Origin of the sequence: Streptomyces sp. NPDC005303 (assembly GCF_040607335.1) — a bacterium.
Lineage (GTDB): Bacteria > Actinomycetota > Actinomycetes > Streptomycetales > Streptomycetaceae > Streptomyces.
Map to the genome: position 1 here is coordinate 1 of NZ_JBEXGM010000050.1, position 40,693 is coordinate 40,693.

27 protein-coding genes and 6 pseudogenes are annotated in these 40,693 nt (G+C 65.9%); 15 read left to right on the forward strand and 18 right to left on the reverse strand.

Translation table 11 applies throughout. The features are described from left to right. Together ABZT93_RS37785 and ABZT93_RS37790 are read left to right on the forward strand one after the other, a co-directional pair. Positions 1–355, forward strand: a 355-nt coding sequence (locus ABZT93_RS37785; RefSeq protein WP_356113215.1) for a restriction endonuclease, incomplete at its 5' end; no start/stop codon positions are given. Positions 356–546: 191 nt separating this feature from the next. Beyond that, positions 547–702, forward strand: a pseudogene (locus tag ABZT93_RS37790) (hypothetical protein); the annotation flags it as partial. A 253-nt stretch (positions 703–955) separates the two neighbouring features. On the opposite strand, the gene ABZT93_RS37795 reads toward ABZT93_RS37790, so the two are convergent. The 5 genes from ABZT93_RS37795 to ABZT93_RS37815 all read right to left on the reverse strand — a co-directional run bounded on the left by ABZT93_RS37795 (position 956) and on the right by ABZT93_RS37815 (position 8,275). Next, on the reverse strand, positions 956–1,360 hold the full coding sequence (locus tag ABZT93_RS37795) for a hypothetical protein (RefSeq protein WP_356113217.1): 405 nt from the start codon (positions 1,358–1,360) through the stop codon (positions 956–958). An 80-nt stretch (positions 1,361–1,440) separates the two neighbouring features. After that, on the reverse strand, positions 1,441–5,340 hold the full coding sequence (locus ABZT93_RS37800) for an SGNH/GDSL hydrolase family protein (protein ID WP_356113219.1): 3,900 nt from the start codon (positions 5,338–5,340) through the stop codon (positions 1,441–1,443). A gap of 1,293 nt (positions 5,341–6,633) precedes the next feature. Beyond that, positions 6,634–6,771, reverse strand: coding sequence for a hypothetical protein (locus ABZT93_RS37805; RefSeq protein ID WP_356113221.1), 138 nt, complete (start codon positions 6,769–6,771; stop codon positions 6,634–6,636). A 305-nt stretch (positions 6,772–7,076) separates the two neighbouring features. Continuing rightward, positions 7,077–7,691 carry a hypothetical protein gene (locus ABZT93_RS37810; protein ID WP_356113222.1) on the reverse strand — a complete coding sequence of 205 codons (615 nt, stop codon included), beginning with the start codon at positions 7,689–7,691 and terminating at the stop codon, positions 7,077–7,079. Then, positions 7,688–8,275: a sigma-70 family RNA polymerase sigma factor gene (locus ABZT93_RS37815; protein ID WP_356113224.1), complete on the reverse strand. Its 588-nt coding sequence runs from the start codon at positions 8,273–8,275 to the stop codon at positions 7,688–7,690. Before ABZT93_RS37815 ends, ABZT93_RS37810 begins: the two co-directional genes overlap by 4 nt. A 265-nt stretch (positions 8,276–8,540) precedes the next feature. On the opposite strand from ABZT93_RS37815, the gene ABZT93_RS37820 reads away from it, so the two are divergent. Then, on the forward strand, positions 8,541–8,663 hold the full coding sequence (locus tag ABZT93_RS37820) for a hypothetical protein (protein ID WP_356113259.1): 123 nt from the start codon (positions 8,541–8,543) through the stop codon (positions 8,661–8,663). Between the two features lie 642 nt (positions 8,664–9,305). Here ABZT93_RS37820 and ABZT93_RS37825 read toward each other — a convergent pair. The 4 genes and pseudogenes from ABZT93_RS37825 to ABZT93_RS37840 form a co-directional block, all read right to left on the reverse strand. Further along, on the reverse strand, positions 9,306–9,821 hold the full coding sequence (locus ABZT93_RS37825) for a peptidase inhibitor family I36 protein (protein WP_356113261.1): 516 nt from the start codon (positions 9,819–9,821) through the stop codon (positions 9,306–9,308). 21 nt (positions 9,822–9,842) lie between these two features. After that, positions 9,843–10,034, reverse strand: a pseudogene (locus tag ABZT93_RS37830) (PT domain-containing protein); the annotation flags it as partial. Continuing rightward, positions 10,031–10,429 carry a hypothetical protein gene (locus ABZT93_RS37835; protein ID WP_356113226.1) on the reverse strand — a complete coding sequence of 133 codons (399 nt, stop codon included), beginning with the start codon at positions 10,427–10,429 and terminating at the stop codon, positions 10,031–10,033. The gene ABZT93_RS37835 and the pseudogene ABZT93_RS37830, both read right to left, overlap by 4 nt. Before the next feature lie 859 nt (positions 10,430–11,288). After that, positions 11,289–11,990 (reverse strand): hypothetical protein, encoded by a 702-nt coding sequence (locus ABZT93_RS37840; RefSeq protein ID WP_356113228.1) that lies wholly within the window; start codon positions 11,988–11,990, stop codon positions 11,289–11,291. Between the two features lie 564 nt (positions 11,991–12,554). On the opposite strand from ABZT93_RS37840, the gene ABZT93_RS37845 reads away from it, so the two are divergent. Continuing rightward, positions 12,555–12,695: a hypothetical protein gene (locus tag ABZT93_RS37845; protein WP_356113229.1), complete on the forward strand. Its 141-nt coding sequence runs from the start codon at positions 12,555–12,557 to the stop codon at positions 12,693–12,695. Positions 12,696–12,886: 191 nt separating this feature from the next. Here ABZT93_RS37845 and ABZT93_RS37850 read toward each other — a convergent pair whose 3' ends face one another. From ABZT93_RS37850 to ABZT93_RS37865, 4 genes are all read right to left on the reverse strand, one after another. After that, a complete protein-coding gene (locus ABZT93_RS37850; protein ID WP_356113231.1) occupies positions 12,887–13,570 on the reverse strand; it encodes a hypothetical protein in 684 nt (227 codons plus the stop codon). Positions 13,571–13,780: 210 nt separating this feature from the next. After that, complete coding sequence (locus ABZT93_RS37855; RefSeq protein ID WP_356113233.1) at positions 13,781–14,143, reverse strand: transposase; 363 nt, start codon at positions 14,141–14,143, stop codon at positions 13,781–13,783. Positions 14,144–14,297: 154 nt separating this feature from the next. Continuing rightward, complete coding sequence (locus ABZT93_RS37860; protein WP_356113235.1) at positions 14,298–14,564, reverse strand: hypothetical protein; 267 nt, start codon at positions 14,562–14,564, stop codon at positions 14,298–14,300. A gap of 89 nt (positions 14,565–14,653) precedes the next feature. Next, entirely contained in the window at positions 14,654–14,851 is a 198-nt protein-coding gene (locus ABZT93_RS37865) for a recombinase family protein (RefSeq protein WP_356113263.1), read from the reverse strand. 509 nt (positions 14,852–15,360) lie between these two features. On the opposite strand from ABZT93_RS37865, the pseudogene ABZT93_RS37870 reads away from it, so the two are divergent. Together ABZT93_RS37870 and ABZT93_RS37875 are read left to right on the forward strand one after the other, a co-directional pair. Continuing rightward, positions 15,361–15,513: pseudogene (locus ABZT93_RS37870) on the forward strand (IS5/IS1182 family transposase); the annotation flags it as partial. A gap of 72 nt (positions 15,514–15,585) precedes the next feature. Continuing rightward, positions 15,586–15,781: pseudogene (locus ABZT93_RS37875) on the forward strand (transposase); the annotation flags it as partial. Positions 15,782–15,852: 71 nt separating this feature from the next. Here the strand turns inward: ABZT93_RS37875 and ABZT93_RS37880 are convergent. Then, positions 15,853–18,699, reverse strand: a complete 2,847-nt coding sequence (locus tag ABZT93_RS37880; RefSeq protein WP_356113237.1) for a transcriptional regulator — start codon at positions 18,697–18,699, stop codon at positions 15,853–15,855. A 155-nt stretch (positions 18,700–18,854) separates the two neighbouring features. Between ABZT93_RS37880 and ABZT93_RS37885 the strand changes: the two genes are divergently transcribed. The 3 genes and pseudogenes from ABZT93_RS37885 to ABZT93_RS37895 form a co-directional block, all read left to right on the forward strand. After that, the gene (locus ABZT93_RS37885; protein ID WP_356113239.1) at positions 18,855–19,043 is read left to right on the forward strand and encodes a hypothetical protein; all 189 of its coding nucleotides are present in this window, start codon (positions 18,855–18,857) and stop codon (positions 19,041–19,043) included. A gap of 293 nt (positions 19,044–19,336) precedes the next feature. Then, positions 19,337–20,565, forward strand: a pseudogene (locus tag ABZT93_RS37890) (IS701 family transposase). A 253-nt stretch (positions 20,566–20,818) separates the two neighbouring features. Then, positions 20,819–21,277 (forward strand): annotated as a pseudogene (locus ABZT93_RS37895) (IS6 family transposase); the annotation flags it as partial. Positions 21,278–21,445: 168 nt separating this feature from the next. On the opposite strand, the gene ABZT93_RS37900 reads toward ABZT93_RS37895, so the two are convergent. Beyond that, complete coding sequence (locus tag ABZT93_RS37900) at positions 21,446–26,473, reverse strand: hypothetical protein (protein ID WP_356113241.1); 5,028 nt, start codon at positions 26,471–26,473, stop codon at positions 21,446–21,448. A gap of 208 nt (positions 26,474–26,681) precedes the next feature. Between ABZT93_RS37900 and ABZT93_RS37905 the strand changes: the two genes are divergently transcribed. Beyond that, a complete protein-coding gene (locus ABZT93_RS37905; protein WP_356113243.1) occupies positions 26,682–28,451 on the forward strand; it encodes a DEAD/DEAH box helicase family protein in 1,770 nt (589 codons plus the stop codon). Further along, positions 28,448–29,980: a hypothetical protein gene (locus ABZT93_RS37910; RefSeq protein ID WP_356113244.1), complete on the forward strand. Its 1,533-nt coding sequence runs from the start codon at positions 28,448–28,450 to the stop codon at positions 29,978–29,980. The genes ABZT93_RS37905 and ABZT93_RS37910 overlap by 4 nt, the downstream gene beginning before the upstream one ends. An 85-nt stretch (positions 29,981–30,065) precedes the next feature. On the opposite strand, the gene ABZT93_RS37915 is transcribed toward ABZT93_RS37910, so the two are convergent. Next, positions 30,066–31,754, reverse strand: coding sequence for a serine/threonine-protein kinase (locus ABZT93_RS37915; protein ID WP_356113246.1), 1,689 nt, complete (start codon positions 31,752–31,754; stop codon positions 30,066–30,068). Between the two features lie 312 nt (positions 31,755–32,066). Here ABZT93_RS37915 and ABZT93_RS37920 point away from each other — a divergent pair, with 312 nt between their 5' ends. After that, positions 32,067–34,091 (forward strand): ATP-dependent endonuclease, encoded by a 2,025-nt coding sequence (locus tag ABZT93_RS37920; protein WP_356113248.1) that lies wholly within the window; start codon positions 32,067–32,069, stop codon positions 34,089–34,091. Further along, a complete protein-coding gene (locus tag ABZT93_RS37925) occupies positions 34,088–35,719 on the forward strand; it encodes an ATP-dependent helicase (protein ID WP_356113250.1) in 1,632 nt (543 codons plus the stop codon). Before ABZT93_RS37920 ends, ABZT93_RS37925 begins: the two co-directional genes overlap by 4 nt. 94 nt (positions 35,720–35,813) lie before the next feature. Here the strand turns inward: ABZT93_RS37925 and ABZT93_RS37930 are convergent, their stop codons facing one another. Further along, positions 35,814–36,227: a DUF3732 domain-containing protein gene (locus ABZT93_RS37930; protein ID WP_356113252.1), complete on the reverse strand. Its 414-nt coding sequence runs from the start codon at positions 36,225–36,227 to the stop codon at positions 35,814–35,816. Further along, a complete protein-coding gene (locus ABZT93_RS37935; protein ID WP_356113253.1) occupies positions 36,164–37,132 on the reverse strand; it encodes a hypothetical protein in 969 nt (322 codons plus the stop codon). Before ABZT93_RS37935 ends, ABZT93_RS37930 begins: the two co-directional genes overlap by 64 nt. A gap of 220 nt (positions 37,133–37,352) precedes the next feature. Here ABZT93_RS37935 and ABZT93_RS37940 point away from each other — a divergent pair, with 220 nt between their 5' ends. Together ABZT93_RS37940 and ABZT93_RS37945 are read left to right on the forward strand one after the other, a co-directional pair. Beyond that, on the forward strand, positions 37,353–39,620 hold the full coding sequence (locus tag ABZT93_RS37940) for an AAA family ATPase (RefSeq protein WP_356113255.1): 2,268 nt from the start codon (positions 37,353–37,355) through the stop codon (positions 39,618–39,620). Continuing rightward, positions 39,613–40,617 carry a UvrD-helicase domain-containing protein gene (locus ABZT93_RS37945; protein ID WP_356113257.1) on the forward strand — a complete coding sequence of 335 codons (1,005 nt, stop codon included), beginning with the start codon at positions 39,613–39,615 and terminating at the stop codon, positions 40,615–40,617. The genes ABZT93_RS37940 and ABZT93_RS37945 overlap by 8 nt, the downstream gene beginning before the upstream one ends. Positions 40,618–40,693: the final 76 nt, after the last annotated feature.

Here is a 40,693-nt window from a genome sequence, read left to right on the forward strand (position 1 = left end):
GCGGTCGGACTCCAACACGCAGCGCCGCGGCTACAAGCTCGAATCACTGCTGGAGCGGATGTTTCGACGGGCCCACTACCAGGTCGTGCACAATCAGAGGATGGCGCGCCCCCGGCAGACCGACTTCGCGGTCATCTCCCACAGCCGCCACTATCTCGTCGAAGCGAAGTGGGAGCGCCGGCCTGCCGGATCCAAGGTCGTAGATGCGGTCCGCAGCCGCCTGGGCCGTCTCGACGGCACTGTGGTGGCTCTGCTGTTCACCATGTCCGGGATCACCGAGCAAGCGGACGAGGCGATCGTCGAGGATTCCGCGCCTGTTCGGCCAACTCTGCGGTGTCCTCGCCCTGACGGCTGACACCGGCCTTGACGCCCTCATCCGCCTTGCTGATGCCCTCGTATGACACACCCTTACAAAACAACGGATCATGCATCGAAACACGGGTGCGAATGCCCTCTGAACTGCTAATTCCTTGATCACGTCCTGGTGACTCGACGTACCAACGAGCGAGACAGAACGGTCGTCCCGTCGTCCTCGGCAGCGGTGGCCCGGAGACTGCGGAGATCGCGCACGAAGTCCTCATCAGGGAGTGGGGCCGTCTGTCGGCGTGGGTGGAGGAAGACGCCGTATTCCAGCAGTGGCTGGCAGTGATGGAGGAGCGCGCGCGAGACATCAGCAGAGGTAAGCCGGCCTTCTTGAGGTGACGGCCGTCTTCGATACCGACACCGGCATCTTCGCCTGCGCCCGCCGCCTGACCGCGGACTTCCTGACCACCGTGCGCGCCGAACACCAGCTGGTGCTGCCCGAGCGTCTCCTGCACACCGGGTGGGCGGACACGGACTGGAGATCGTCACCGCCGTCGCGGGTGGCCTCGACATCCGCCGCCACGCTTCAGCGCCGGTGGCCCCGGCCGGGCGGGCCGGCCGGGGCCACGCCCCCTCTCCCTGCGGCATCACCTCAGGTGGGATTGCATTTTTGAAGGGGAAGCGTCGTCCGGCTTGGTCCGCCCTTGGCATCTGGTTGGAAGCGGAAGGTGTAGCAGCGGTAGGCACTTGAGGGTGAGGTCCCGAAGAAGCTGGTGTCCTCATACGTGGCAAAGAACTCGACGATGGTTGTCAGAGACTGGTCCGACTGCCCGTACGAGATGAGGTTGCTGTGGTTCCGCTGGGCGATGGCACGTGTCCGGTCTTCGCTCGGGTAGCCGTTCCGTGCCTCGTTCTGCACTTCGTCCTCGTACGACTGCGCATGCCTCGTTATCTGATTCAGCGCCTCGTTCTCATGGCGTTCGTTGGCGTCATTCTGGCGGTGGGAGATGATCATGAGCGTCCCTGCGGCGAGCAGCACGAGGATGAAGGGCACCATGAGTGCCAGCATGCAGCCGGGGGCCGGTACCCCGCCGCGGTCGGACCGCGACGGAGCACCGGTGGAGGAAAGAGACGGGTTCACTCGTCCTCTTGTCTGATCGCTGCTGGTCCCAGCATCATGAACGCCTGCGCGTAGGCGGTGGTACCTGTCTTGTTGGGGTGGTAGCTCTCCCGGCTGAGGCAGCTGTCTCCCCAGAACCACCAGCACAGTTGGGTCGCGTCGTCGTCATGGTGGAAGTCGCCGTCGCCGTTCGGTCCGGCCACTACCCCGTTGATGCCTTCCGGCGTGTCGCAGATCCGCTTGCCCTCGAACGCCGTCTGCGGGGACCGGTAGCGCACTCCCGCCGAAGACTTGGAGAGGGCAAGGTCCCTCTGCTTGTCCTCGAAGTACTGGGCCATGTTGTTCAGGATGACACGCTGAGATGCGCTCACCAGCGTCGAACAGGCCGCAGTGCGGCTGAACAGCAAGGGGTATCCCATCAAGGAGACCGTTGCGTTCGGTGCCGCGTTGTGGATTTCGTCCAGCAGCGCCCCGGTTTGCGTCACGGCTGCGTCGATGTCGGCCTGCATTGACGCTTCGGAAGGACATCCCTCCATTACACAGGCCTGGATCTTCTTGTCGAACCGAGCATCGTTTCCGCCAATGGTCAGCATCACCAGGGTCGTGTCCGAGCTGAGCACTCCGGAGTCGGTCTGGAACTTCTCGTGGAAGTTTCCGTCGAAGCCCCACGTCTCCTTGCCTGTGCCGTCGACGGGTGTGCCCGTCCCCGCCTGCCAGGTCTTGGCTCCGGAACAGGCGACAAACTGGAAGTCGAGGTTTGCGTTGAACCCGTCCGCGAGGGTCCCGACGGTCTGTGTCTGATTCGGGAGAGTGACCTTGCGCGGCCATGCGTTCGGGCTGCGCCGACAGGCGTTCCAGCTGGTCTTACCGTGGTCGCGGTCACTGACGTGGTAGTAGTCGCCCGAGCCCTCGCCGGACGTGTAGGAGTCGCCCATCGCGACGACCATGTCCTGCGGCTTGCCCGGGAGTTTTTGGAAGGCGATCGAGGTGTAGGCCACGTCCTCGTCGGCCGTTCCGTCGTCGGTGGTGTTCGTGAGCTCCACCTGGGGTGTTCCCGTGAAGCGGTACACACCGAGCTCGGCCCAGGTGTTCGCGCCATAGTGGGTGTTGATGTAGCGCTCCCGGTCACCACCCGCCACGCCGTGGATGGTGTAGTGGGCCTGCTGGGTGTGGGCGCCGGTGTCGGGCAGCTGCACGAACACTCGGGCCCAGCTGTTCAGGTTCTGGCCCAGGGTCCAGGTTCCCTTGACGGTCATCGCCCCGTTGCCACCGCCGAGGTGGGCGGCGTTGCGGGTGTGGGCGTACCAGAAGTGGCCGCCGTATCCGCCGCCGATCTGGTACAGGTCGCCCTTCGCCTCGTACTGGCCGAGTCCGGAGCCGACCGAGCCGTCGGAGTTGAAGGTGAACTGGAAGCTGCCGGCGTCGGTGCCGGTCGTACCGCACGAGCTGTAGGTATTCGTGTTGTCGGGTACGGAGTTCACGATCAGTGCGCCCGAGGGCAGCTTGTTGGCGGAGTCGCCGGCGCAGATCGGGGTGCCGTACTGGAGCCGGGTGCCGCGTCCTGGTTCTGCTGCCAGGGTCTGGTACTTGATGTTCTCGAAGCCACAACTGGTGGCGCAGTCGCTCTTCCAGGTCGTGTTGCTTTCGTGCCACCAGTACTTCGTGTAGCAGGCGGCGTTGGGGCAGTCCGGCGGGCTGGCGGCATTGCAGTTGTTCTTGGTGTTGCAGAACGTGTCGCGCGACGGTGTGGCGTGCGCCCGGTTGTACTTCGCGCTGCCCGGCATGGTGTAGGCGTCTGCCGTGCCGTTCCAGTAGGCGGGGCGGAAGCCGGCAGAGGAGAAACCGGACTCGCCCGGCCAGTCCTGCCGGCCGGAGGTCGCATAGGAGTAGCCGGTGTCCATGGACCAGGCGGCCCAGCCCAGCACCTTCTCCTCGTACGGCCAGTCCTGCGGGTGCGCCGCGTCCTTGGCGGCGTACGGATCGATGTCGGTGTTCATGAAGGCCGAACGCGACTGGGGATACACGGGGTTGGCTGGATTGTTGTACCAGCCCAGGCCCCAGTTGCCATTCGTTGACTCGGCGCTGCGGGGATTGAAGCCAAGGTTGTAGTTCCACAGCGCGGCGAACCAGTTCTCGGGCTTCGCCGAGTCGTCGTTATTGACGGTGATCTTCTGCGCCGCCTCGTGGAGCTCATTCCACTTGTCCGCGAGGATGTACAGGGAGGCGGCGACGTTCACCGAGTAGTCCAGGGCGACCGCGCGCTGGGTGGCCGCGGGTAGTGCGGTCTCGCCCGTCTTCTCGTGTCCCGCCATCCGCATGCCGTCGGTGACCTGTCCCACGCCGTAACCGCAGTCGGAGTTGGCCCAGTTGATCTTCCAGTACTCGGCAGAGGTGTCGCCCTTGTGCCCGTAGAAGCCGGCGTAGGCGGCCAGGGGGCTTCCCATCTGGCCGGGAACGGCGCCAGGTTCGGCTTGCCACAGGTTCGACTCCTGCGCCATCACGCCGAGCAGTACGTTGGCGGGGATACGGCCGCCGCCGGTCAGGGACGGGCGGGGGAAGAGGCCCTGCGGGTCGATGGTGCCGATCCCGATCTGGTCACGCCAGCCTCCCTGCGTGATCCATCTCGAGCGCAGTTCGCCGCGGATGGCCATGTCGACAGCCCACTCGACCTGGTTCGGGGTGGGTTGCAGCGCCTGGGATTTCACGTCGTTGCGGGGCACCGAGCACCAGCGGTCGGTGTCGACCGGGTCGTTCGCTCGGCTGTCGGCCGCGGTGAGGGCGGCGGGTGTGGCCATGCCGGTGAGGGCGGGAGACACGGAGGTGTCGCCGCTGTTCGCCGTGGTCTGCCCCACCGATTGCGTGATCTTCGCACCCGTGGTGGTGGCGGTCGACGTGACGGTGGTCTGTTCATCGCTGCTGGCGGTGTCCGGCGCACCGGTGACCGGGCTCTCCGGTCCCGCAGTGCTCTTGTCGAAGTCCTTGCCCGCGTCCTTGACGCGGGTAAGGCCGCGGCGCACGCCGGGGGTGAGTACAGGGTCGACGGCGAGCCGCCCCAGGGTGGAGATCTCAGTGTCGGCGGGGGCGTCCAGGAGCGTGACGCCTGAATCCTTCAGCTGGGTGCGAGCGGGCTCGCCGGTCAGGAACACCCGGCCTTCGGTCCCCTGGCGCAGGTCCACGTCACCGAGCCTGCCGGAAGCAATCACGGAAGGTGTGCCGTGCCCTTGCCACAGTTTGGCGCGGGCGGTGGAGTCGCCTTGACGGTCGAGGAAAGCGACGTGCCCGTCGCGGGTGAGCCGGATGTTGAACGGCGGGCTGTCGACGGTGGCGAGCGTCGTCAGCCGACCGCCGTCGTCGAGGCGGACCAGATCGCGCCCGCGTGCGCCGATCGAGCCGTCCTCCACCGGTACCGCGCTGGTTATCTCTCCCGCGGTCTCTACCGAACCGAGCGTCCTTCCGGCTGTGTTGACCGTGACCACCCGGCTCTTCGTCTTCGCCGGGTCGTTCATGTCACGGAAGGCGGTGAAGGCGGCCGTGTGCGTGACCGTGTTGCAGGACGGGTCGAAGTAGGCCAACGACGCGGTGAAGGGCAGCTTCACCACGCGGCCGGTCATGGTGTTGACGACGGCTGCAAAGGCGCCACCCTGCATGAGGTCGGGCTTGTTGGTGAAGGTGCGGGGCGCGTACACGACGGCGACATGGCCTGCGTCCATGACGCACTGGTTGCCGATCCAGGTGTCCGCCGACATCGTCGGCTCCGCCAGGGAGGCAACAGTTCTCCACGCGTATGCCTTTGACGAGTCGGCGACGAGGATCTTCAGTCCGTCGGTGTCGGCGGCGCTGGTCACCGCCCGGTCCGTGGATCTCTTCCAGCCGGTGCCGAGCTTCTTGCCCGGATCATCGACCGCGGCGGGAGGCACGGTTTGGGCGGATGGTTGCGGAGACGGGTTCGGTGTCCCCTCGGCAGCGAACGCCGGCGCGGCGGCTGGTATGAGTCCGACGACCGCTATCGCGGCGGCCGCAAGCGCGAGAGACGAGTGTGCTCTACGTCTCGGTCTCAAGGATTCCCCTAGGTCCGGAAGAGAATGTGACTGGGCAAACTCCGCAGCCATGCCGGTAGGCGCGACGCCGGTTCAGCGGCGGAGAGCTTGTTTGGGCTGGATACGTGCGGCTCGCCGGGCCGGATAGCGGTAGGCGAGAGGGCCAGTGAGCAACCCGATGGCTGGGTCGATCGCGACGACAGTGGGCGGGATGACGGGGCCCCCCGGCGGGTGACGGCCCGACGAGGACGGTCAGCGTGCCCAAGGCGGTGCCGAGTCCGCCCAGCGTGCCCAGGGACGCGGACTAGGTGAGGAGCTGCGCAGCGATGTGCCAGCCCCGGGCCCCGACTGCCTTGCGCTGCCCGATGCCGACGGTTTGTTCCAATACTGCGACCGGGGTAGTGTTGGCGATGCCAACGACTTCGATGATCGGGCAGGATACGGCGCGTGCTGATGCCCGACGTTGAAGAGGACTGAGTGTCGTCAGACCAGATGTCCCTCACCCAGGGCGAGTTCACTCGGTACGGTCGCGGATCGCCATGTACAGAGGGGGCGGCCCGCCCCTTCTTGTAAGCCCGGGTAGAAGGTTCTCGGCTTCATCGGCAGATGTCGGGTGTCTCAGCGCCGCCTCCGGCTTGGCCGGTGGCGAGGACGGCTTCACGAAGGTCTTGCAGCCCGTGGTGGCAGAGCGAGGTCGGGCTTCCGGCGAGCGTGTACCACTCGGTGGCGTCGGTGTACCCCCTGCAGGGAAATCCTGCAGACGACTGCAGGAGAGCGCGGCAGCTTTCCAACCCCCTGTGTTCCCCCAAGACACAATCCCCCCAGATTGAGTGCCGCACACGAGGCTGCCTGCCTGCAGCCCGTGAGCTCTATGCGTGTAACGGGCCAGGGCTCCTGCCCGCCGCTCAGGTCACAGTAGTTGCAGCCGTTACGGAACAGGCACCCCTGAAAACGTCCCTGACCAGAATCGGGTGCACACGACAGCGTTAAGCGGAATCCGCACCTCGCGCGACGCGGTAAGCACTTGCAGTCCTAAGCTGAAAAAGCGGAGGGACCTCGTCAGGGAGCATCCTGATCAGGTTGTCTGGATCCCGGCACTCGGATCTTGTTGAGGCCGGCCGCAGATGTCCACCGCCCACCGCACCTCGTAGGCCGCCTCGCACGCCGCCACTCTCAGGCCAGGATGTCGTCCTCACAGTTGACGAGATTCCTGGGGAACACCTTCTCTCCGCCGGCGTTGACTCGGACCGCCCAGCGATGGGCCTTGTCGGCGTCGATGCCGACCCAGATCCGCTCGTGACGTTCCGTCACCGTCGTTGCTCCGTTCCTCAGGCACCAGCACCTTTGAGGTCCGGGAACACTCCGTCACCAAGCCCTTAACCAGCGGGAGGTCGATTGCGTCTGGATAGGAGACCGACCAGGTTCCTGCCCCGATTGGGTTGAGAGGTGGAACACCTCTCAACGGCAGAGGAGCCTCGTGCCTCACGGGAGGCCGCCCCGTCACCCGACCTGTGGCCACTCTGAAAGCGCCCAGTGACGGAAAGCACGATTCCCGTATGTCCAGGAGGCTCCCGGCCTGTTTCGAAACGAGCTGCGTCAGCCGTCTCCGGTCGGTCTCAACCGCCGGCCACGGGCCTGGAGCCGATGGCTGCGCAGGCTGCCTTCTTTGTGGGGTAGCCGTCCGCTGGGTAGACCACCGGCCCGCCGAGTGCCCCCTCGTCGTCGGTGGCCGGGGATTCGCCGCTGTCAGGCTGCGCGTTGGGGAAGAAGCAGGCCGCGAACCGGGTCGGCTTGGGAGTCCGTGACCTTGTGTCCTGGGCGGGCTGGTTCCACATCCGATCCCAGGATGCCGCGCAGGAACGCGCCGCGTCCTGCGGATCGAAATCCTTCATGGCTTTGAGCGGCAGCTGGCTCAGATCCGCCTCGGGTGACAGCGTGCGAGCGCACATGACATTGCGCCCGTCCTCGTCCCATGGCCCGAATGTGGCTACGGCAGCCGTAGCGGCGCCCCCGAGGAGTGCGGCCGTGACCGCACCCACCATGAGCATATGCCGACGTCTCCCCGAACCGGCCGTGGCACGCGGCTGCTCGATGCGCAGCAGGATCCCCCGCAGGACGGCCTGGCCGTCTTCCGACGCCGCCCAGCCTTCGGTGCCGACGCCAGTGGGCCGCAGAGCACGGACGGCGGCAAGGTCGGTCGCCTGGCTGTGCTTGGTGACGCTCTGCTTCATGCTGACTCCCGTTGGATGAAGTGGGGGTGGGAAATCGCGTTATCGACCGGCCGTGCATGACCTGCACGGAGTAGCGCTGCCCTGAACCGTTTGCGCGCCCGGTGTAGGCGCACAGCGAAGGCAGTGGCCGTGCAGCCCGCGACCACGGCCGCCTGCTTGGCCGTCAGGCCGTACCAGGCGCTCAGCACGAGTACCTCCCGGTCCCGTTCGGAAAGCGTCGACAGCGCGGCGGCCACCTCGGCACGCGTCCCTATCGTGTCCGCGATCTCCGCGGCCTCCGTCCGGTCGGCCATCATCGCCAAGTGCTCGGTCAGTGCGCGGTGCCGCTGGTCGGACCGCACCCGGTTGGCGAGCAGGCGCCGGGCCGAGGCGAGCAGCCACGGCAGGGCATCGTCGGGTACGGACCCGGACTTGCGCCAGGCCAGCACGAAGGTCTCCGACAGGATGTCCTGCGCTGTCTCCCGGTCCGTACGGTGCAGCAGGTATGCCAGGACCCGATCAGCATGAGCCGTATAGAGGGCCTCAAGGGCCCGGTGTCCGGCCGGGTCACCGTACTCCCCGGCGGTTGTTCGTCGTCGTCTCACAGCACCTCCATGGTCGGTCCATCAACGGCCGTCAACCGGGAGATGTACGGCCGGGCCGGATCTCTTACAGCTTCTGACGGATTCAGGCTCGGTCCGTCTCGGCGGGCGTGATATGGAGCACGAGCCTGCCCTGAGTACACACTGTGCGCGAGCGCTCGTGTGCACCTCCCCTCCTGCGGAGAGCATGTCCGGCGGGATAGTTGGGGTCATGGCATCCAGGAAGTGCATCTACGACGCCGAGTTCCATGAGGGGGCGCTGCGGATCATGACGGAGACTGGGAAGCCGATTCCGGGGGTGGTCGAGGATCTGGGTATCCATCCCGGGACGCTGCACAGTTGGGTCTCGCAGGCCCGGAGCCACGGGTCGCCGTCGTCGGACCGGCCATAGGGGCGGAACGTATGGTTGGGCTCGGCGTCGGCCAGGTCCTCGTCATCGTGCACGGCCAGCAGCCGCACCCAGGCGTCGAGATCGTGGGCGAGGTTCACGCCGAGCATCCAGCCACGGTTCATTCCCAGGAGGTAGAGGGCAGGTTGTCCAGTCCCGTCGCCACTGGTGCGGACCCGGTCCTCGACGCCGGTGTGCGAGCGGTGCAGCACATCCAGAAACGCCCAGCAGCAGCGGAACAGGACCGTCCGCCGTATCCACGATCACGCTACGGCGTGAGCCAGCGAAAGCCGTACCCCCAACGACCTGTCCGACGGCCGATAGGCCTTAATCGAGCCGACGTTGACGACCTGCAGAAAAGCCCAAACTCGACCGCAGACCCACCGGGTAGCTGGTCAAAGTCGACCTCCGCGACGTATTCAACGCACTCCTCGACATCAACCGCACCTCTGAGTGCCTGCACCCAGGGCCCGGTCCTGCGGGTCTGCAACAGAGCCCCTCTGTCGCCTGCGTGATGAGTGAGATCACCACGCCGACAACGAGGGGCTCTGCCCCGTCACACATCTCGCTGACCAGCCCGCTTCACCCCTGAAACCCCGGATGAAAGAGGCTCAGTGCGGTGTGTTCATGCACCTTGCGCCCGTGTCAGGAACGCTCGACCTCGAAGACGTCGACCTTGTCGTTCCAGTTGCCGCCACCTGGGTAGTCCATGTTCTTGAAGTTCGCCCAGCCGTGAGGCGGGACGAGTTCACGCTCCCGGTCGTGCAGCGGCCAGGACCGCGAGTCCCAGATCGTCGCAGTTCCGTAGTTGATCGACCAGCGGCCGACCCAGTAGAAGACCGAGCTGAGCTTGTCGCGGAATCCGTAGTCGCCGAGATTCTTCTTGCCGCTGCTCGAGAACTGTAGGCGCCTGCCACCGTAGTTGGCGTCCTGAAAGAGGCACCAGTAGTCGGCGGCACATTTATCGTGCGGGTCAGAGGTCAGATCGGTGGTGGCTCTGAGGCTTGCTTTACGGACCTGGGCCGGAAGTTCTGGGTCCGCCAGGGATTCCTCGTTGGAGTCATAGCAGTGGACCTCGCCGTTGGGAAGTTCCGTACATATACTGGCGCCTTCCCATGACTCGGCGAGGTTGATCTTCTTCCCGTCATAGTCGGCGATCACCGGGTTCACCGGATCTGCAGTCGGCTCCCCGGTTGGCTCTGCAGTCGGTTCTGCAGTCGGTTCTGCAGTCGGTTCTGCAGTCGGCTCCTCGGTTGCCGTGACTGACGGCTCCGCAGTGGGTCCCTCCGCGTGTGCCAGCGGGGCAGTACCCAGCAGAAGGGCTCCAGCAGAAGCTGCGGCTAAGAGGGTGGACGTAAAGAGTCTCGGTCTCAAGAGGAGTTCTCCCTGGTGGTGTCGTAATGGTGCAATCTGGTCCCGTCAGGGCCGTACACGTTGAGCACGTAGCCCTGAAGGAGGCTGACGCCCGTCCCGGCCAGGAAAGACGTCAACGTCTCGTCGAACTTGTCGAAGCCGCTCCCGTAGTCGGACTTCCTGCGAGTCCATACAGTGAGGGTCAGCAGCCCATCCCGGTTCTGCGCGTGCTTGATGCCGTACACGTCCGGGTCTCCGCCGGCCCGGCGATAGCGTGCCGCCAGATCTGTGTCGCTACCGGCCGGGGACGCGCTGGTGGTCGGCGGGCCGCCGGCAGCGGTCGGACCGGTCTCTGTGCTGCATCCCGACAGCAGAACCGCAACGGTCAACAGGAATAAGGGAAGGATTCTCTTCATGGCCTCAGCATGGCAAAAGGTCAGTGGTGGACGGACGTCGAGGTTCGCTTGCCATTGGTCCCTCCACTGGTGAGCGGGCGTCACGACGATGCGGTGGCAGCCCTATTACGTCGGGGAGCGCCAAGCCCTCCGGCCGGAATCCCAGCGGGCGCCGGAACTGACCACGTAGGTCGTCGCCCGTGGGCGACTGATCACCGAACGAGATCAGAAGAGGCCCACGTGGAGAAGTCCCTTAGGCCGGTGAACGGCAGTTTCACGAAGGACTGGTCCGGCTGCCGTACGTCGCGTGAACGAATTTCTGCGCCTGCAACACCATCTGGTCGGCCATCAGCACCCCTCCGATTTCGGCAAGGAGCGTCGACAGGATGACGCAAAGCGGCTCCCCCCGTCGCCGTTCCGATACGCTCCCCTTGTTCGAGCGGTGGTCAGCCGCGTTCGAGGACGAGCGGGATCACTGTAGACAGTCGGGTACTGAGATATGCAAGAGAAGATCAACAAGGTGGCGTGAAACAGCAGCACTTCACTCCGGTCACCCGATCACCAAGATTCCGTGCGGTTGCTGCAGTCTTTAGGTGAAGAACCGATGGTGGGCGGACTTCGGATTCAAGCGAGATGACCGAAAGTAGGCCCGTCGGCAGCCGTGACGGTCCGCACCCCGCCACGGACCGGTCCCCGCGCCCCTGAGGTTTCCCCGATATGCGGAGGAGGCGACAGAGGCCAGATGGGGACTCATGAGAGGAACATCGGCCATGGCTTCCCCCCGGAAACGGCCTGCCAGTCGAGGGCGCCCGTGGGCGCCCTCGCGATCACGGGCGGGCGTCGCCGAGGGCCAAGGGAGAGGTCCGGAAGGGCGGCCTGGTCAGATGCCGGGTGCCGCGTAGGCGTCACATGTGGCGGGAATGCCCAGCGTGTTGAGGGTGGACTCGACGCGGATCTTCCCGGACGGGGGTACGAGGTCGGGGTATTCGGAGGATCCGCCGGTGACGTTGCGCTTCGCGTCGTAGCAGATGATCCCCACGCGTGCGTCTTTCAGCGGCGTCGTGGTCGGGTTGCTGACCTCGAAGGTGCCGGTCGTATCGCCGTACTCGCCCTTGCTGACATGGACGGCGCTGGTCGGGATCTTGGGGAACGGCTTGGTGGAGAAGGCTCCCTCGTCTTCGACGAGGAGCGTGGCCTTGACCTTCGCGGCCTTCTCATTCGGCTTGACGTCGACCTGAGTCCCGACGACGAGCAACTGGTCAGGCTGGCTGAAGTTTTCAACCTGGCTTTCACTGCCGATGATCTTGTTGTTCGCGTCGAGGACGTTGAACTGTACGGTGACGGTCTGACCCACATGCGGGGAGGTGTTGCGGACGAGGGAAGTAACCCACACGTACTCGTCTTGCTGACCGAAGCCGCTGGCGACGAGCTGGCCGGACGGCTTGGCAGAAGGAGAGCTTGTCGTCTTTGCGGGGCCGCCCGTGGCCTGCTCGACCACGTCGGGATCTTTGCCGCTGGCGCAGCCAGTCAGGGCCAGGGCGCTTATCGCGGTGGCCAGGATCGCTGCGGTTCGGAAGTTCATGTGGCGCCTCGGTTGTTGGGAAGGCTGCTGTGCGCGGGCCGTTGGGGATGGGCGTTTCCATTGCCGGAGCCGCGCAGGCTGTGCCTTTGGGGATTCCCCATCGCCTTGCGGCGGCAGGGTAAATATTGCCCGTCCTGTCAGGTCGTGCCATTGGCTGTCAGCAGCAAACGGCACGGGACCCAGCTGTGAGCGCGCGCGGTCTGGGTGTACCTGTCACCCATCTGTGGAGCATATCCCGCGACTTGTCGGTGATTTTCGGGGCGTCGGCATCAGCCCGGTCCCACTGCCGCCTGTGGTGACGGCTACCGGCTGCACTGGTTCCCCCACGAGATCACCCGATGCTGGAAGGCTGACCCGCAGCTCGGTGAGCACACGCGCGTTGTTCGGCAAATACAACTGCGACCGCCGTTCCCGCATCTACGGCCTTCCCCGGACTCCGTCGCCGACCTCGATCCGGGAAACCTGGATCCTCGGAACTGGGGCCCCACCGCCATCCACAGCTGCAGTGTCTGCGACTGCCCGATCGAACAGAGCGGACTCCGCCAGGTGTGGATCTCACTGCGCGTGACCACTGACGTACTGCCCCTGCTGGTCAGCGCCTGCTCGGCGGCGTGTGTCGCCGCCCTGCCCGGCGGTGCTTGCGACTGCATCCCCACGCCTCACAAGGGCGGTCGAGTCGACCAGCCGGCATCCGACTGGCACTGACCAGTCCGAACCTGGCCTCACCCTCCGGTCGGTCGAGAAACGACCACGATGGTGTGACGACGGGGCGAACGCCTGCGCGGGGAAGCTGACGCTCACGATGGGGAAATACGGGCTCTGTCGGAGATTTTGTGATGCGGCCCGCCCCGGCGTACCTGCTTCTACGCAGTCGGGGGCATCACGCGTTCGGTGGATCAGTAGCGGTGGCCGGGCCAGTGCGGGTCCTCCCAGCGGTCAAGACCGGTGACCCCGAGCAGCCGTATCCGGTGAAGCAGTTCTTCGGATGCGCCGATGGCACGTAGCCGGGTTGGAGCATGGCGGACCAGCCAGCCGGTCAGCTCGGCGCGCATCTCCTCCCCGTTCTCCCAGGCGTCCCAGGGCAGTTGGTCACCGAGCAGGTCGTACTCCCACTGCTTCGCCGCTTCGGCCAAGTGCTGGTCGGCCGCGGGTCCGGTCAGCACTTCCCAGGTGTGGAGCCACGGGCTCAGCGCGCCCGATGCCTCGGCGCTCAGTATGAGGACCTCGTACGCGGGTACGGCGGGATCTGGATCGGTGAGCGTGTGCGCCCACCAGGCGCGCAGGAATTCCTCGACTGCCGCGGCCTGGTCAGCAGGCCACTGCTGCCAGTGGCCGAGTGCGAACGAGCGCCCGACCGTTTCCATGCCGAAGAGGGGCTCGATCAGGCCGCTGACGAGGGCCGTGGCGAACTGGGGCAGAATCCTGCGGAGGACGGATGCGTGATCGCTCCAGTCGATGGCCTCCCATGTGCGCTGCAGGAGGTCGGGGTCCAGCTCCGTGTCCGCCACCTTGAGCTGGGCAAGATCTTCCGCGCTGCCCCAGTGGCACTCGCAGTTGTGCTCGTCGGGGTGGGCGGTCATCCCCCGGAAGGTGGCTGCCAGGCCCTCCATTGCGGCGTCGAGGCGAAGTCGGTCGCGGGATCGGTCGAGGTTCATCATGGACGTTCGCCTTCGAGGACTCCGGGAGTTAGCACCGCCCGAAGATCGCTAACTTACCGGGGCGGGCCCCAGCCTGCCACCAAAATGACAGCATCCCGATTACTGCAGCCGCCCGCTCACCCGAGGATGGAGTCACGTGCTGTGAAGGATGCGTCTGCGGAGGAGGTCGAGGTTGGCCCGGCCGAAGCCCATGCGCTTGAGGAGCTTGGCTCTGGTTACGTGTCCCTCGACCTGGCCGGAGCTCCAGTGCGTGGACAGGCCGGCTGTGACCGCGTCCAGGTCCCTCCTCATGCCGTTGACCAGGGAATGCAGAGCGGGCAGGTCGTCTGCGAGGACGTGGTCCATCCACGCGGGCAGTTTCTCGCCCCCCAGATCGCGCATCATGTCGGCGAAGTCGCGAACGTGGCGTGCGGTTGCGTCGAGGTGTGGGCAGGCGGCCCGGATGTCTTTGAGCTCGGCCGCGTCGGACTCGGCGAGGTGTCCGGGGTTGGTCATGATCCAGCGGACGATACGCCAGGGTTTTGGGGCGGGCCGCAGTTCGGGAGCAGGCGCGGGCGGGTTCTTCGGCTTGGGGCTGTGCGGCTTCTTGAAGGGGCGGAAGTAGCGGCGGACGCACTGGATGTCTCCGGTGAAGCCACGTGCGCGCAGTTCACGGTGCAGCTGCGGGATGTCGTGGCAGCCCCCGCGCCAGCGCCTGTGCAGGTAGGGCTTGTGTCCGTCCAGCGGCTGTCTCCGTGGAGACTCCCGCCGCAGTCGCGAGGTGCCCTGCCTCCGGCTCGCCGTCGACGGATGCGATGAACCGCATGCGCACCCGGTCGTAGGCCGGGGAGACGGCCTTGGTCAGCCCGACCTCGACGACGTCCTTGGCCTCTTCGGTGACCGTCCCATCGCGCCGCAGGTAGAAGACCTCGTGCACGCGCTGGGTGTTGCTGCGCAGCCCGAGGAAGACCTGAACCGAGTGCCGAAGCAGCGCTGCCCGGTCGACGGCAGGCCGCCCTCGACGCGCTAGCGCATCTCCCGCTCCGACATCTGCTCGACCTCGAACGTGTCGACCTCGCCGAGGAGGCCGGCCAGCAGGCGGCCGGCGGCCGTCGTGAGGTCCAGTTCGGGGTCCTTGACGCACAGCACGGACACCTCGTGCTTGCGGAGGAACTCGATTCCCTCGGCCTGTTCGCGCCGGCTGTGCCAGAGCCGGCCGAGCAGGTAGACGACCGCGGGTGGCCGACTTGTTGTTGTCCGGGAAGCGGCGCCCCTGGAGGGGGATGCCGCGCCCCTTCGGCCACCTCTGCGGTGTCCTCGCCGTGACGTATGACACCGTCCTTGTCGCCCTCATCCGCCTTGTTGATGCCCTCGCATGACGCACCCTTACAAAACGGGGTCATGCGTTGAAGCACGGGTGCGAGTGCCCTCTGAACTGCGTGTTCCTTGATCACCGCCTGATGGCTCGACACGCACCAACGAGGGAAACAGAACGGTGTTCGCGGCATCGTGCCAGCCATCGCCCGCGCACCCCGCGTGCCTGTTACCAGGCACCGGGCGCTCCACAGGTCCCGTTTGAGCAGTCTGCTTCCTCATCCCTTGACCGCCCACGCAGTCGGGATCGCCGCGCTCCGGTATCGGTACCGCGTAGTGCGTACCTCGCCGGGGTCGAAACAGCGTTCGTTCGTCCGTATGCGGCCACCAGCCGCCGTCGCAGTACTGACGGCGGAGGCCGCGGCACTCTGTACGGCACGGGACTGGGCACCTACCGCCGGGTCGTGGATGGGAGTCTTGCCTGGCTGCACGGCTTCCGACGCCTACGCATCCGAGGGGAACGGCGAGCCGACGTCCACGAAGCGTTCCTCAAACTCGCCTGCTGCATCATTATCCACCTCCAACTCGGCTCACCTGTTAGCCGTTGTTCGGCGTCCTACGTAGTGAGGGTCGTGGTTTCGGGCATAGGCCCGGGCCCGTGGAGTTGGATTGTTCCGGACGGGCTGTGGGAGATCGCGAAGCCGCCGATCCCGCCGTCGAGAGTGCAACCGCAGGGCGGCGGAACGCCGGACACCTGATGAGACCTTGTTCGCGGCCATCATCAACGTCATGGTCAGCAGTTGCGACTGGCGACAACTTCCGCCTTGCTTCGGCATATCGCCCGAACGACGCACCTGTGGTGCCTATGGAAGTCGGTGACCAGAGGCCGTCGAACAACGCCAGGAACGCCCTCACCGAGCTACCGGTACTGCGCTCGCGTCCGAGTCAGGGCCGTGCAGCATGGGACGCGAATCGTTTCGGGCGGCTGCAGCTTTACGTTCTGCGAGTTGGGCAAGGGCACTGGGATTGCCCGCGTCAGCGGCGAGCCGAGCCAGTTGCTCTGCTTGTCGTGTGTCTCCTGCCATCGCACGCATCAACGCGACCCGTGCCAAGGCATGGATGTCTCCGGCATCTGCAGCAAGGCGTGCCAGCTTTTCGGCTCCGTTGCTGTCTCCCGCCGCTTCCCTGATGTCGGCCAACCGCATCAAGGCGCTGGGGTTGCCGGCTGCGGCTGCTTGCCGAGCGAGGCGCTCTGCTCCTTCGGTGTCGCGGGTGAGTTCACGCATCTCCGCCATCCGGGCCAGAGCACTGGTGTCTCCGGCCTCTGCAGCAAGTAGCGCGAGCTTCTCGGCGCTGCGCGGGTCTCCTGCCGCCTCTCTTTGGTCGGCGAGGCGGGCTAGCGCGCTGGGGTTGCCCGACTTGGCTGCGTGCAGAGCTAGGCGTTCTGCGGCCTCCGGTTCTCCAGCGGCCTCTGCCATCTCTGTGAGGCGGGCCGTGGCGCTGGGATTGCCCGACTCAGCGGCCTGCCGGTACAGGCGTTCCGCCCCCTTGTGATCTCCGGCTACCTGACGGATAGTGGCGATTCGGACCAAGGCGAAGCGGTGGCCGGCCTCGATGGCTTGTCGCGCAAGCTTCTCCGCCGCCTCCTGGGCACCTGCCGCTTCGCGCATTTCTGCAATTCGAACCAAGGCGAAGGACTGCCCCGCGTTGGCAGCCTGCCAAGCGAGTTGCTCGGCTCCCGTTCGGTCCCCGGCCATCTCGCGTTGGACGGCGAGGCGGACCAAGGCGCTTGCGTTGCCTACACGGGCGGCGAGTTGGTACAGCTTCTGGGCTCCCTTGCGGGCGCCGAGTGTCTCGCGGATAGCTGCCACTCGGACCAGACCGGTGGCGTCACCAGCGTTGGCCGCTAACTGGCACAGACGTTCGGCGCTCTGGTGGGCTCCCGCCAGTTCTCTGGCTTCGGCGAGGCGTATGAGGGGGCTGGTATTGCCGAGCGATACAGCTCGCAGGGCCAGCTCCTCGGCTCCTTTGGGATCTCGGTGGCTCTCGCGCATCTCGGCGAGCTGCCCCAGCCCCTTACTGTCGCCCCCTTCGGCCGCCCGTTGAGCGAGTTGCTCGGCTTCTTCCCTGCGGCCCGCATTCTCCCGGGCTATGGCCAGGCTGATGAGAGCCGTAGTGTTGCCAGTGTCAGCGGCTCGCTGGATGAGCCGATCTGCTTCATTCAAAGCTCCTTCTGTCCGTCGGATCTCGGCGATTCTGACGAGAACGTTGGCGTTGCCGGAGCCACTGGCCTGCTGTGCCAGTTGCTCAGCCCACTGGAAGCGATGGCGGCTGCGGGCTGCCTCGGCAAGGCTGGTGAGTTCTTCGGGCGAGAGATGGTCGTGCGCTGCCTGCCAGAACGACTCCGGCGGGCATAGTCGGGCGCGGCGTCTTCGTCCGTGCTGCTCCAAGTAGTCCGCAAGCCGGTAGGAGGGCACCGGCGCGGCTTCCTCTGCGGGTGTGTTCTGAGCAGTGCGCGGGCGGACGCGGCGGAGGGGAGCGAGGCGGCCTTGAACGGGGCGAGTTACATCAGTGAAAGCCTGATCCGGCCAGTTGTCGGCGAGATCGTCGTATTCCTCGTCACTGAGGTAATCCTCTGCGGCCTGTTCGATGAATCGGGCTGGCAGGTGCACTCCTGCGCCAAGGCGACGAGCGTCCATGGCCACTTCGAGCATGGCCCGAACGGGCGGGGAAGCCGTGCTGTAGCGGCGCAGGAGTTCGGGTGCACCCGCGAGGAACTGGGTCAGTCGGCCGTTGTCGGAGTGCTTCAAGGCGTGGGCGAGCTGGCGGTCTCCCGCGGCGGCGAATGCTTCGGCCTCCTTGATGGCGGTGCCGTCGAAGCTGTCCGGCAGAGCGATGAGGCGACCGGCCAACAGGCCACGGACCTGTGAATGCGGATCGGGTTCTCCCGAGCGCGGCGGGGTCATATAGGTGTCTGCTACCTCAGGCCACAGAGTCCCGACTATCAGTACAGGGCTGCGCGAAGCGTCGGTGAGCAAGCCGTGTACTGCGGCAGCGATTCGTTCGCCGTTCTCACCGCCGAAGTAGTGCTGGGCGTCGTTGAGCCACACCACTGTCCGTGGCGCCACCCGGCGCATGCTGGTGAGCGCGGCGTCGGCCCGGGTGGGTTCGAAGGGGTGCCACAAACGCCACCCGGCAGCGGCGAGCGGCTGCACGGCTTCCCAGCACGCGCGTGTTTTGCCGGTCGAGGACGATCCCACGAGGACAGCCATTGCGTTGTTGCCGTCCTCGGCGGAGGCAACGAGTTCGACGAGGAGTTCATCGTGCGGGCGGCGGACGTAGGCGGGCAACGCACCGCCCCGTGCGCCGGGGTTCCTGTCCCTTGCGGCACCGGGGCTGGAGCCTGCGGCAGGTGCTTCAGCTGCCGGATGGACTTCGAGATCGTGCGGATCCCACAGTTGGATTGCCTGGCCTGGCCGTCCGGCATCAGCCACGGCGGCCGGTCCGCGGCCGCAGGCGGCGTCCAGTAGGCCGAGCAGCGCAGGCACATCCAGGTGCAGAACTCGGCCCAGCGCTCCCACCGTGTCCGCGGACGGCCCAGGCGCGCTCTGGCTCAGGGCCCGGCTGACCGTCGTACGTCCTAGACCGGCCTTGCGTGCCAACGCGGTCTGATTGAGCCGGCTCGCTATTCGGCCGGCTTCCAAGCGAGCGCGCAGCTCGGCCAAGGCTGCAGGATCTCGTACCTCGTCCGTCTCCACCCCGCGTCCTTCAGGCCCCTCGCCGTGTCCTGTTGTTTACCCATGTTCATCTTCGACCAGCGAACCACGATGAACACGGCATACCCGAAATTCGGCAGCACGCCAATGACCGTGCCGACTCCAAGGGGCCATTCACCATGTCCGACCGCTGCAGCATGATCATCATCGCCTGCGCGCTGGTGACCTTGACGGGGCTGTTCGTCGCAGCTGCCGCGGGCTACCTCGCCCGTCGGGATCACCCTTCCTATCCCACCGCAGTGACCCGGGCGGCGGTGGCTTTCGCCGCCACGCTCACGCTGGCCACCGCTCTGGCCACGGCCATCACCAGCATCACGCGGGGGTGACCAAGCCCAGCTTCAGAGGGGGCAACAAAGCCCATGATCCGACCCAATGCCATATCGGCATGATCACACGTTGCTGGTGCCGCGTTCAGGAGATCGTGAGCTGATCTCGGCGACCCGCGGGATTCGCAAGCGGCACCTGGGCCAAGCGTGGAGCGCGATAGAGCCGGGAGGGCTGGTGCGGCGATGGCGGCGACCACCGGTGATCATCGTGAGGTGTGTGGACTGACGATGAAACGGTGACCGGAGCTCACCGCGTAATGCCTGCTCACTGGCGGCCGATGTTCGAGGGCTTGATGGAGCGGATCGCGAACCGCTTCACGCGAGTCGAACCCCGGTTTCGAGTATGGCAGTTGGTGCTCGGTCTGCTGGCTGACCTGCCCCGCAAGAACTGCTGGACAATTGCCGAGCACACCCGTGATATCAGCCCAGACGGACTTCAGCACCTACTCGCCCGGGCCAAGTGGGACGCCGACCTCGTCAGGGACGACCTGCGCGCGTTCGTGCTGGAGCACCTGGCTGATGACCAGGCCGTGCTGGTGATGGACGAGACCGGCGACCTGAAGAAGGGTGCCCGCACCGTCGGCGTACAGCGTCAGTACACCGGAACCGCCGGCAGGATCGAGACCGCCCAGGTTGCCGTCTACCCGACCTACGCCTCACGCCGTGGCCACGCCGCCATTGACCGGGCGCTCTACCTGCCCAAGTCCTGGTCCAGCGACCCGGACCGCTGCCAGCTGGTCGCCGTTCCCGACGATGTAGGGTTCGCCACCACACCGCAGCTCGCCCGGCAGATGATCGAGCGCGCCCTGGACTCGGGGGTTGCGGCCGCGTGGGCGGCCGTCGACGAAGTCTACGGCGACAACCCGTACCTGCGCGCCGCTCTGGAGAGACGGCAGCTCGGCTAGCTCCTCGCAGTCTCCAGCACTCATCGCGTCCCCACACCGGCCGGACCTCAGCGCGCCCGCCACCTGGCCAAACGAATCCCACGCCGGGCCTGGCAGAAGCTGTCCGCCGGACGCGGCGCGAAGGGCCACCGCTGGTATGACTGGGCGCAGATCGCCATCGCCGCCCCTGGCCTGGCGGGCCATCAGCACCTGCTGATCCGCCGCAACCGCCGGACCGGCGAACTCGCCTACTACCGTTGCTACTCGCCCCGCCCGGTGCCGCTGTCCACCTTGGTCAAGGTCGCCGGAAGCCGCTGGACGGTGGAGGAGACGTTCCAGAGCGCGAAGACCTTGGCCGGACTGGACGAGCACCAGGTTCGCTGCTGGGACTCCTGGCACCGTTGGGTCACCCTGGCCCTGATCGCCCACGCCTTCCTGGCGGTCGCTGCCGCCCTTGAGCGCCGCGAAACGAGCTGATCCCTCTCACCTGCAACGAGATCCAGCGTCTGTTCATGGCCGTGACCGCACAGTCCACCTGCGACTTTGCCCATCGACTGCACTGGTCCACCTGGCGCCGACGCCACCAAGCCCGCGCCCAACGCAGCCACTACCGACACCAAGCCACCCTTCAACCATGAAGATCCACATCTACGGCTGGAGTACTAGCCGATAAGCGCAAGCGCACCGCATGAGCGCTTCTCACCTCGTCCACCAGCCCTTTGGGAGCGACCCGCAGGACACCGCCCCACACCCGGAGTTCGCCGAGCAGTTCGAGGGCCATGGGGCACCCCGGTCAGCGGCGGGGCCCGTTCAGGCCGGAAGCGCGTCCGCCCGCCTTGCCCTGCAGCCGCATCAGGCCGGAAAAGTGGGGCCAGCTGCGCGATGACGCCAGTCGTCTCCTACGAGACGGTGCGCCGCTGATGCGGCAAGTTCGGGCAGCCTGAACGCGCTGCGCCGCCGGAAGCCTCGGCCTGGTGACAAGTGGCACCTGGACGAAGTCTTCATCAAGATAAACGGCGTGCAGCCGTACCTGTGGCGCGCCGTCGACCAGAACGGCAACGTCCTGGACATCCTCGTGCAGAACCGCCGGGACAAGGCCGCGGCCAGACGCTTCTTCCGCAGACTTCTGAAGAAGACCGGTGCGGTGCCGCGGGTGATCGTCACCGACAAGCTCCGCTCCTACGGCGCCGCCCACCGCGAGGTCATGCCCTGCGTCGAGCACCGCAGTCGAAGTACCTGGACAACCGGGCCGAGAACAGCCACCAGCCCACCAGGTAGCGTGAACCGGCGATGAAAGGCTTCCGCTCAGTGGGCGGAGCACAGCGGTTCCTGTCCGCGTTCAGCGGTATCTCGCCCCACTTCCGGCCCAGCCGCCATCTGATGACCGCTGGCGCCCACCGAGCCGACATGACCGTCCGGCTTCGCCATCTGGGAGCAGATCACCGGCGTGGCCGGCCTCGCCACCGCGGCCCGAGCACAGCCCGGAACCGGGCCCCACCACGTTTGGATGTCGGCCCACTACCTCAGGCTTCTCCTAAGCGCAGTGACGGTTGTGCCGGGTGTCCGCTGCCCTTGTGCCGTGTGGCCTGCGGCCTGGCTGAATTCTCTCCAAATACGGGGGCGTTCGGGAGTGACGGTCTGCCGTTCGCCGAGTATCCCCTGGACCAGACAGAAGCCCAGGCGTTGGAGCCGCTGCTCGAGCCACGCCCGGGAGACGAGGAGGCTGCTGGCCGAGCCGGTGGGGCGGTCCCAGGATAGGTATTGCACCTGCAGCCGTCCCTCGGCGTCATACCAGAGGGGCAGGTCAGGGTCGCGTTGGAGACCGCTGTCCCTCAGGAGCGGATCACTGAGCAGCGTCACAGATACGGGTGCATCCAGAGAGCAGTCGGAACTCTGTGAACTCCAGCTGTAGGTCTGAGTTGTCGGGACGGCGGCAACGGGCTGCCCGGCAGGGTCAGTGGCACGGTCGATCTGGCTCTGCGGTTGTGCTGCGAGAGTGCGCTCCAGCCAGTCGTCCTTGTCCGCGACCGGACCGTCTGCCCACTGTTGCGCGAGGTCGGCGAGTGACTCGGACTGCCGTTCTTCTCTCTTCCTCCGCCAGATGGCGAGGGCGTCACCATAGTCAGCGGCAGCAGCCGGTACTGGGTCCGTCTCCGATATCGCTAGTTCCTCGTCACCGTCCGCATCGTCGAGGTCGACCGAGCCCTGTAGGTCGGGTTGTTGTTCCTGATGCTGGAACGTGTGCACGTGCCAGGCGTCGGGTTCGGGGTCCATCCATGGACCGGGCACGGTGGGGAAGTCGGCGAAGAGGAGACTGTGGCGATCGAGTCTTTCGGGCATCAGCCGATTCATGAGGCTGCGGCCCTCAAGCCACGCGAGCAGGCTCGTGAGCTGCGCGTCGGAGACGGTCCAGCTGCGGATGTGGTGCCACTGCTCAGCTTGTCCGCGGGTGATATTCCAGCCGCGGCCGTCGTGGTCGTCCGTGGTCTGCTCGTCCAGTACGACCCATTCTCTGCCCTCGCTGTCGGCTCGCACGCCCAGTTCCTCAAGGCCGGGCAGGTTGTCCGGCTGGTTGATCCACGCATCGATGCCGTCGTCGTCAGGTAGCGCCGGGATGGGCGGTGCGAGCGGGTCCGCAGGATTGGCGGGCGGAAAGGTCGCATAGTCCGCTTCGTTGCGGGCTTCCTCGTCGTCAGTCTCGGCGATGGGGTGTCGGGCCGGAGGAAGAGTGGGATCGATGTCGAGCAGGGACAGCCGTGCTGCTCCGGGGTATTCGGCGGGATCGTCTTCGGAGTGCCGATGGGGGTGATGGTGGTTCGCCAGCCGCTCCACCAATTCGTGGAGGGCCATCCACTGGTATTTCTTGCCGATCCGTTCGCCCTTGTGGGGCCGGCGGGAGCCCGACATGCGCCCGCGGAAGTTGTCGAACTCGGCGAAGAGGTCCGGTGACCATCCGAGGTCGGCGAGGCGGGCGAGAATCCACCTCGCGGCCCAGGCCGCGTCCACGCGTGTATCGGCGAGGCGCTCGTCGTCAGCCGGTGGCACCTTGCAGCTCTGCAGCAGCGCGTACTGGTCCTCGTCGAGGACTTGCCGCGCCGTCCAGCCTGTGAGGAGCTGAGTGACAGCGGCTGGGGTGGTGAGGGTCGGCCGGATGGACTCCGGGAGGCTTTCCGCGAAGGCGGGGATGCGGGTGGTGTCCACCGCGACGGGATCGTCGCGGCGTTGCCACAAGGGGCGGCGGGGATAGTCCGATGCGAGAGGCAGCATGCTGAAGTGGTGGACGGCTGGACGGACTTCGTAGTCGGCGAAGTCTCCCAGTGAGGACAGGGACGAGCGAATCGATCCCCACAAGGATCTGTTCTGCTCCCGCCGCGGGAAGAGAGCGTCCAAATCCTTCTCCGGCGGGGCCTGTCCGATCTCCGGGCAGGCGTGCGGATGCCTGACCATGCTTGCTTCTTCGGCGGTAATGGCCCCTGCGCTGTGCGCCATGGTGACGATGCGGGTTCCCGCGTCGCAGAGCAGCGCGTTCCGCGAGGCGTGTGCGGGTGAAACGGTGTCGCCGTAGACGTACTCGATGACCCTGCGCGCGACCTGTCCCAGGAGTTCGCGCCGTCCCCGACTCTCGCCACGCCGGGCCATCACCCCGTACGCGACCCACACCAGGCGCTCGAAGAGGTAGGGATCGTCCACCCTCTCGGCGTCCTCGTGCAGAAATCGGTCCAAGAGGGACAGCAGAACCTCCCCATGCCCCAGGAGGAGCTGCACGAGGGCCTTGGTTGCACGGTCCCGCAGGAACCGATTGGAGGAGGTGAGGGTCCACACCAGCGTCGTGGCCGCCAGCCGGACCACTTCCTCGCCAGGGCCGCCGGGTGCTGTCACGGGCCGGGGTGCCCGCGCCCCGACCCGGGGCCGGGCCAGGCAGACCGCGGGGTGGAGATCGTCAGGGGTGGGGTATTGCTCGGCCCAGCGCAGCAGCCGGTGCAGCGCGTTGACGTCCCACACCATCGGGTAGGTCTCGACGCCCCACCACGCGTCACGCTCCGGCCGCGGCCTTCTCGCCAGCACCTGATGCAGACGGTCAGCGTTCAGCAGATGCTCCGGCTCCGCAGTGACCGCCAGAACGGCCTCCAGCACATCGGAAGCGTGTCCGTAAGAAGCGGCCGTCTCGTTGAGGAGGGCGATGGTGCGTTCGGTGACGCTCCGTGCACTGCGCAGGGGGAGCGTTTCCAGAAAGCTCCGGGCCAGCAGGTAGCGCTGCGTGTCTGCACGGTGGTCGGGCTCGGGCGTATCCGTCGCGGGCTGGACGGGCGAGGCGAGCAGGTCGATAAGTTCCGTGCCGGCCTGCTCAGGCAGGAGAATCGACGCAGCCTCCTGATAGTTCGCGGCGGCCTGGCGCAGCCAGCCCCGCAGCGGGGAGTCGGCGGCCGGCTTCCGGCCCTGACGGAGCAATTCGATCTCGTCCTGGTGGGCGGCTAGGACCGACCGCACGATGCGATCGTCGCCGAACGCCTGGTAGGGGAAGCCGATGCCGATTCCCGCCTCGGCTCCGTAGGCCCGCTCGTTGGACACGATCCCCTGGGCCAGGAGCTGCCCGAGCATGGTGTCCGGCCACGCTGTGGCCGCTGGCGCGTAGGCGTCGGCAAGGCCACGGGCTTCGCTGCGCCCGAGCACGGAACGCTGCTCGGCGGCCATGCGTGAGGCCAGGGCGTTCACCGCACGGTGCACGGGCCGTTCGAGGGGGTCCAGCCGGAGCCGGGAACAGATGGCCTCGGCCCGGTGGTCGACATAGGCGTCGAACACTGCACTGCGGTCACGCGGATGGCTGCTTGCCCCGTCTCTGCCCTGGCCCTGGGTCCGGTTCAGGCTGTCCGCGTACAGCTTCACGAACAGCGGGTTGGTGAAGACCGAGGCGAGCAGGGGCGTATTGGGGAGGGCAGCCGGTCTCCCTCGGAGATAACTCTCAAGCCCTTCCACCTCCCGGCCTGCGAAGCCGGAGTGCACCGACGTTGGCCCATCGAAACGGTCAGGCACGACCAGGGACGTGAAGGTCGAGCGGCAGGATACAACCAGAGCGATGTGCCGGTATCCGGCCAACCGCCCCTGGAGGGCGAGCAGTTCGCTCTGCCAGTTTTGGGCATCGGCGGAGTCATTGAGGGCGTCGATGATCAGCAGGAAGCGGCAGCCGCTGGCCGCGCCCGCGGCGTCCATCGCCTGGAGGAAGTCTCGCTCCGACATCTGGCCCAGCCCGCACCATTGCGCGATCTCGCTCAAGGTCCTGTGCCCGCTGAGCTCCTGCCCGAACACCACCAGCGCCGGCCTGCCCTCGTCCACAGCCTTTCGAGCGGCACCGACCAGCAAGTGCGTCTTGCCCTGCCCTGCCTCGCCCAGGAGCAGCCAAGCTCCCTGCTCCGCCGCCTCGGCAGCGCTGCCTCGCAGCAAACCCAGTACCTGAGCGCAGGCGCCGCGGGCGCGGGCGAGGGCGCCCTGGCGCAACGTCTCCACACTCTCGGACGCAGTGTGTGCGCGCCCCGCGCCCGACTGCGGCAGATGCGATGGCGGAGCGTCATCTCTTTCGAGTGGTTGCTCAGCGAACCGGTCGGCCAGGCCGCCGCATTCGTCCAGCAGATCCATCATGTGATCAGCCACAGCAGCTGCTTGTCCGGCGGGGAAACCGGAACGCGTGGATGCCGACGCCAGGTCCTGCACCAAGGTGTCGGCGCCTTCCCGTAGGGGCAGCGTCCACGACCGCACCCACTGCGACAGCGCTTCGTGCGCCGGGCTGCCCTGCGGGGCGGGATAGCGGTTCTGCCACCACGTCATCTCGGTGAGAAGCGTGTCGACAGCAGCCCGCAGGTCCTGGGCCTGCCGTACTGCTTGCCGCAGGAATTCGTGGGACAGGGCGCACGCGTCCACCACTCGGGCCAGTGGCAGCGCCACGTGGTGTTCCGGGGTGTACCGGGACTCGGCCAGACGCTCAGCAAGCGTGACCTGTTCCTGGAACCACTCCTGGCCCAGCGCACGTCTTTCGAAGAAGAACCACTGGCGTCCCTCATTGCCAGGCCTGGTCAGCCGTTCTAGCAGTTCACCACCGCCGACATAGCGGATGTCGACATCAGCGAGACCGGGCAGTTGCTCCTTCCACTGGGCGACGTTCTTGTTCCACCGCTCCCTTGCGCCGGTGCGCGGATTTCCGCGCGGTGTGACAGGGGTGGGGTCGGATAGGTCGAAGGGAGTCAGGAACTCAAGCCGGACGATCTTCCGGTTCGCGATGTTCTCACCGACCGTCGCAGCACTCTTCTTCGCTTGAGGGATCAGGTCTTCGATGCTGTGGACAAACTTGACCTGGTATCCATACGCCGCACTGCCGTCAGGAGCCTGGTCGTACCATTCGACGCCCCCGTCCGGAGCAGCGGTCTTGATCGTGTCCCAGCCCGGAGGCGCCGGGCTTCGGAGCTGGAAACACAGTTCCTCAAAGGCACGATGCTGACTTCCGTCCCATTCTCGGATGCTCTGCCAGTTGTGTGCCCTGCTGTCGTTCGCTGCCACTGCCGTCCTCTGCCGGTTCTGCCGCCCCACGGCGCACGCTTCGGATTCCAGCGTAGAGGCCCGCACTGACGCGCGAGGTGCTCCACTGTCGGTGGCATGGGTAGGTCGGTGCAGGTCAGACGCAGCGGCCCCTGCCGCTCATCCACTGATCGGTTCAGCGCACTCGACTCAGTTCACGACTGCGGTCCCCGGCGATTACCCTCCCTACGTGGCCCTCGATGCTCGGCGAACCTTTACGCGTCAGGAGACGTGGCGCGCATGGCAGTTGCAGGGCTGCGTCTGCAACCTCTGCAGGCGCGCGATCCCCTTCGACCTGATGCAGGGCGACCACATCGTGCCGTGGAGCCGGGGCGGGCGGACCAGTAGCGAGAACCTCCAGGCAATCTGCGGTTCCTGCAATCTACGCAAGGGCAGCACGGCGCAGTCGGCCGCGAGTGTCCGTATTTCGCCCGACCTGCTCAGCCCGAGCGCGGCACCGTTGCGGTCATGGCAGGCCGACGCCATGCCGATCGTCCTGTCCCTGCTGGGACAGGAGCCCGTCCTGGTCGAAGCATGCCCGGGCGCGGGCAAGACGCGCTTCGGCCTTGAAGTAGCCCACGACCTGGCAGCCGAGGGGCAGATCTCACGTGTGCTCGTCGTCGTCCCCTCGCTGGCGATCGCGGACGGTTGGGCACGGGCGTCGTCAGCGGCAACGCCGGGGGCGCCGACGCTGCCGCTGCGGACCCAACGTGACTGGCGGGCCGTCGACCCCATCGGTAACGAGTGGCTCGGGGCGGTCATCACGTACCAGTCGCTCTTCTCCTCCACCGAGATGTTCTTGGCCCACACGACGGATCCCGGCCAGAGGACACTGGTCATCTTCGACGAGGTCCACCACGCAGGGGCCAACGCCGCATGGGGCGTCTCGGCCCAGGAGGCATTCGCAGCGGGCGCGTGGGGGATCTTGTCGCTCACCGGCACACCGTTTCGCACAGGCCGCGACCCGATCGTGTTCGTACCCTCCCAAGACGGCAACGCCCGCCCTCACTACCGCTATTCGTACGACCACGCCATCATCGACAGCGCCTGTCGGCCAGTTCAGTTCGTCGAGGCCCGTGGCGAGACGACATTCCGGACCTCTGACCAGCAGACCCACTCCGTCACCTTCGACGACACAGGCGTGACGCAGGCCAGGGAGAGAGGACGTTTGCGCGCCGCGATCGAGTGGATCGGTGAAGGATCGATCGCCGAGCGGATGCTGACCGATGCCAACCAGTACCTCCTCAGCCTGCGACAACGCGGAGACACTGATGCCGCCGGTCTCGTCGTCTGCATCGACTGCGATCACGCGGCCCGAGTAGCCGGTCACATGGCTTCCCGTGTACTCAGCTTCCGTCCGGTCGTCGCCTGCTCCAGGCTCCATGATGACAACGATCCCGACCCGGCCAACGCGATCCGCCTGTTCCGCGCCTCACACGATCCGTGGATCGTTGCGGTCAACATGGTCTCCGAAGGCGTCGACATCCCACGGCTGCGCGCCGTGGTCTACCTCACCAACCGTCTGACCCTGCTGTCGTTCCGGCAGATCGTGGGACGGGTGGTCCGCACGGACCCCGCGAATGTCGACGACCACGGGCGTGTCTATCTCCCAGCCGATCCCCGGCTGCTCGGCATGGCGCGTCGCATCACCGAGAATGTGGACCTGCTTCCGCCTCCCATCGTTATCGTCACGGACGGGGAGCGCGCCCTTCGGGTGAGCAGCGGCAACGAAGGTGACCAGGCAAGGGGTTCGTTCGAAGTGCTCAGCACGGTCGGCGAACAGGGTGGTGTGTTCGACACCGACGGACGTGACGCACACGCCGATCTGGTGGCCTGCGCGCGACTGTTCATCGAACGCGAAGGCTTGACCGGCACGGACCCCGAGTCTCTGGCCCTGGCGGCCAACGACGCGCCGGAACTGCGCCGAGTACTGCTCGCCCTGCAGCAGAGGCCACGATGAGCGATCACCAGCACGCCGACTCCACCGGCCCCACGATCATTCTCATCGGCGGTCCGATGACGGTAGACGACGGCTCGTCGCTGGACTCGCGCCAGCCGGTAGCCGAAGACCCCACCTCGCATGTGACGCATGGGAGTCTCGCAACCTCCCTACTGTGGTGGCTGACGGCCTCCTCGCTCGTCGGTCGCCTCCTCGATTCGGCAGGCGCATCCGCATTTGCCCTGCTGGTTGGCCAGCGAACGGTGGTCGAACTGCGCCACGACGGGAGTTTGCGCCGTACCGGGCTTCGCGCCGTCCTGCCCGGCGGCACGACCGAGCTGGAACTGGTCCGTACCTCGTTCGACGAACCGCTACCGGGCACCTATACCGAGACGCACAAGCTCGAAAGCTGGAACGGCACCGTCATGGGCACCGTGGGGTTCAGGACCAAGGACCCGAGTCGCCGATGGCGTTTCCTCAAAGGAAGCGAGTTCTATCTTGATCGGGCCGGAGAGAGAATCGGAGCCGCGGTTCTCATCGACACAAGCGACACCCTCACCCAAGGTGGCGATCTTCTCCCGGGCCGCTATGCAGAATTCGAGAAGCGACGCCTCACGGGGGATAACAGCGTCCTCGTCATGCCACATACCCACCGGAGCGAATCGCTGGTCCGCGGATATCTGGCATGGGTGCGTGGCGGCCGACCCGCGGCAGAGAGGATCTCCGCTCCGGTCACGACATGGGATCCGACGGCTCCGCCGGATCCGGTCCACTACACCTGCCCCGTTCCGATCGAGGCGCAGTTCGGTGTCACCGGGCTGGTACAGGATGGCGAGTGGCGTGATCCATCCGATCTCGAAGCCGCCCGGGCGCTGCTTCAGGCGCGCTACGACCTGAAGATCGGCATCTGGGATCTCGTGGGAAACCCGACGCTCAGGAGCGCACTGCTGTCGTCCACCCCACAAGCACCTGCTCCGGCTGAGGTTGCTTCCATTCCCTCCGGTGCGGCCCAACGCGCGCAGAAGCGGATCGCTGCAAGAACCATTGAGAAAGCCGAGGCCGAGCATTCTCTGAATCAGATTGCCGCGTCCTTCGGGCCAATGGAGGTACAGGGCTGGAAGCGTCCCGCAGAAAGACGAGGCTTCATGCGCCTGCCGCTCACGGACGACTACCCACGTTGGCCGGGAGACGATCCTTTCCCCCTGGTCCAACTGGAGTTCGAGATCAGCAAGCGCCAGTCGTCGGTGAGCGTGTTCACCATCTTGTACAACCAGGTTGACATCTCACAGTACGTGACAGCTCGGCGTGAAACTTTTGAGAGCATCGCCGCTCCGGATCGCTGCCAGCTAGGCAACTCACGACCGATCCTGTGGCGAGCGCTCGGCGGCTGGGCCGACGACGTAGATTGGCTGCAGCGGACTACCGTTCTAGCGGAACACACTCGTCGCTGGCGTGCAGCGCTCCAGGATCTGTGCAGCCAATGCATACACGCGCATGCGAAGAAGTTTCAGAGGGCCCATCACCCTTTTCATGACAGCGAACCCACATAGATTCGCCGTAGCCGGAGAACTCATCGGCGCAGCAATGGTGTCGGGCTGATCGACCGCCCGATGTGCTGACGCGACCGTCGGCGGGCTACTGGTAGACGGTGGTGATCGGCGTGGAGACACTGGCTCCGCTGCCGGGGGCTGCGTAGGAGATGGTCCACAGCGTGGCTGTCTTGTTCGGGTAACCGTACAGGTAGCCGCCGTTGTCGCAGCCGTAGTTCAGGCGCTGTCCCGCCAGCGTCGCGGTGCCGCCCCCGGCGAACGAGCAGTGGGCACCATTGGCCAGGACGAGGATGATCGGTTCGATGTCAGGTCCGCCCGGCATGTGGTTGTTGTTGCCGGGAAAGCCCTCGGCAACAGACAGCTCGACCATGCGGTCGGGGGCTCCGTCCAAGCACAGGGCGCTGGTGGCTGCAGGGTTGGAGTCCGGGGAGAAACACGGGTCGAGGATCCGGTCGTCGACGGTACAGCGCCAGGCGTCCGTGCGCATCGTGGATTCAGCGGTCCCGAAGCAGGAGCCGCTGGCCCGGTCGGTGATGGTGATGCCGGTTGCCGGAGTACCGCCCGGTGACCAGGGACTGAGGGTGACCACCTGGGTCTGCGCCAGCGCGGACGAGGCCGCGGCGGTCGAGGTCTGTGACTCGCTGGTGGCTGGATGAGCGAGGCGTGACGTGGGCGCTGCCGGTTCGGCGGCAGGCGTGGAGCGGACTGCGGTTGCCTGTGGGGAGTGGGTGGCGCGCGCTGGGGCGTGGCCCGAAGCCAGAGCGAACCAGATGCCCGTCGCGGCCGAGGCAAACACGGCGGCCGCGGCGACGATGAGCCAGGCGCGCCTGCCGGGACGGCGTATGTCGGGAGCAGGCCAGGCGAGGTCTTCCACGGTCGGAGGGTGCCACTGCTCGGCGATCAGGTTCGGGACTTCGGTCGGCCGGTCGTGGACATCTCCGAGGACCTGGGTCGCCTGCTCGCCGAGCAGTTCGCCGGTCTTCTGTGCCACAACGGCGGACGACGGCCGGTAACCCGGGTCTTTGGCGAGACACGCCGTCACCAGGCTGAGCAAGTCATCGGGGACGCCGGCGAGGTCCGGCTCGGCGCTGAGGACGCGGAACGCTACCGCCTCGGCGTTGCCGGTGCCGAAAGGGTGGCGGCCGGTGGCCGCGAAAGCGAGGAGGGCACCCCAGGCGAAAACGTCCCCGGGCGGCCCGGTAGTGCCGTCCCGGTAGTACTCGGGGCTCAGCCAGCCCGGAGTCCCGGTCAGCATGCCGGTGCGGGTGACCGCAGTACCGTCGGCGACGTGGGCGATGCCGAAGTCCAGCACCCGCGGCCCGTCCGGGGCCAGGATCACGTTCGCGGGCTTGAGGTCGCGGTGAACCACCCCGGCGGCATGCACGGCCGCGAGCGCCCCAGCCGTACCTGCGGCGAACAGATGCAGCTGAATCCCGGTCAACGGACCGTGCGCCGCCGTGTGATCGCCGAGCGTCGAGCCGGGTACATAGACAGTCGCCAGCCACGGGATGTCCGCTTCGGGATCGGCCTCCAGCAGCGGCACCAGGCACGGCCCTGAAACCCGCCGCAGCACCGTGACCTCGCGCCGGAACCGGGCCCGGAACTGGTCATCCGCCGCCTGCCCGGCGTGCACAGCCTTCACCGCTACCCGCTCGCCCCGCTCCCCCACCGCGGCGTACACCGTGCCCATCCCACCCGCGCCCAGCACCCCGACCACCCGGAAACGCCCGATCCGGGCCGGGTCCGAGGCACGACGAGCAGCAATCCGCGACACGAACAAGACCCCCGCCGAGAGCGATTATGGACGAGATGTGAACCCTAGCGGGGATCGCCGACGCCACACGCCCGTTGGCAACAGATGGGATCCGCCCATGCCTTGCGCGCCCGGTCGGCCGCATAGCCGGCTCCGCACCACGTGCCAGACGTCGCCCAGCGGCGGGTCTGTTGCTCCCCAAGCGGTCCACCCTTTGACCAAAAACTCCCCCACAGCGGCTTTTCGTAACAGATACTGCTTGTCGCCTCACGTGCCACAGGTTGTAACGGCGTGGTGATGGCACGGATTCCGTCGGGCTGCTCCGGGAGCACCATGCACGTCACCCACGCCAAAGTGGCCAACTTCCGCGCCTTGCGTGACGCGGAGATCCAGATCGACGCGTCGACGACACTGGTCGTGGGCCGGAACAACAGCGGCAAGACATCATTCGTCAATTTGTTCGAGAAATTCTTCAGCCCGAGCGACGATGTCAGGTTCGTCCTTGAGGACTTCACCACAAGTCGCATTGCCGACCTGGAGCACGCTCGCCGACAGTTCACCGACGCAGCGCAGCTGGACACTGCGGGCGACAGGGAGACCGCGGAAGCGCTGCGGTGCAAGGCGCTTGAGCTGGTGCCGGCCATTCGTCTCGCGATCACGGTCGAATACGACGAGGAGGACGACCTCGCCCCTATCAGCGCCGCGATCCTCGATCTCGACGAGACCTGCCGCAGCGTCCGCATCGTTGCCACGCTGGCTGCCAGCGACCCGGTGAAGCTCCTTGCGGACTTCAGCGAAGCCGCTCGCCGTGCCGGGAGCCAGTTCGACAGCTACAAGTGGCTGCGCCGGAAGTTCAACGAGTACTTCACGACGACGTACCGTGCGGTGAGCCCCGTCGATGACTCGGTCAGCCGTGAACTCAAAGCGACTGCCGCGCGGTCGATACTCGCCGTCCGCTTCATCTACGCGCAGAACAAGTTCGACGACACTCCCGGGGACAAGACCCGGACCCTGTCGAAGACGTTCGAGGCCTACTACCGGGCCTCAAGCAGTGATGACAACCGTGGGCTGAATGTCGACCGGATCGAAGAGGCGCTTGCGCTGGCGTCGAAGGAGCTGGACTCCAATTACGACGAACTCTTCGAGCCGTTCCTCGACGACCTGAGTCGCTTCGGCCTGGAGCTGATGTCTCCACTGCACCCGCCCCGGATCGTCGCTCTGATCGAGGGCGCTGCCGTCCTACGTGGGAGCACCCGGATCCAGTACCCCTCCGGGGATGATCAGTACCCGCTGCCTGAAGGCCACAACGGCCTCGGCTACAGCAAGCTCATCTTCACTATTTTGCAGATCAGGGGCTTCATCGAGAGTTGCAGCAAGGCCAGCCCACAGCCTGCGCTGCAGATTCTTTTCATCGAGGAACCTGAGGCCCACCTGCATCCCCAGATGCAGGAGACGTTCATCAAGAACATCGAGGAGTACATCCGGAGCAAGACCGACCGGAAGGTGCAGGTCGTCATCACCACGCACTCTTCCCACATGGTCGCCAGGAGCGGCTTCTCGAAGATCCGCTACTTCGACGCTACAGAGCATCACGTCACCATCAAGGACATGTCCACGTTCCAGGCCAGCGTCAAGAAGAGGAGCGACGGCAGAGAGACTCTGCGGTTCCTGGAGCAGTACATGGAACTGCACCGCTGCGACATGTTCTTCGCAGACAAGATCATCCTCATCGAGGGGACGGCCGAACGTCTCCTCCTGCCGAAGATGATCGCCCGTTGCGCAGCGCGTCTGCAGCGCCAGTACGTCTCAGTCATCGAAGTGGGCGACGCCTACGCGGTCCGCTTCCGCAGCCTGCTGGAGTTCCTCAACGTCAAGACCCTCATCATCACGGACATCGACTCCGTCGACCCCTCCCATAAGAAGCGCCTCGGCTGTCATCCTGCCACCCCGGGTGCCTGCACCTCCAACTCCACCCTGAAGCACTGGCTTCCGGGCAGGGAAGTCATCGCCGACCTACTCTCCACACCAAACGAAGACAAGCTGAGCAAGAACGTTCGAGTCGCCTATCAGGTGCCCGAACAGCCAGGCGGATCCTTCGGCCGCAGCTTCGAGGACGCCTTCATCATCGCCAACGCCCTTGTCCTCGCCGAAAACATCTCCGGCCTCGCGTTGAAGGGGCACTTCGACCGCACTGTGGGCGAGCACCCCAGCGAGGCAGCAATCGCGACGCAGGCTTACCAGATCGCGGAGAACCTCCGTGACCACAAGACAGACTTCGCCTTCGACGCCATGCTTCTGGACGGCTGGAAGGTGCCCCGGTACATCGACGAGGGCCTGCAGTGGCTGACACTCCCGTGAAGACGACGATCGACAAGGTCATCGGTGAACTGGAAGCACGGCGTAGCTTCCTTGTGGAGGCCGGTGCCGGCGCGGGCAAGACGACGACACTGGTCGAGGCTCTGGAGCACAGCCTCCGCAGCCAGGGTGCGGAATTCGCAAGCAAGGGCCGTCGCATCGCATGCATCACCTTCACCAACGTGGCCAAACGCAAGATCGCCGACCGGATCCAGGACAACCCGCTCGTAACGGTCGCAACCATCCATGAGTTTCTCTGGGAGATCATCAAGGGCTTCGGAGCCGAACTGTGGCAGCAGATCATTGAATATAACGATGCTCTGCCAACGCCCGAGGATCTCAGCGACCTCACCAGCCCTCTGCCGCCTGTCCAGTACGTCGACCGGCGACGGCGCCTGGACCGGGGGGAGATATCCCACGACGAGGTCATCGACCTCGCGCTGCGCATGGTGACCCAGCATCCCAAACTCACGCGTCTCATCGCCGATTGCTACCCCGTCGTCTTCGTCGATGAGTACCAGGACACCTCCCCCAAGACCATCCGCCTGCTGCTCGACCACCTCGCTGGGGCCGGCCGCCAGTCCTGCGTCGTTGGACTGTTCGGCGACTCCATGCAGAAGATCTACGCCACAGGGCAGGGCGCCGTTCTTCACCCCAAGCTGACCGTCATCACCAAGCACGAGAACTACCGCTGCTCTCCCCCGGTTGTCGCCGTTCTCAACAAGATCCGTCCCGAGCTGCAGCAGGAAGCGGTGGGCGAGCACACAGAGGGGGAAGTGCACCTCTTCCTCAACTCCGCCCTGCCCACTGGCCAGGCACGCCTGGATGCGGCTCGCCGACAACTTGCCGAGCTGGGCTGGAGCGACGACACCACCAGCTACCTGATGCTCACCCACCGAGGGATCGCGGGAGCCCTGTCCTACGGCGCCCTCCTACAGCAGTACCTGATCCTCGGCTCTCGGGGTCGCGACAGGCTTCTGGACAACGACGAGCCCTACATCGAATACTTCAGCCGGGTCGAAGCTCTCTGTCGTGCCTTCCACGCGCTCGACTACGCAGAGCTCACGAGCCTTTTGGTGGCAGGACGGACCACCATCACAAGTCACACTGACAAGCAGCGGATCGCAGCCGACATCAGACAGCTGACGACGGTGCGAGAGTCCGGAACAATCGGTGACGTACTCGACCACATGGCTCGCCAGCACCTCCTGTCAGTGCCCCGCAAGCTCAGCGACCTCGAACGCCGACGGAGGTCTGAAGACCTCGAAGGCTACGACGCAAAACTGGCCGAATTCTCTAACTCCCTACGGGAAGTCCCTTACAAGGAAGTCATCCGCTTCATCGAGTACCGCGAGCAGCTCACCCCGTTCCACACCCAGCATGGAGTTAAGGGCGACGAGTTCGACAACGTCATCGTGATCATCGATGACGGGTCGTGGACCCAGTACAACATGGGCAAGATGCTCACCGGCCGTGACCTCGAGAAACGACTGGAGCGATCACGCAATCTCTTCTATGTCTCGTGCTCGAGAGCCCGCCGTGGCCTCGCGGTCGTCTTCCTCACCGACGTGCCCGACGAAGCCCTGCCCAGCGCCTACGACTGGTTCGCGTCAGGCTCCGTCCACCCTTAACGTATTGCGGTGCGTTCCGGAATCCCCGCGATCGCAACGGTTTCGGCAGTCCGTCGTGGACCCGGTGGCCGTCGGCGGCCAATGAGCAGCTAAATCACTCACGCCAGTCGACAGGAATAGGCGCCCTGCGTCGGCCGTCCTGAGGGCGCCAGTTTTCGACGATGGCGTCCTGGAACCATTTCTCGGGCAGGTTGGCGTGGTCGCACACGATGATCTGCAAGCCTCCGCCAGCTTCCTCAGCAACGTCATGCAGCAGCTTTCGCCAGCGCCTACAACACGGCCTGCGAGCGCGTCTCCCCCGGCGCACTGGCCGAACTGGGTATCCCTGCAACCGTCTTGACCTGCCGCAAAGAATGGGGGCAGTGGCTGTACGACTGAAGACCGCCAACAGGCACAGCAACCAGACTGCAGGAGAACCTCGTCCGGGTCCGAGGCGCGCGCCTCCTATTGCGTTAGCGGACCCGTGCTTGCGGCCTGGTGGGCATTGGCCTGAGCTTGCTGCCACCACTTGCGCTGGCGGTCGAGGACCGCGACGGTCCGGCGGCGAATAGTCTGCAGCGCCTGATGGGCATCCTTTCCGTAGTAGGCCCCCAGAGTTTCGACGAGGTCCTCGAAGGCTCCCAGGACGGCCAGGACCGCCGCGGTGACGATTTCCGGGTCGGCCTGCAAGACCGGCTGGTCATCCTCGTCGTACGCGAAGGCCTGAGCAACCATCCATACGGTGCTGTGCGAGGTGGCGGATGATATGCGATACCAGGCAGGAAGATGCGTCGGTCGCTTGGCAGCGATATCGGTGAGGTTCACCGCGAACGGTGCTGTCGCCGAACCCAGCACTGCCGAGCTCGGACGGCCCTTCGAATCCCGGCCGACGGTCATCCCGGCACGCTGTGCGGTCTGCTCGGCGGACTGCCAGATCCTGTCAGCCCCAGGAACCGCCTGCGCGCCGACGTCCTTCGCCGCGGTCTGATGCTGTCGGGCTCCGTTCAGCCATGCTGCTGCGATGCGCACTGCACGCCGCTCCGGGCTGAGTCCGGGCTCATAGAGGTGACACACTCGGATGGTGCCCTCCTGCACGACGCGCGAGAGTGAGACGAGTGACCAAATGGCCACAGGCTCGCCCACCAGCGTCCGCTCGATTGCCTGCACATGATCGAGGATGTTGCCCAGAGTGAGCTGCGTGCTCCAGCCCGCCCAGGCCCACAACCGCGAACGTGCCGTGCGATACCGGTGGAGGGAGGAATTGACCCAGCTGACATCGGCGGGCGACATCCCGTCGACGGAGTCCCCCTCGGAGAGGCTTCCAACGAAGGCTTCGAGGGACGTGCGGGCATGGCGCAGGGTGCGCGCGCCCTCGTCCACGACTTCCTTCGGCACCCCGAGGCGACGTGGGTCAAATGCTGCATCTGTGTTCACGTCAGCAACCGTACATATCAACACCCCGCATCAGCCCTGCGTTTTCACACCCACTCCACCGCCGAGGGGAAGGTTCAGCGCGCCGTCGAAGGGTTCTCACATTCCTGTGTCAAACCCTTCGTTGGCCAGCTGCTCAGCCGCGCGGCGGGCAGCGGACCGCTCCCGCGAAGCGGGGGCGACTGAGTAGTGCAGCGGACCGCTGAGCGATGATGTTGCCAGAGTGACGGAGCCGATCGGGGGGCCTGCCATGCATCTGAGTCGCGTCAAGGTGAGCGGTCTGCGCGCGAGCGCAGAGACGCCAATGAGCTGTGACCTTCCTGGCAGGTTCAGTGTGCTGATCGGGTCCAACGGCGCGGGCAAGACCACACTCACCGACGCGATCTACCTCGCGCACCCGGGAAACCGGTTTCCAGTGCTCCCGAGGCCGACTTCAGCCGCGCTGGCGTCGCCCGATGCCGGCGTCGAGCGCAGCATCGACATCTCGTACGCCTTGGCCGACGACCTCCATGCCGAGGGGCGCCTCGGCCGCGAGCTTCACACCACAGGGCACCGGCGGCTCGGCGGAGAAGCTGAATCCTGGAGTGTCTCCCTTCACCGACAACTGGGAACGGTTACCTCGCGCCTGACAAGCAGCCATGGCCTAGCCCGGAAAATCGACCAGTTCAAGCTGATCTATCTTCCCGCCTGGCGTCAGCCACTGGACGAACTGGCGCGCCGCGAGGTGCGCATCCTGGTGGAGCTGCTACGCGCACGGCAGCAGGAACTCCATGGCAGCCGCAACCTGGTAGCTCTACGGGCCCGCGCCTCCCAGCTATTGGAGGATCTCGCCAAGGACAGCTTGATAGACGCCGTTGAGGCACGCATCGGCGAGCAGCTGGGCAGACTGTCCGCCGGCGTGAGCCGACAGTGGCCCTATGTGCGAGGCCAGGTGATCGACGACACCTATCTCGCTCGCGTCCTGGAGATCATGCTCGCCGTGATCGAGGGCCGCTCCGCAGCCCGGCCTCTGGAAGTCTCTGGCCTTGGGTACGTCAACCTGCTGCATATTGCCGTGACGTTGGCTGCGATACCCGATTCCACCGAGGTTCCCCTCGCCTCAACGAACTCACCAGAGAGCGGCGAGCGCGAACTTCCATCCGAGGAGGAGCAGGCGCGGCAGGCGTTCGAGAATCTGGCTCAAGCACAGGCGGAGGCGGCTTCCGAGGAAGACTCCTTCTTCTCCACGGCACCGTTTCACGCAACGGTCATCATCGAGGAGCCAGAAGCCCATCTCCACCCTCAGCTGCAGCACTCGTTGGTCCGCTACCTGCGCAGAGTCGTCAAGGCGCGCCCCGAGCTACAGGTGATCCTCACCAGTCACGCGACTGACATCATCACAGCCTGCGACCCCACCGAGCTCGTCGTTGTGCGTCGCACCGACCATGGAAGTGTGAGCCACTGCGTCAAGGATGTCGTCCCGGAAGAGCATCGCGATGCCACGCTCCGCATGGCCAGATTGCACCTGGACGCGAGTCGTTCGTCGGCCCTTTTCGCCGAACGTCTGCTCCTGGTCGAAGGAGTCACTGAGGGCGCGGTGGTGCGTGAGTTCGGCCGCGCCTGGGCCGGTGACGACGAAGCCAAGCAAGCCTTCATTGATGCCCTGAGCATCGTCCCGATGGGCACCAAAGTCGGCCAGTGGGCTGCCCATCTCCTGGCGACACCGGGCAAGGAACTATGCACGAAGCTGGCAATCCTCCGTGACAGCGACAGCGACCTTCCCTTCGACAGCGCACGCGACATGCCCAGGTGGGCGGCGGAGCACGACTCGTCCGTAGTCCGGGTTTTCATCAGTCATCCCACCCTTGAGCCGGCGATCACTCCGGGCAATGAGGACCTTGTCGCGGAAGCCCAACGAGCGGTCGACCCCAACCATCCTTTAGCCGAAGTCACCGTGGACAGCGTGCGGTCCTACTTCGCCAGCCGACGGTCTGCAAAGGACGGCGAGGCCGCAGTCAGAGAAGGCCGGGGCGCGCGGCGCAAGGCAGAGTTTGCCCTCGCTTTCGCCGCGGCGCTCCGGGAAGCCAACGACGCCGACCGCGAGGCAGACGATGGCCTCTCCGTCGTATCCGTACCCGATCACCTTGAAGACCTCTTCAATTTCCTCTATCCGGCCGTGCCAGACTCCCCCAGCGATCTGGCGTCCGAAGACGCTGCCGCGGAACCGCCCGAGTGGCTTGCTCCCGACAGCATCTGGGAGCGATTGCCTGACGTCATCGACTGGGATGACGACCTCGACGACCCGGCGTACTGGCCAGAGGACGAGCCCATCGACGCCGAGCACGAGTTCGAGTTCGGTGCCGCGGCAGGCGAAGCCGAGGAAACCGCGGACTGGGACGATCCTCTGCGCTCACATCCGATCCGGCAGAACCACACGGCAGGGCGCCAGCCAGGAAGCTGGCCCACACAAGCGATACCCGGAGCCTGGCCGCAGGAACAGAACAATGCCTAGATCCAGCACCGGGCTTCATGCACTGACTCCCCAACAGCTCACCGCGAGTGGCAGCGCCCGTGACCGCGTCTACGTCGAAGCGGCACCCGGCTCCGGAAAGACCACAGTGTCGGCCCTGCGCTTCGGCCTGCACCGCTTTGGCACCCCCACCGACGCACGTGCTGTCGTAGCAGTCAGCTTCACCAGGTCAGCCACCGAGGAACTACGAACGCGGGTCGCCCGGCAATGGGGTTCGGCCTCACTGCGCTGGCCGCACCGCGTCGTGACCCTGGACTCCCTTTTGTGCGACTTGCTCTTCCACCTACTCAATGAAGGTGTTCTGCACTGGCCAGGAGGACACACGGAACTTGACGTGTTGGACTCATGGCGGACGGTCCTCCCGACAAAACCCGGCCGCATAAGACCCGTTCTGCAGGTCGACGGCGTCCACGTCGTCATAAGAACCGTCAACGAGCCCCAGGACACCAGCCACCCTTCAGCTCTGCACTTCAAGGGAGCCGTCTCGGCCGGAACGTGTACCCATGACAACGTACGGGAGGCTCTTCAAGGGGCTCTCACAGCTGGCCCCGCACGCCGAGCACTCATCTCGTACTTCGAGAACACGGTGCGCTCGTTGACCGTAGATGAGGTGTTCGACGCCAACGATCTGGACCGGGACATCTTCTCACTCGTTGCATCAGCATCCAGCTCTCTCACCTTGGTCGGCGACCCCTGGCAGGCCCTCTATCAGTTCAGAGGCGCTCGTCCCGCTGCCATGGCGGCCTACATAAGCGAGAACGGCTTCGTCACACACCACTTGGACAACTCCTTCCGGTGGGGAACCGACAGACAGGCATGGCTTGCACGGCGCCTACGCCGAAGCCTGCCCGTCACGCTGCCAACCGGTTCTGCCCGCGATGCCGATATGGTCCTCGCCCTCAAATGGAAGGCACTGTGGGATTGCGATCCACACGTCCTGCCCCTCGCCATCAAGCCAGGTGGGCTTGATCCGCTTTGACGGACATCCGAGATCAGGGGTTCAGCCCCGGGAGGATGTCCATCATGGAGAGCATGGGGAAGAAGAAGCCTCGGCC

Coding starts and splice junctions, on each gene's coding strand:
- ABZT93_RS37945 (WP_356113257.1), top strand. CDS start 39,613: ATGCCTAGATCCAGCACCGGGCTTCATGCACTGACTCCCCAACAGCTC.
- ABZT93_RS37795 (WP_356113217.1), bottom strand. CDS start 1,360: ATGGTGCCCTTCATCCTCGTGCTGCTCGCCGCAGGGACGCTCATGATC.
- ABZT93_RS37910 (WP_356113244.1), top strand. CDS start 28,448: ATGAGCGATCACCAGCACGCCGACTCCACCGGCCCCACGATCATTCTC.
- ABZT93_RS37820 (WP_356113259.1), top strand. CDS start 8,541: ATGACGGAGACTGGGAAGCCGATTCCGGGGGTGGTCGAGGATCTGGGT.
- ABZT93_RS37810 (WP_356113222.1), bottom strand. CDS start 7,691: ATGAAGCAGAGCGTCACCAAGCACAGCCAGGCGACCGACCTTGCCGCC.
- ABZT93_RS37840 (WP_356113228.1), bottom strand. CDS start 11,990: ATGAACTTCCGAACCGCAGCGATCCTGGCCACCGCGATAAGCGCCCTG.
- ABZT93_RS37850 (WP_356113231.1), bottom strand. CDS start 13,570: ATGACCGCCCACCCCGACGAGCACAACTGCGAGTGCCACTGGGGCAGC.
- ABZT93_RS37835 (WP_356113226.1), bottom strand. CDS start 10,429: ATGAAGAGAATCCTTCCCTTATTCCTGTTGACCGTTGCGGTTCTGCTG.
- ABZT93_RS37855 (WP_356113233.1), bottom strand. CDS start 14,143: ATGACCAACCCCGGACACCTCGCCGAGTCCGACGCGGCCGAGCTCAAA.
- ABZT93_RS37885 (WP_356113239.1), top strand. CDS start 18,855: ATGATCATCATCGCCTGCGCGCTGGTGACCTTGACGGGGCTGTTCGTC.
- ABZT93_RS37920 (WP_356113248.1), top strand. CDS start 32,067: ATGCACGTCACCCACGCCAAAGTGGCCAACTTCCGCGCCTTGCGTGAC.